The organism is Apibacter mensalis, assembly GCF_001418685.1.
GTDB lineage: Bacteria > Bacteroidota > Bacteroidia > Flavobacteriales > Weeksellaceae > Apibacter > Apibacter mensalis.
In genome coordinates this window covers 57,672-115,342 of sequence record NZ_LIVM01000003.1, presented here as the reverse complement: position 1 = coordinate 115,342, position 57,671 = coordinate 57,672, and the positions used below count along the sequence as shown (strand labels likewise).

The 57,671-nt window shown below is 30.8% G+C and carries 42 protein-coding genes (2 of these 42 cut by a window edge); 17 read left to right on the top strand and 25 right to left on the bottom strand.

Annotated elements, in window-relative coordinates:
- Positions 1–490: the 5' portion of a LexA family transcriptional regulator gene (locus ASC36_RS03005; RefSeq protein WP_082435385.1), read on the bottom strand. It extends 197 nt beyond the left edge of the window; only the first 490 of its 687 coding nucleotides appear in the window; the start codon lies at positions 488–490; its stop codon lies beyond the left edge, outside the window.
- A gap of 109 nt (positions 491–599) precedes the next feature.
- Between ASC36_RS03005 and ASC36_RS03000 the strand changes: the two genes are divergently transcribed.
- The 4 genes from ASC36_RS03000 (at position 600) to ASC36_RS02985 (ending at position 4,329) form a co-directional block, all read left to right on the top strand.
- A complete protein-coding gene (locus ASC36_RS03000) occupies positions 600–794 on the top strand; it encodes a hypothetical protein (RefSeq protein WP_055425012.1) in 195 nt (64 codons plus the stop codon).
- Between the two features lie 752 nt (positions 795–1,546).
- A complete protein-coding gene (locus ASC36_RS02995) occupies positions 1,547–2,401 on the top strand; it encodes a hypothetical protein (RefSeq protein WP_141656183.1) in 855 nt (284 codons plus the stop codon).
- Positions 2,402–2,443: 42 nt separating this feature from the next.
- On the top strand, positions 2,444–3,298 hold the full coding sequence (locus ASC36_RS02990; RefSeq protein WP_055425010.1) for a hypothetical protein: 855 nt from the start codon (positions 2,444–2,446) through the stop codon (positions 3,296–3,298).
- 29 nt (positions 3,299–3,327) lie between these two features.
- Complete coding sequence (locus ASC36_RS02985; protein ID WP_055425009.1) at positions 3,328–4,329, top strand: hypothetical protein; 1,002 nt, start codon at positions 3,328–3,330, stop codon at positions 4,327–4,329.
- 62 nt (positions 4,330–4,391) lie between these two features.
- Here the strand turns inward: ASC36_RS02985 and ASC36_RS02980 are convergent, their stop codons facing one another.
- From ASC36_RS02980 to ASC36_RS02965, 4 genes are all read right to left on the bottom strand, one after another.
- Positions 4,392–6,194: a MutS-related protein gene (locus tag ASC36_RS02980; RefSeq protein ID WP_055425008.1), complete on the bottom strand. Its 1,803-nt coding sequence runs from the start codon at positions 6,192–6,194 to the stop codon at positions 4,392–4,394.
- A 231-nt stretch (positions 6,195–6,425) separates the two neighbouring features.
- On the bottom strand, positions 6,426–8,831 hold the full coding sequence (gene lon / locus ASC36_RS02975) for an endopeptidase La (protein WP_055425007.1): 2,406 nt from the start codon (positions 8,829–8,831) through the stop codon (positions 6,426–6,428).
- A 192-nt stretch (positions 8,832–9,023) separates the two neighbouring features.
- Positions 9,024–9,296: a T9SS type A sorting domain-containing protein gene (locus ASC36_RS02970; protein WP_167336866.1), complete on the bottom strand. Its 273-nt coding sequence runs from the start codon at positions 9,294–9,296 to the stop codon at positions 9,024–9,026.
- 297 nt (positions 9,297–9,593) lie between these two features.
- The gene (locus ASC36_RS02965; RefSeq protein WP_055425005.1) at positions 9,594–10,265 is read right to left on the bottom strand and encodes a ComF family protein; all 672 of its coding nucleotides are present in this window, start codon (positions 10,263–10,265) and stop codon (positions 9,594–9,596) included.
- Positions 10,266–10,313: 48 nt separating this feature from the next.
- Here ASC36_RS02965 and ASC36_RS02960 point away from each other — a divergent pair, with 48 nt between their 5' ends.
- Positions 10,314–10,757, top strand: a complete 444-nt coding sequence (locus ASC36_RS02960; RefSeq protein WP_055425004.1) for a 6-pyruvoyl trahydropterin synthase family protein — start codon at positions 10,314–10,316, stop codon at positions 10,755–10,757.
- Complete coding sequence (locus tag ASC36_RS02955; RefSeq protein ID WP_055425003.1) at positions 10,736–11,521, top strand: UDP-2,3-diacylglucosamine diphosphatase; 786 nt, start codon at positions 10,736–10,738, stop codon at positions 11,519–11,521. Before ASC36_RS02960 ends, ASC36_RS02955 begins: the two co-directional genes overlap by 22 nt.
- Positions 11,522–11,539: 18 nt before the next feature.
- Here ASC36_RS02955 and ASC36_RS10610 read toward each other — a convergent pair whose 3' ends face one another.
- The 4 genes from ASC36_RS10610 to lepA all read right to left on the bottom strand — a co-directional run bounded on the left by ASC36_RS10610 (position 11,540) and on the right by lepA (position 15,668).
- Positions 11,540–11,677: a hypothetical protein gene (locus ASC36_RS10610; protein WP_156332303.1), complete on the bottom strand. Its 138-nt coding sequence runs from the start codon at positions 11,675–11,677 to the stop codon at positions 11,540–11,542.
- 390 nt (positions 11,678–12,067) lie between these two features.
- Positions 12,068–12,466, bottom strand: coding sequence for an HU domain-containing protein (locus tag ASC36_RS02950; protein ID WP_055425002.1), 399 nt, complete (start codon positions 12,464–12,466; stop codon positions 12,068–12,070).
- A 103-nt stretch (positions 12,467–12,569) separates the two neighbouring features.
- Positions 12,570–13,172: a Crp/Fnr family transcriptional regulator gene (locus ASC36_RS02945; RefSeq protein ID WP_055425001.1), complete on the bottom strand. Its 603-nt coding sequence runs from the start codon at positions 13,170–13,172 to the stop codon at positions 12,570–12,572.
- A gap of 702 nt (positions 13,173–13,874) precedes the next feature.
- Entirely contained in the window at positions 13,875–15,668 is a 1,794-nt protein-coding gene (gene lepA / locus ASC36_RS02940) for a translation elongation factor 4 (protein WP_055425000.1), read from the bottom strand.
- Positions 15,669–15,850: 182 nt separating this feature from the next.
- On the opposite strand from lepA, the gene ASC36_RS02935 reads away from it, so the two are divergent.
- Positions 15,851–17,125, top strand: coding sequence for a YeiH family protein (locus ASC36_RS02935; RefSeq protein WP_055424999.1), 1,275 nt, complete (start codon positions 15,851–15,853; stop codon positions 17,123–17,125).
- Positions 17,126–17,279: 154 nt separating this feature from the next.
- On the opposite strand, the gene ASC36_RS02930 is transcribed toward ASC36_RS02935, so the two are convergent.
- The 5 genes from ASC36_RS02930 to ASC36_RS02910 all read right to left on the bottom strand — a co-directional run bounded on the left by ASC36_RS02930 (position 17,280) and on the right by ASC36_RS02910 (position 24,101).
- The gene (locus tag ASC36_RS02930; protein WP_055424998.1) at positions 17,280–17,924 is read right to left on the bottom strand and encodes a carbonic anhydrase; all 645 of its coding nucleotides are present in this window, start codon (positions 17,922–17,924) and stop codon (positions 17,280–17,282) included.
- A 53-nt stretch (positions 17,925–17,977) separates the two neighbouring features.
- On the bottom strand, positions 17,978–18,391 hold the full coding sequence (locus tag ASC36_RS02925; RefSeq protein ID WP_055424997.1) for a DoxX family protein: 414 nt from the start codon (positions 18,389–18,391) through the stop codon (positions 17,978–17,980).
- Between the two features lie 420 nt (positions 18,392–18,811).
- Positions 18,812–21,988 carry a carbamoyl-phosphate synthase large subunit gene (gene carB, locus ASC36_RS02920; protein ID WP_055424996.1) on the bottom strand — a complete coding sequence of 1,059 codons (3,177 nt, stop codon included), beginning with the start codon at positions 21,986–21,988 and terminating at the stop codon, positions 18,812–18,814.
- A 129-nt stretch (positions 21,989–22,117) separates the two neighbouring features.
- On the bottom strand, positions 22,118–23,191 hold the full coding sequence (locus tag ASC36_RS02915; protein ID WP_055424995.1) for a carbamoyl phosphate synthase small subunit: 1,074 nt from the start codon (positions 23,189–23,191) through the stop codon (positions 22,118–22,120).
- A gap of 34 nt (positions 23,192–23,225) precedes the next feature.
- Entirely contained in the window at positions 23,226–24,101 is an 876-nt protein-coding gene (locus tag ASC36_RS02910) for an aspartate carbamoyltransferase catalytic subunit (protein WP_055424994.1), read from the bottom strand.
- Between the two features lie 1,483 nt (positions 24,102–25,584).
- Here ASC36_RS02910 and ASC36_RS02900 point away from each other — a divergent pair.
- Complete coding sequence (locus ASC36_RS02900; protein ID WP_055424992.1) at positions 25,585–27,648, top strand: LTA synthase family protein; 2,064 nt, start codon at positions 25,585–25,587, stop codon at positions 27,646–27,648.
- A gap of 2 nt (positions 27,649–27,650) precedes the next feature.
- Here ASC36_RS02900 and ASC36_RS02895 read toward each other — a convergent pair whose 3' ends face one another.
- Positions 27,651–28,346, bottom strand: a complete 696-nt coding sequence (locus ASC36_RS02895; RefSeq protein WP_055424991.1) for a ribonuclease H-like domain-containing protein — start codon at positions 28,344–28,346, stop codon at positions 27,651–27,653.
- Between the two features lie 81 nt (positions 28,347–28,427).
- Here ASC36_RS02895 and ASC36_RS02890 point away from each other — a divergent pair, with 81 nt between their 5' ends.
- The 6 genes from ASC36_RS02890 to pyk all read left to right on the top strand — a co-directional run bounded on the left by ASC36_RS02890 (position 28,428) and on the right by pyk (position 33,628).
- Positions 28,428–29,204: an HAD-IIB family hydrolase gene (locus ASC36_RS02890; RefSeq protein ID WP_055424990.1), complete on the top strand. Its 777-nt coding sequence runs from the start codon at positions 28,428–28,430 to the stop codon at positions 29,202–29,204.
- 235 nt (positions 29,205–29,439) lie between these two features.
- Positions 29,440–29,679, top strand: a complete 240-nt coding sequence (locus ASC36_RS02885) for an acyl carrier protein (protein ID WP_055424989.1) — start codon at positions 29,440–29,442, stop codon at positions 29,677–29,679.
- Positions 29,680–29,702: 23 nt separating this feature from the next.
- The gene (fabF, locus tag ASC36_RS02880) at positions 29,703–30,953 is read left to right on the top strand and encodes a beta-ketoacyl-ACP synthase II (RefSeq protein WP_055424988.1); all 1,251 of its coding nucleotides are present in this window, start codon (positions 29,703–29,705) and stop codon (positions 30,951–30,953) included.
- A 19-nt stretch (positions 30,954–30,972) separates the two neighbouring features.
- A complete protein-coding gene (rnc, locus tag ASC36_RS02875; protein WP_055424987.1) occupies positions 30,973–31,722 on the top strand; it encodes a ribonuclease III in 750 nt (249 codons plus the stop codon).
- A complete protein-coding gene (locus ASC36_RS02870) occupies positions 31,719–32,201 on the top strand; it encodes an IPExxxVDY family protein (RefSeq protein ID WP_055424986.1) in 483 nt (160 codons plus the stop codon). Before rnc ends, ASC36_RS02870 begins: the two co-directional genes overlap by 4 nt.
- Positions 32,201–33,628: a pyruvate kinase gene (gene pyk, locus ASC36_RS02865; protein ID WP_055424985.1), complete on the top strand. Its 1,428-nt coding sequence runs from the start codon at positions 32,201–32,203 to the stop codon at positions 33,626–33,628. Before ASC36_RS02870 ends, pyk begins: the two co-directional genes overlap by 1 nt.
- Before the next feature lie 76 nt (positions 33,629–33,704).
- Here pyk and ASC36_RS02860 read toward each other — a convergent pair whose 3' ends face one another.
- The 10 genes from ASC36_RS02860 to ASC36_RS02815 all read right to left on the bottom strand — a co-directional run bounded on the left by ASC36_RS02860 (position 33,705) and on the right by ASC36_RS02815 (position 54,111).
- Positions 33,705–35,192: a hypothetical protein gene (locus tag ASC36_RS02860; RefSeq protein WP_055424984.1), complete on the bottom strand. Its 1,488-nt coding sequence runs from the start codon at positions 35,190–35,192 to the stop codon at positions 33,705–33,707.
- A gap of 106 nt (positions 35,193–35,298) precedes the next feature.
- Positions 35,299–36,486, bottom strand: coding sequence for a glycosyltransferase (locus ASC36_RS02855; RefSeq protein WP_055424983.1), 1,188 nt, complete (start codon positions 36,484–36,486; stop codon positions 35,299–35,301).
- 5 nt (positions 36,487–36,491) lie between these two features.
- A complete protein-coding gene (locus tag ASC36_RS02850; protein WP_055424982.1) occupies positions 36,492–37,679 on the bottom strand; it encodes a glycosyltransferase in 1,188 nt (395 codons plus the stop codon).
- Positions 37,680–37,694: 15 nt separating this feature from the next.
- On the bottom strand, positions 37,695–38,456 hold the full coding sequence (locus ASC36_RS02845; protein WP_055424981.1) for an alpha/beta fold hydrolase: 762 nt from the start codon (positions 38,454–38,456) through the stop codon (positions 37,695–37,697).
- Positions 38,434–38,733 (bottom strand): acyl carrier protein, encoded by a 300-nt coding sequence (locus tag ASC36_RS02840; protein ID WP_055424980.1) that lies wholly within the window; start codon positions 38,731–38,733, stop codon positions 38,434–38,436. The genes ASC36_RS02845 and ASC36_RS02840 overlap by 23 nt, the downstream gene beginning before the upstream one ends.
- Positions 38,721–43,049 carry a type I polyketide synthase gene (locus tag ASC36_RS02835; protein ID WP_055424979.1) on the bottom strand — a complete coding sequence of 1,443 codons (4,329 nt, stop codon included), beginning with the start codon at positions 43,047–43,049 and terminating at the stop codon, positions 38,721–38,723. The genes ASC36_RS02840 and ASC36_RS02835 overlap by 13 nt, the downstream gene beginning before the upstream one ends.
- 8 nt (positions 43,050–43,057) lie before the next feature.
- Positions 43,058–50,197 carry a type I polyketide synthase gene (locus ASC36_RS02830; RefSeq protein WP_055424978.1) on the bottom strand — a complete coding sequence of 2,380 codons (7,140 nt, stop codon included), beginning with the start codon at positions 50,195–50,197 and terminating at the stop codon, positions 43,058–43,060.
- Positions 50,198–50,369: 172 nt separating this feature from the next.
- Positions 50,370–51,734 carry an MATE family efflux transporter gene (locus ASC36_RS02825; protein WP_073961196.1) on the bottom strand — a complete coding sequence of 455 codons (1,365 nt, stop codon included), beginning with the start codon at positions 51,732–51,734 and terminating at the stop codon, positions 50,370–50,372.
- A 108-nt stretch (positions 51,735–51,842) separates the two neighbouring features.
- On the bottom strand, positions 51,843–52,547 hold the full coding sequence (locus ASC36_RS02820; RefSeq protein ID WP_055424977.1) for a response regulator transcription factor: 705 nt from the start codon (positions 52,545–52,547) through the stop codon (positions 51,843–51,845).
- Positions 52,548–52,554: 7 nt separating this feature from the next.
- Entirely contained in the window at positions 52,555–54,111 is a 1,557-nt protein-coding gene (locus tag ASC36_RS02815; protein ID WP_055424976.1) for a sensor histidine kinase, read from the bottom strand.
- Between the two features lie 187 nt (positions 54,112–54,298).
- Between ASC36_RS02815 and ASC36_RS02810 the strand changes: the two genes are divergently transcribed.
- The 3 genes from ASC36_RS02810 to ASC36_RS02800 form a co-directional block, all read left to right on the top strand.
- Entirely contained in the window at positions 54,299–55,981 is a 1,683-nt protein-coding gene (locus ASC36_RS02810; RefSeq protein WP_055424975.1) for a glutamine--tRNA ligase/YqeY domain fusion protein, read from the top strand.
- 11 nt (positions 55,982–55,992) lie between these two features.
- On the top strand, positions 55,993–56,862 hold the full coding sequence (locus ASC36_RS02805) for a DUF2911 domain-containing protein (protein ID WP_055424974.1): 870 nt from the start codon (positions 55,993–55,995) through the stop codon (positions 56,860–56,862).
- Between the two features lie 125 nt (positions 56,863–56,987).
- On the top strand, positions 56,988–57,671 hold the 5' portion of the coding sequence (locus ASC36_RS02800; RefSeq protein WP_055424973.1) for a rhomboid family intramembrane serine protease. Its footprint extends 117 nt past the window's final position; the window shows 684 of its 801 coding nt (coding positions 1–684); its start codon is at positions 56,988–56,990; its stop codon lies off the right edge, out of view.

Genomic DNA, 57,671 nt, shown 5'->3' with positions numbered 1-57,671 from the left:
AAAATATGTCTTTAGGTGAAATAGTCTTGAAAATAACGATGTCGCCATTTTGAATTGTTGGGAGCATGGAGTTTCCTTTAACGTAAGCAGCGCCGTCACAATCAGCTAAATCGGGTAGTTTTATAAAATCTATAATATCTTTTTGATCGAATTTCTTATCAGAAATATTTCTCAAACCCCCGTTGCGATCTAAGTTATATAAAGGAATATGATTTTTTTTACTTTTATGGAAATTGTATTCTGATTCTTCAGCTAAATAAAGATTATTATATTTAATATTATCTTTTTTCAACATAGGCTCCTTACCGGTTAATAGCCATTCATAATTAAAAATTTCACATTTTGTGTATATAAGTTTAATATTGTACGAATTCCTTCTTTTCCAATTGTACAATATTTGAGAAGTTATGCCCAAATGTTTTACTAATTGAGAGTCTTTAGTAAACCCATAGTATTTTTTAATTTTGTTAAGAATAATAGTTTTATCCATGTTTGATATAAAAAAACATACATTTTGTGTAAAATAATTTTAAAATAAACAAAATGTATATATATTTGTGTTGAGATAAAACAAAGATATCAAAAAATATATTATTGTTATGACAATAAAACAAATAAAAAGAAAAATAGAAGTGGGAGATTTTATTTTAGCCTCTAAATTATTAAATATAACTCCTGAAAATGTAAGAGCTCGTTTTTCACGCGAAAAAATGGATGTAATGGAAGCTTTAGAAGCAATAATCAGCAATAGGGAAAGACTAATAAAAGAGTATCATAAGAAAATTTCAGGATAATAAATATACGGCAATAAAAACACGATTTACGATAAAATACAAGAGGTCTTAACCCCAAGTTAATTTAAAACCAATATCTATACATAATTTTATACATGCAGTTGTCAACTAATATACGGATTAAAAATGACCTTGTATATATTTATCACACTATCATAGAGTATGAAATGGTGTAATACCGGTTTATAATAAAAATCATGTTTTTATGAGCTAAAAATTTTATGAATAAGTTAAAAAGAAGTTATTAAAATAAGAAATAGGGTCATGAAAAAATTTTATCTACAATATTTAAAACAGTGAGAAATTTCTAAAAAAAATTAATGAAAATAGCTGTGATGTGATTTAATGTACGTATATAAATCAGGTATTATATTACAAGACCTCATTTAACTCAAGTAAAAGATTAAAATATATAAATTGCTTTATTATTTATCTTAAAAAAATATAATAATAAAATATTGTATATTATAAAAATTTTTTTATAGCTTTATGATGGTGTAAGAGGATAAAGATAATTAATGTTATATAAACTTTATGATTGTAAATTTTTTTGTTTATATTTACGGCCATAAAGTTAGTGTTTAAAAGTTTTAAAATTTAAAAAATTAAGTGTTCATCTATTTTTAATGCTATGGTAGCTGCTAAATTTTTGTAATGAAACCAAAGAGGAGATCATTAAAAATAGAATAGATTTTTTAAAATTAAAAAGTAGAAAATCAATTAAGTGTTAATATGTTAATTAATAATTCATTATGAAAAAGAGAGTTTTATTATGTTCATTACTCGGAGTGATTTCCGTTTGTTCTTTCTCTCAAAAAATGCAAAGAGTGGGAATAAATACAGAAAATCCTCAAGGAGTTTTCCATATTAATGGAACCCAAGAAAATTTAAGTCAAGACGACTTTATAATAGATGCAGATGGAAAGGTGGGTATAGGAACTCTTGCTCCTCAATCAAAGCTGGACATTATCGGTACTAAAGGAAAAGGATTGCGGGTAACTCCTCCCGGTAAAATTACTGAAGGAGAAATTATTACTTCGGATGCAGAAGGTAATTTTGTAATTTCACCCCGACCCAAGCCTGACTTGAAGGTAGGAAGTGTTATACAAATTGAAACAAAGCTTACTGCTACTTCAACACAGGCACCTAATTTAAAAAACACAGAACCTTTTCCTCCGGGAGATCCTGGTGCAACTCCGGGAAAAGAGGCTGTTCAAATTTCAGACACCCCTTTAAAACTTGATGCAGGTACTTGGCTGATTCAGCTTAAATATACCACTCGTACATCAAGTTCTCCCAATGGTTTTCGTGAGGGATGTGGAAGACCGGCAGGATTTGATCAATATATTTGGACCTTATTATATGATCTAAAGGGGAAAAAACTGCTAACTACCGTTGGTTTTGCACCTGAACGTGTCGGAGCCTGTGCTACTACCCCTCAGTTAACCCATGTGGTTAGGATAGACCCGGGTCAAGAAATGGAGGTACACGCTTATGCCAGCACCAGTATACCAAATAACACAGTGGTATACGTGGATAATGATTATCCCGGTTTTGCTACCGGTAAGCCGTATTTTAGAGCTATACGATTAGATCAATTTAAATAAGTGAAAAAATAGGATCTTTATTATAATTTTATATTTAAAATCATGAAAAAAATAATTTTAACCATGTGCCTTTTGGTTGTAGCAACAGGATTTGGTATTTCACAAGGTATTGGTATTTTACAAGATAAAAAAGGAGTGGGTATTAATACCGATCACCCTCAAGGGATTTTTCACATTGATGCAAAAAAAGATAACGGGAATATTTCTATCCCTTTAAATACATCCGATGATGTGGTTTTCAAGCCGGGAAAAAATGAATTACTTAATCCATTTTCAAAGTTCTATGGTCATTTAGGTGTAGGAAAAGTTAATCCGAATGTAGGTTTAGATGTTAATGGAAACATTCGGCTACAAGATGGAACCGAAGCTGCGACCAATATATTGGTTAGCACTGATTCTCTAGGAAATGCAAAATGGATAGCTCCGGAAAAACCGGTAATTAGAACAGGAACAATAGGCGATAAATTGCCTTTAAGGCTGGACGGTGGTTCTACAAATTTGACTGAAAAAACTTTAAAGCTAGAACCGGGAAGGTGGTTGGTTCTTTCCAAGTTTGTTGTTAGAAATGGTGCTGATCCGGGTGGAGCTAACAGACCTCGAAATAATATATGGATTTACTTAAAAAATGTAACTGAGCATCCAACTTTGGATGATAAAGTCTATAATACTATTTTAGGGGTACCTGTAGAACAAGCCGGATTTTATATTGGGACACCCCAGTTGGCTGCTGTAGTGGTGGTACCTAAAGTAGATAAAAATGGTCAAAAAGTTGGTCATCAAGAATTTGAAATACATGGAAGCACCAGTAATGTGCAGTATAAATATATTACAACTAATGACTACTTTCAGGGATCTTACTTTTATGCCGTTCGGTTAGATTCAGGACTAATAGATTAATTAATACATATGAATTTTAAATTTAGTATATGAAAAAGTTATTTTTATTATATATAATTGTGGCAGGAGGTATGGGATTCAATTTCTCTTTTGCCCAAGCACCTGCAGTAGGGATAAACACAACTCAACCTCAAGGTCCTTTTCATGTAGATGCCAAGGGAGATACTCAAGGAGGGGCTAATACTTCAGATGATGTGATTGTTGATAAAAGTGGTAATTTAGGAATAGGAACTATTACGCCTACGGCTAAGGTACATATTAAAACAGATGGTAATATAAACGGAATTCGTATCAGTGATCAATCTGAGGATAAAGGAAGCATGTTGATGTTTCAGGATAACACGGGAGTAGTTAACTGGGTACCTAAACCGTTTACTATAAAACAGGCTGAAATTAATGGAGATTTTAATATGAACGTGCCCTTTCCGAGAGGAGCAAATGATCATAGAGAAATTTCAATAACGGGAAAAGGATTGAAATTACCACCAGGGGTGTGGATGATTATGGCTAAGTATATGATATATAACCATGGTAATGATGAAGGAAAATTATATTGGACGTATCTGCATGATCTAGATGATCTTAGTACTGTTTCCTACGACCCCAACGATAATAAATTGAAAAATAAACGAGCTCCTTGTTTTAATGATAGTCTTCAAATAGATCCTAGTAAATGTAGTTCATGGAATAAGAATTGGTATTTGGCAAGTGCAGGGATAGGTGGAAATCCATCCCAACACGCCATGTCAGTTGTCGGAGTATATCCGGAAGCCAAAAGTCAAGGATACACAACCCCGTACATCAATTATATCGCAGTGATTCAATCTCCCGGTAAAAAACCTGGAGACCCGGGATATGAACATGAAATAGCCTTGACTTTTAGTACAAGTTTGAATGCTACCAACGAATTGGAAAGTAAATCAGCCATACCGGGAGCAGGTAACGGCGGTGGTGACCTGCCGGTTGGGGTTTATTTCTTTGCCGTTCGTTTAGATATAGATGAAGATTCTTTATATCCATCAGCACCATAGTGAAAATATCTATATACTAGTATTTTTTATATATAAATACCTGCCATACCGGCAGGTATTTTTTATTCAATACCGGTAATACCCATTTTTTTCATTAAAAAAGTGGCATTCATATTTTGAGCTATTCCTTCTTTTAATTTATAATCAAACCATAGCTCATCTTGTAAAATTTCTGCTTCAAAACGATAGTTCTTTATATTATCCGGATAGGCCGTCTCTAAGGTTCCTACTACTAAATCATGAGTAGCAATAATTCCATTACCCTTTAAGGAAATAAGCTGCTTCATAAGAGCCAAAGACCCCTTTTGCTTATCTTCCGAATTAGTTCCTTTTAAAATTTCATCTAAGATTATAAATAAATGTTCTCCGGATCTTAACCTATCTATAATCATCTTCAATCGTTTCAACTCAGAGAAGAAATAAGATTCATGATCAACTAATGAATCTGTAGTTCTTAAATTGGTAACCAAATTTCCCGGGAAAATTTCTAAAGACTTTGCATAGACCGGTGCTCCGATACAAGCCAGTATATAATTAACTCCTATAGTTCTTAGATAAGTACTTTTACCTGCCATGTTAGCTCCGGTAATTACTAAGAAAAACTTTTCTTTTGAAATTTTAACATCATTAGTTACACAAGCAGAACGGTTAAGTAAAGGATGTCCCAATTCCTTACCTTCAAATATAAAATGTTCGGTATTTATTTTAGGATAGCAATAGTCGGGATGCGTATATGCATAAGTAGAAAGAGAACACCAGGCGTCGAAACGAGAAAGAGAATCAAACCAATCAGGCAAATGGTTATTATATGTATTTATCCATTTTTCTATTTGAATGGAATAACGTACACTCCAACATAAAACAGGATTAAAAAATAAAGTCATGGGATAAGCCAAACCCATATTTAAATGAGAATAATATCGCTCTAGCTTATGAATGGCTACGGAAGCAGGTGTTCCCTTCTTAAGGATATTTTGATGTTTTTTCAATAATTTGCTTTTAAAATTTTGATCTTCTATGGTTTTAAAAAGTGAGGTATAGGTAGATAAAATATCCGTTTTATTATTTAATTGGTGAACTATTCGATTTACGTGCCTACCCGCATAAGTGTTGATTGAAAAGGTTATGATCCATAAAGGAATCAAATATAAAGCAGATACTATGTGGAAGGCTGTAAGCAATAGTAAACTGAAATACAAGCATGGTATAAGGTATATTATAATTTCCCAGAATTTATTTTTATATAATAAAAATGTATTGGAAAAAATTTGAGAAAAACGGTCTTCCTTTTTATCGGAATTTTTATTTAAGGTACCTAAAACTCTAAAATGATTTACCCATTCTTGTTTGAAGGCTAATTCTTGGATGCTTTCCTGATTTTCTAATATAGTTTTTTTTTCTAAAACAGGAGAAATAAATTGAAGGGCAAGAAATTGTTCACCTTGAGGGGTGCAGGTTCGATTGATGGCCTGGAAAAGGGATCGATCGCCAAACAAATCTAAATCATAGCTGAAGCTGTGTTCTGCTGATATATATTCCGGTGCTCCTTTAAAAGAAGAAAAATCGTAATTAAGTGCTTTACATTCATTTTCTGCCAATGTTAGTAAGGTTTCCGAATAATTTTTTTTATAAAATAGTTTTTGATGTAATTTTAACAATAAAATAAAAAGGAAAAAAAATATAAAAATAATTCCACCGGTAAGATAACTGTTTTTCCATGTAAATATACAAAGTATGGCAGCCAACAGTACTACCGCTAATCTTACTGCAGCAACAATAAATATCTTTTTTTTTAATGATTGTACAGTTTTATTCTCTTTATTTATAAGAAAATGGTACGAATTTTTAATATCTTTTATTTTCATACTTTCAAAGTTAAACAAAATAAAATAGTTGGGGTTAAGGCTTATATATTTCCTACAATCTTATTTTTTTAGGTAATAACATAAGGAAATAAAATTTATAAATTATCTTTTTATTGATGGCGGGATCTTTTTAAATTAGATAATTATAGTATATAAAATGAATTAATATAAAGATAGATAAACAAAAAGCCTGATTAAAAATCAGGCTTATGTTTCTTTGTTTACATTTTATTATAGGGCTAAGTCAATCACTTCAGACATTTGAGTTACATAATGTATTCGTAAGCCTTTAATATAATCGGGATTTATTTTTTCAATATCTTTTTTATTTTCTTCACAGAGTATCACATCTGTAATACCGGCACGTTTAGCTGCTAAAATTTTTTCTTTTATACCACCTACAGGGAGAACTTTACCTCGTAAAGTAATTTCTCCGGTCATTGCCCACTTAGACTTAACTTTTTTACCGGTAAATGAAGAAACGAGTGAAGTTAGCATCGCTATGCCGGCGGAAGGACCGTCTTTTGGAGTTGCTCCTTCAGGTACATGGATATGGATATTGCTTTCTTCAATCTTGAGAGGATCGATATGAAACTGTTTATAGTTAGATTTAATATATTCCAAAGCAATAGTAGCAGATTCTTTCATAACATTGCCTAAGTTTCCGGTCATCGATAAATTTCCTTTACCTTTAGATAGAATGCTTTCAATAAAAAGAATATCTCCACCAACCTGAGTCCAGGCTAACCCGGTAACGACTCCGGGAACTTTATTAGTTTCTGAAGTTTCCGGCATCATAGGCGGTCCAAGGATTTCAATAATTTTATTTTGATTTAACTTTTTGGTGTATTCAATATTACGGGCAATTTGTAAGGCAATATTCCTGACAATTTTCGAAATTTTCCTTTCCAGTCCTCTAACTCCGGATTCTCGTGTATACGCTTGAATGATAAATTCCAATTCTTTTTTGCTTATAGAAATATCCTTTTTATTGAGTCCATGTTCAAGAATTTGCTTAGGTAAAAGATATTTATAGGAAATTTCTACTTTTTCTTCAACGGTATATCCGGATATATCAATAATTTCCATTCTGTCCAATAAAGCAGGTTGTATGGTGGCTAAATTATTAGCAGTAGCAATAAATAATACTTTGGATAAGTCGTAATCTACATCAAGGAAATTATCGTGAAAGGTACTGTTTTGCTCAGGATCTAATACTTCAAGTAATGCTGAAGAAGGGTCACCGTGTCCGCTGGAGCTAATTTTATCTATTTCATCCAAAACAACAACGGGATTTGAAAATCCTGCCTTTTTAATGGATTGAATGATTCTACCCGGCATGGCACCAATATAAGTTTTACGGTGTCCTCTTATTTCCGATTCATCATGCAGACCTCCCAAGGATATACGAATGTATTTTCTTCCTAAAGCAGATGCTATGGATTTACCTAAAGAGGTTTTACCTACACCGGGAGGACCATATAAGCAAATTATAGGAGATTTCATATCTCCTTTGAGTTTTAAAACCGCAAGATATTCTAAGATTCGTTCCTTAACATCTTCTAATCCGAAATGATCTTTATTTAGAACTTTTTCAGCATGATTTATATCAAAATTATCCTTAGAATATTTTTCCCAAGGTAAATCCAACATCAATTCCAAATAATTCCTCTGAACACCGTAGTCAGGTGTTTGTGGATTCATACGAACCAATCGATTAAGCTCTTTTTCAAAATGTTCATTTATTGTTTTGTTCCATTTTTTTTTCGAAGCCTTTTCTTTCATTTCTTGTATCTCAGCTTCGTAAGAAACACCTCCCAGTTCTTCCTGAATGGTTTTCATTTGCTGGTGAAGAAAATATTCACGTTGTTGTTTGCTGAGATCAGTATTGACTTTGTCTTGAATAGAATTTTTTAAAGTTATTTTTTGAAGCTCAAAGTTCAGGTGCTTTAAAGTTTCGGAAGCACGATCTAATAAATTGTTAACCTCTAATAATTCCTGCTTTTTGATTATAGGTAAATCAAGATTTGAAGCTACAAAATTAACCAATAACGAGCTGCCTTCAATATTCTTAATTGCAAAAGAAGCATCTGAGGGAATTGCCGGATTTTCATTGATAATTTTAATTGCAGTCTCACGCAGGCTTTCCAGCAATACATTAAAATGTTCTTTGTTTTTATTGGAAACTTTCCTTTTATCTTCCAGTAAAGTAACTTCTGCTTTTAAATAAGGCTCTTCTTCAAGTATATTATTGATTGAAAATTTTCGTATTCCTTGAATAATTACCATAATACTTCCATCGGGCATTTTAAGTAATTTTAATATTTTACCTATAGTGCCCACAGTGTACATATCATTAATAGACGGATTATCCGCATTAACATCCTTTTGTGTAATAACTGCTATTATTTTATCACTTTGCTGCGCTTCTTGTAATAAATTTATGGATTTGTTTCTTCCGGCAGTAATGGGTATAACCACCCCGGGGAATAACACTACATTTTTTACCGGTAGTAAGGGTAAAACCGTAGGAAAAGTTTCATTCATCATTTTATCTTCCTCATCCTGGCTTAATAAGGGAATAAATTCTCCATCATTTTGCATAACTTGATCTAATGACAATATGTCGAACTTCATAATATTTCGTATTAAAAATTTAATGACAAACTTTCAGATATCTAGAAAAAGTAAATTACATTTTGTAAATATTAATTGGGTATAGTATTGATTATTAATAAGAAATGTTGTAACCTCTAAAGTTTGTACATGTATTAAGGTCAATTAATATGCCAAATAGAAATTAAGGTTGAAAGCAAATAAAACCTTAGTTTATAGCTTGATAAGAGTAAGTATTTCTCTGCTTCCGTCGGAATAAGTGACCTTTACAAAATATCGCCCTGTTGGAAGTTTGGAAATATTAATTTCATGATTAAGATTGGAACCTGTTATATCCTTATTAATTAAATTGGTGCCAACCATCGACAGGACAGAAATGTTATTAATTGTATATGAACTTGAATTCTTTACCAATATAAAATTTACAGCCGGGTTAGGATACAATTTTGATTTTGTATAAGGTTGCTCTTGCAAATAAAACTTCATTAAAAAATTTGCTGGTAAGTTTTTTGCCGTAACCAGGTTAATTGTAAAAAGTAATGTAATAAAAAATAAAAATTTCTTCATAAGCAATTATAATAATAAATATACGAAATTTTTCTTGACAAAAGAATAGTTTTAAACATTAAAAATTAATGTATAAAATTAATACAAACTTTTATTATTTACAACTTTTTATTTAATTATTTTAATTTTTATTTGTGAATAAGGATAATTTTAAGTTATCTTATCTTTAAAAAGTTTGATAAAAACGGATTTATTCATTTATTCAGAATTTTTATTTTATATAGTTGCAGCTAAAGTAAAAATACTTACTTGGGAATTTTTTGTTTTTATAAGTTCTTGAGTACAAGCAATTAAAGTAGCTCCTGTTGTTAAGACATCGTCAACTAATAAATAGTGATCGGAACTTTTAGAATTTCTTTTAAAAGCATTTTTCATTTTTTTTAAACGCTTTTCTTTACTCGATTGTGTTTGAGATTCCGTATGAGAAACTCGTTGGAGTAAATGTTCATCAAGATTACAATGTAACAAAGTTGCCAGTTTTTGACAGCAGAGCATGATTTGATTATAGCTTCTTTTTTTATATCTTTTCGGATGAATAGGAACCGGAATAATGGTTTTTATGTCTTTCAAATAAGGATTGCCTTCATTTTGCATAAACCATATTTCAGCTAACCAGGAACCAATTTCAGGTTTATTTTTATATTTTAAATGATGAATCAATTGTCGAGTTACATTCTCTTTTGAAAAAAATAATAAAGAAGAAGCAAATTTTATTTTTACGGAATTATTTATTTGATTGTGAATAATATTTGTATCGTTAAAGGGGATATATGTAAATGGTAAATTAGCTTTACATATCTCACATAAATATTGTTGTGATGAAGGAATAATTGTTTCACAACCAATACATCTATTAGGAAACAGTGTGGAGAGTATTTCTTGCCACATGAGTAATTTTAAATTATCTTTGCCAAAGATAAACAAATTTATATAATTGTGATAAGGCTGACTAAAATATTTACATTTGAAACAGCACATGCTCTGTGGGGATATGATGGTAAATGTAAGAACATTCATGGCCATTCTTATAAATTATATGTTACCGTTAAAGGAGAACCTTGCAACGATATACATCATGTTAAAAATGGAATGGTTATGGATTTTGGAGATTTAAAGTCTATTGTAAAAAAATTAATTATAAATCCCTTAGATCATGCCATTATTTTGAATGCTCAAACAGAACATAAAAAATTAGGAGAGCAATTGCAAAATCAAGGTCATAAAGTTATATTTATGAATTATCAGCCTACATGTGAGAATATGTTGATGGATTTTGCCGATAAGATACAATTGGAACTTCCTGAGAATATTATTTTAGCGAAGCTTAAATTATACGAAACCGAAACCTCATATGGTGAATGGATAAGGGAAGACCAATAGAAATTAAATTGATACCAGGGAAAAAAGCTTATTTTACCTCAGATCAGCATTTAGGGGCTCCTAATGTTATATCATCTAGAGAAAGAGAAAAAATTTTTGTAAATTTTTTAGAGCAGATTAAACATGACGCTCAAATACTGTTTCTGTTAGGAGATTTATTCGATTTTTGGCATGAATATAAAACAGTTGTACCTAAAGGATTTGTTCGAGTATTAGGGAAGTTGGCAGAGCTATCAGATTCTGGCGTTAAAATATATTTTTTTACCGGTAATCATGATTTATGGATGAGAGATTATCTTCAAAAAGAATTAGCTGTAACAATTTTTATTGAGGAACAAACATTTATCATTAATAACAAAAGTTTTTTTGTTGCACATGGAGATGGATTAGGACCTGGAGATCAAGGGTATAAAAGAATGAAAAAACTTTTCACGAACCCTGTTGCTAGATGGTTTTTCAGATGGTTGCATCCGGATATAGGAGTTGCTTTAGGTAATTACTTATCAAGAAAGAATAAATTAATAAGCGGAGAGGAAGATATAAAATTCTTAGGAGAAGATCATGAATGGCTGATTGTATTTTCTAAAGAAAAGCTAATTGAAAAACATTACGATTATTTTGTTTATGGACATCGTCATTTACCCATGGATCTACTAATTGGCAAAGATAAAAACAGCCATTATGTAAATTTAGGAGATTGGGTTACTTATTATACTTATGCAGTTTTCGACAGGGGGAATTTACATTTACAAACTTTTAAGTAAACTCTATTAATATCCCTTTTAAACTTCAAACATCTTCTTGAATTCAGTGGTATCTGTCGTAATAATTCTTTTGGAAAATAGTAAAGATAATTCCATCGTATAAAGGCCTCCGGTATGTTTTACTATTTTTTTATCGGTTTCTGAAACTAAATTCAAAATTTTTCAGGCTTTATGAATTCATTTAATGTTAAAAAAGTATAAATTTCATTATTATTTTTTGTTTTAGTAAAATTTATTACATTATTTTCCCATGTATTAATAAAATATTTCCATAATTAAACTCAAGTAAGTTTTTGAAAATTTTATAATTGTTTCTGGGATTTTGTGTAAAGGAATACATCATGAAAATAAGAGATAATTAATGGACTCGGTTACTACTTTGGCACATTCCTATCTTTGAGCAGTAATGTGGTATATGTACGATTCATTAAAAAAAGCAAATTTCCACTCAAACAATTATAGGCATCTGTTTCATTAGTGAGCACTATGGTCGTCATTACGTTTTTTAAACCGTATGGAGTTTAGTTTTCATGAGTTTTAATTCAATTATAGAGGAGGTAAACCAAAATTTTTATAGGTGGTAAAACTATTTTCGCTTAAATTGAAAATAATCTTTTCTTTTTCAGCAGTAAATATACCCAAATTTTCAATGTTTAAATATTGATGAGTTTTTAAAATAGTTTTCCATCCACTGATTGTTTGATAAACCAATTCTTTTGCTTTTTCAATATCTGTAGGTTTCAACTCAGCAATTACATCAGCTAAGCAAGTATCATTTAAATTGTGTTGCTGAGTAAAATAAAGTGAATAGGAGGGAGGGAGGATTTGATAGGTATCCTTATCCTTTTTAACGGAATTAAATTTCAGTTCAAATTTGCCAAAGGAAGGTAAAGTAACTTGATTGGCTTCTTCCAATAACAAAATGCAATATTTCACTATGTCCATAGGGTAAATTTAAAATAAATAGATTATTTTATCAAATAACTTTGACTGCCTTTTTTTAAATTGATATATTTATTATCTAATATTAAAAGTTTAATTGTATTAATTAACATTCTTCAAAGCAAATCTGCCTATTTTTTAATTTCTTTTTCATGGCACTGAAAAATTCCGGAGTAATGCCAATGTATGAGGCGATATGTTTTTGCGAAATTGAATTTTTTAATTCGGGGAACATTATACAAAAATTTCTATATCTTTCCTCCGCAGATAAACTCAAAATTTCGTATAAGCGGTTGCGTAAAAAAATTACCGAACGAATTAAGCTCTCATTATAATAAAGTTCTAATTTTGGAAATTTTTTAACGGATTCTTCTTTTGCTTTTTTTGATAAAATTAGTATTTCAGTATCTAAGTCTGCAACAATATTGAATTTTGAGGGTTGATTATATAAAATACTTTCATTGTCTGCTATCCACCAACCTTTGGAAGTAAATTGGAGAACATGCTCTAATCCTTTCTTATCATTTATATAGCTTCGTAAACAACCGGAAAGGACATAATAATAGTTATCTTCAACCTGTTTTTGATGCAAAAGAAAATCTTTTTTATTTAGCTTTTTAAATTTCAAAATAGATTTTAGATATTCCTTTTCCTCTTTAAAAATAGGCACTACATCATTTATTTCTTCCAAAATTTTTTCAAAAATCATAGTATATAAAGTTTTTAAATCGCTATGTAAAAAATTTTTAAATATGTAATAGTATACTCATTATATTAAGAGTGCTTTTATAATATTTATACTACTTAGTAAGAATTCTTTAAATATTTTTTTCTTTAGATATAGAAAATAAATATAACCGCTATATAAAATTTATAAATACTTTATCTTAAATATGTTTAAATGTCTAAGAACTCTAAATTTCTTATTATTATTTGTAGGATATAATTGAGATTGGTTACGAAAATTTATTTATAAAAATATTTTATTGAAAAATAACTAACAAATTGTAAGTTTTTTTTAGTTTATTATGTTTTTAATTTGATATAAAATTTAGGTAAATTTAGATTCATAATCTTTAATTATATAAATAAAATTAATTGAATACTACTTTTTGTAGGTTTTATTTAAAGATAAAAAGAAATATTCAACTTATTTTTGTATCTAAAATATTAGATAATAATTTTAAAATAATACTAATTAATAATTTAAATTAAATTTAAACTATAATTGACTGTAAATAAAATATTTCCAGTTAGCAAAAAAATAATTTATATGTTAATGACGAGTCATATAGCTATAATTTATATAGTTAATTTAATTTATAATTCATAAATTCTTAACTCTATTTAATAAACATTAATTATAGATTTAAAGATAGAATTAAGCCTACTGATTTATATATTTAAAATTTTAATCCAATTTCAATACAGCTAAAAAAGCGGATTGGGGAACTTCAACCCGTCCAATTTGTCGCATACGTTTCTTACCTTCTTTCTGTTTTTCTAATAATTTCCTTTTACGAGAAATATCTCCTCCATAACATTTAGCGGTAACATCTTTTCGTAAAGCTTTTATGGTTTCTCGAGCAATAATTTTTGATCCAAGTGCTGCCTGAATAGGTATATCAAATTGTTGTCTCGGGATTAATTCTTTTAACTTTTCGCACATTTTTTTACCTATAGTATAGGCATTATCTTGATGAATTAATGCAGATAAAGCATCAACCGGTTCACCATTGATAAGAATATCCACTTTTACCAGCTTAGAAGTTCTCATTCCGCAAGGAGAATAATCAAAAGAGGCATACCCTTTTGAAATGGTTTTTAGTCTATCGTAAAAGTCAAAAACTACTTCAGCTAAAGGCATTTCAAAATGCAGCTCTACTCGGTCGGTAGTTAAATAAGATTGGTTAATCAGTTCGCCTCTTTTTTCAATACAAAGGTTCATTACAGCACCAATAAAATCTGATTTAGTGATAATTGAAGCTTTAATATAAGGTTCTTCCACATGATTTAAAGTAGTGGGTTCGGGAAGTTCTGATGGGTTATGTACTATAATTGCTTTTTCAGGATCCTTATTTAAATATGCATTGTAGGAAACATTGGGAACGGTAGTAACCACCGTCATTTTAAATTCTCGTTCTAAACGCTCTTGAATAATTTCCATGTGAAGCATACCTAAAAATCCGCAACGGAAACCAAATCCTAAAGCAGCCGAAGATTCCGGTTCAAAAACAAGAGAAGCATCATTAAGCTGAAGTTTTTCAAGAGCAGAACGCAATAATTCATATTCTTCGGTATCTACAGGGTATATACCGGCAAAAACCATGGGTTTAACTTCTTCAAATCCGGCAATGGCCTCTAATGCAGGATATTCTACAGAAGTGATGGTATCCCCTACCTTTACTTCACGAGCTTCTTTTATACCACTTATAATATACCCTACATCACCGCAATGAATAACATCTTTAGGAACTTGATTGAGTTTTAACGTACCTATTTCATCAGCATCATAACTCTTTTCGGTAGCCATAAATTTTACCTTTTGGCCTTTTGTTAATTTGCCATTTACTATTTTAAAGAAAGCTTCTATGCCTCTAAAAGGATTGAAAACAGAATCGAAAATCAAAGCTTGTAATGGTGCATCAGGGTTTCCGGATGGAGCCGGAATTCTTTCAATAATTTGTTCTAATAATTCTTCAACCCCGACTCCTGTTTTACCACTGACACGTAAAACATCTTCGGGTTTGCAACCCAGAAGATTTACAATTTCATCGGTAACTTCATCAGGATTTGCAGAAGGTAAGTCAATTTTATTTAATACCGGGATGATTTCCAGATCATGTTCTAAAGCTAAATATAGATTAGATATAGTTTGTGCTTGAATACTTTGTGCTGCATCTACGATCAACAAAGCTCCCTCACAAGCAGCAATAGATCTCGAAACTTCATAAGAAAAATCTACATGTCCGGGAGTATCTATTAAATTTAATACATATTTTTCTCCTTTATACTCATACTCCATCTGAATAGCATGACTCTTGATAGTAATGCCTCGTTCTCGTTCTAAATCCATATCATCTAAGGTTTGCTCCTGTAGCTCGCGATCGGAAATAGTTTTTGTTTGTTGTAAAAGCCTGTCTGCTAATGTACTTTTGCCATGATCTATATGGGCTATGATGCAGAAATTTCTTATGTTTTTCATATTTGCTACAATAATGCAAAAATACATTTTTTATCAACAATATAAGTGCGTATTTTGTACAAACTCTTATTCAAGGTAAAAATATTTAACTCAATCCCCATTATTTCGATAGGAATTATTACATTTGCGGTGTTTTAATTTTAAATTAAAAAACTTTAGTAAAAGAACATTAAAAATAAAAAATGAAAAAACTTAGTTTAACAGAAGATTGGACAACCACAGTTATCGGTGGATTGGTCATCGTATTAGGTATTATTTTATATTCTTTGTTAGGTTATACATTAAGTTGGCCAACATTTAAATGGAATACTGGTGACGATTTATTGTCCAATGTTTTAACAGGAAAAAATTTTATAAACATTTTTGTAATTTTTATTCTTTCTTATGTTTTATTATTGTTAGCGGATATTTTACAAGGTAAACCTATAAGCTCTGCCAAGGGTTTTCCCTTACTATTTATTCTTACTATAGTCGCAATGATTATTGGAGGGAATTCAGTAATGAATTATTGGGGATTTGAAACTGTTATATTTTGTTTACTTATAGGGTTAGTTATTAACAATTTTATAGGTACACCTCAGTGGATAAAAGGATGTTTGTCTTCTGAAATGTATGTAAAAATTGGCCTGATCTTTTTAGGTTCAACTATAATTTTTCAAGATATTATGCAGGCTGGAGCATTGGGACTGATACAATCTGTTGTAGTAGTTTTCTCTGTTTGGTATTTTTCTTTCTGGTTATGCAAGAAATTTAATATAGATAAGGAAATGTCTATGATGTTGTCCAGCGCAGTATCCATTTGCGGAGTTTCTGCTGCAATAGCAACTGCCGGAGCTATAAAAGGAGATTCAAAGAAATTATCCTATGTGGTATCGTTAGTTTTAGTGGTTGCTGTGCCTATGATTGTCATTATGCCGGTTTTAGCAAAATTATTGGGATTAGGAGAAGTAATGGCCGGAGCATGGATTGGAGGTACTATAGATACAACCGGTGCAGTAGCAGCAACCGGTGCTGTTTATGGAGAAGAGGCTCTAAAAATTAGTACAATAGTTAAATTTTCACAAAATGTATTGTTGGGAATTGCTGCTTTTTTAATTGCTGTTTATTGGAGCTATACTAAAAAAGAAGGGAATGAGTTTGCTGATAAACCTAATTTAAAAGTTATTTGGGATCGATTTCCTAAATTTGTTATAGGTTTTATAATGGCATCTTTATTATTCTCTTTTGTTATACCAACCGAACACTATAAACCTGTACTTAATGTATTAAAGAAATTTCAAGGTTTATGGTTTGCTTTAGGATTTACATCAATAGGGTTAGAAACTAATTTCAAAACGTTGATTAATAAAGAAAATAGGAAAGCTACTTTAGTGTTTTTAGGAGCACAAACTTTTAATGTTATATTTACATTACTTGTCGCTTATTTAGTTTTTGGTATAGAATGGACTAAAATATAAAAAAATAATTACTTTCTTTATTATTTTTATTTTTGGGAGAGATTAGCTAAAAGTTAACTCTCCCATTATTTTATTTTTATGAATAATTTTAAAATAAATGTTTTATCTCGTAAATTAAATGAGCAAAAATAAAGATTCATTTCTTTTTATTTATTTAAAATAAACTTTTACCTTCATATAGATTATATATTTCCATAATCTCTTTCAGAATCTTTTTAAAATTAATTTTCATATCAATTAATTTACCGGATCGAATGTCAAAAATCCAACCATGAACCTTTAGATTACTTTCAATTATAGCTTTTTGTACAGCAGCAGTTTTAATTAGATTGATGCATTGTTCTTCAACATTCAATTCAATGAGACGATTATATTTTTCTTCTGAATTTTTAATTAAATTTAATTCATCTTTATGGATTCTATAAACGTCCCTGATATTACGCAACCAGGGATTTAACAGCCCAAGATCTTTAGCTTCCATAGCTTCTTTTACTCCGCCACAATAATAGTGTCCGCAAACAATAATTTGCTTAACTTTTAGGTGCTCGATGGCATAAGTTATAACTGATTGTACATTGAAGTCAGTGCTAATAACCATATTGGCTAAATTTCTGTGGACAAAAACTTCTCCGGGTTTAGCTCCTAGTAATTCTTCCGTTGCTACCCGGCTATCAGAACAGCCTATGTAAAGAACTTCAGGATTCTGTCCTTCGGATAACTTATTAAAATATTCTTTATCTACGGATAGCTTTTCTGCTATCCAAATATCATTGTGGGCAAATATTTTTTCAAAATTCATATGGAGTAATATAGTAGTAAAAAATAATGAACGAAAATTAAAAAGGAATTATTTTACATCATAAATCCGTTGTTTCCTTTATATACGCTATATTTTCCTGTACCTAAAAAGAAAAGCGCTAAGGAAGTTATTAAATAGAACAAATTGAGCTCAACTTTAATACCTCCCGTTTGCGATAGAGTAAAGCCTTCTATCCCATGTACCAAATAAAAAGTCATAAGCATAGTAAATGCAATTAAAAGAGAAGAAATTCTTGTAAAAACTCCCATCAATATACAAATGGGCGCAATTACTTCCCCTAAAGGTACTCCAAGCCAGAGATACTCAGGAAAGTTTTTAGAAGTTAACATTTTTTTAATAAAGTCGTGACCATGGTATAATTTAGATAGTCCATGGAAGACCATTAATCCGCCTATTGAAATACGTAATAGGAGTTTTCCAAGATCGGAATTCAATTCTTTTGCCATAATTATAATGTAAATTTAATCAAAAATAAATTTTTTATTTCATACTTTGCTTATCTTTTATAAATAAAATTGTATTCTTTATAGTTAAAGTTCTATTACCATAATTTTTGATTAAGTCATAAGTAAGTAATATAAAATATGTTTTCCATATATATAAATAAAACATGATTAATCAATAATATTATCATATTGTAGATTCTGATATTTATTATCCATATAACTGCTAAATAAATTACTTAAGTCTTCAATACGAATTGATAGGTTTAGATGAATGATCAAAAATTACTTTTCTTAACCATTTCATGTGATGATTATATATAATGATTTTTCTAAATAATAAATTAATTATAAAAATTTATAAAACAAAAAAGTCTTGTAATATCAAGACTTTTTTTGAATTTATATTTTTAAAATAAAAAATTAGAATGGTTTGATATCAAATACTATAGATTCTAATACTTGAATCACTGCAGCGGCGGTATCTAAAGAGGTGAAACAGGCTACACTATTTTCAACAGCATTTCGTCGTATTAAAAATCCGTCTTCTTGAGCTGTACCGTCATTAGAAAGGGTGTTGATTACAAATTGAGCTTTTCCTTGTTGCATAATTTTAACAATATTGATGTCTTCACTTTCAATTTTATTGATTTCAACAACAGGAATATTATAATCGCGGAAATACTTGGCAGTTCCTTTAGTGGCCATAATTGTATAGCCTATATCATAAAATCTTTTGGCTAAAGGAAGAGCTTCTGCTTTATCCTTATCGGCAACTGTGAATATGGCATTTCCGAGAATTGGTATATTGATTTGCCCTGCTCTAAGAGCTTTATAAAGTGCTCTTTCATACGTCGTGTCTTTTCCTATAACTTCACCGGTAGATTTCATTTCAGGCCCTAAAGTTATATCTACAGAGCGTAATTTAGCAAATGAAAAAACAGGAGCTTTGATATATATATTGCGAGGTTCCAAATAACAATCTACAGCATATCCTTGTTCTTTTAAAGATTGTCCTAACACAGCTTTTGTAGCTATTTTTGCTAAAGGAATACCGGTAACTTTGCTCATGAATGGAATGGTTCGGCTGGAACGTGGATTAACTTCCAGAACATATATTTTTCCACTCATTAGAACAAATTGTATATTCATTAACCCCATGATGTTAAACCCTTTGGCTAACGCTTGGGTTTGTCTTATAATTTCATCTTTTTCCTCTTTTGTTAAAGTTTGTGAAGGATATACAGCAATAGAATCTCCGGAATGAACTCCGGCTTTTTCAATATGTTCCATAATTCCGGGAATAAAAACGTTTTCTCCATCGGAAATTGCATCCACTTCTATTTCTTTTCCAATTAAGTATTTATCAATTAAAATGGGTTGTTTCTCATGAACATTGATAGCTTCTTTCATATACCTTTCCAGTTCAGAATCTTGATACACAATTTGCATGGCTCTTCCACCTAGAACATAGGAAGGACGAATAACAACTGGATATCCAATAGAATTAGCTACACGTATGGCGTCTTTTAAAGTAAATACTGTATCTCCTTTAGGGCGAGCAATATTTAATTCGTTTAATTGTTCTTCAAATTTTTTACGATCTTCTGCTCGATCAATGTCTTCTAGAGAAGTACCTAGTATTTTTGCTCCTGCATCCATGGCAGCCTGAGCTAAGTTAATGGCTGTCTGACCACCAAATTGAACTAAGACTCCGTCCGGTTTTTCTAAATCTATGATTGAAGTTATTGATTCTCTAGTAAGTGGCTCGAAATAGAGCTTGTCAGAAATGCTGAAATCAGTAGATACGGTTTCCGGATTACTGTTAACGATTATGGCTTCATATCCTGACTCTTTAAGGGCTAAAACGCTATGGACGGTAGCATAATCAAATTCTACTCCTTGTCCTATTCGTATAGGTCCGGAACCTAGTACAATCACTTTTTTCTTATCGGTCCTTACAGATTCATTTTCTATGCCGTAGGTACTATAAAAATAAGGAGTTGTCGAAATAAATTCAGCAGCACACGTGTCCACCATTTTATATACCGGAATAATATTATTTTTCTTTCTAAATGAAGTGACTTGGTTTTCTTCCATTCCCCATAGTTGACCAATTTCCCAATCAGAAAACCCATATTTTTTGGCTTTTGCTAAAACATCGCTATTTACTGGTTTTTCTTTTACTTCTTTTTCAATGTTGATTATATGTGAAACTTTAGCCAGGAAGAATATGTCAATTTTTGTAATTTCATGTATTTTTTGAATACTTATACCATTACGTAATGCCTCAGCAATTAAAAATAAACGTTCATCATCTGCATTTTTAAGCCTTTTATCGAAAGTAGAAGGATCAAATGGCTTCATATCTTTTTTAGATAAATGTAAGCAGCCTATTTCCAACGATTGCACAGCCTTTAATAGAGCTTCTTCAATAGAAGTTCCAATAGCCATAACTTCACCGGTAGCTTTCATCTGAGTGCCTAAATGTCTGTTAGCACTTTGAAATTTATCAAAAGGCCATCTCGGGATTTTAGCGACAACATAATCCAGTGAGGGTTCAAAACAAGCATAGGTAGTATTGGTTACCGGATTTTTCATTTCATCAAGAGTTAATCCCACCGCAATTTTAGCCGCTAATTTTGCAATCGGATATCCGGTGGCTTTAGATGCCAAGGCAGAAGAACGGCTAACTCTCGGGTTGACTTCAATGACTATATAATCTCTGCTTAGAGGGTCCAAAGCGAATTGAACATTACAACCTCCTTCAATTTTCAGTGCACGAATTATTTTTAAAGCAGAATTTCTAAGTAATTGGTATTCTTGGTCTGCCAATGTTTGACTGGGTGCGAAAACAATAGAATCTCCCGTATGTATTCCAACCGGATCGAAATTTTCCATATTACAAACAACAATAGCATTGTCATTTGCATCTCTCATTACTTCATACTCAATTTCCTTATATCCTGCAATGCTTTTCTCAATAAGGCATTGATGAACAGGACTATATTTTAAGCCTGAATCAGTAATTTCTCTTAACTCTGCCTCATTTTCTGCTATCCCACCTCCAGTACCTCCAAGTGTAAAAGCAGGTCTTACAATAATCGGATAGCCAATTTGATTGGCGAATTCCACAGAAGTTTCTACATCATTGACAATGATACTTTCCGCAATAGGCTCATGAATATTTTCCATCAATTGTTTAAATAAATCCCTGTCCTCTGCTTGTTCTATGGAAGAAAGCTTAGTTCCTATAATTTCAACATTGTACTGGGCTAGGGTTCCTGCTTTAGCTAATTCAACGGCAAGATTGAGTCCGGTCTGCCCCCCCAAAGACGGTAATAATGCATCGGGACGCTCCAGTGCAATAATTTGTTGAAGAAAGTCTAATGTTAATGGTTCCATATATACCTTATCTGCAATTTCTTTATCGGTCATAATAGTTGCAGGATTCGAATTAACAAGAACAACTTGGTATCCTTCCTCCTTAAGAGCCAGGCAGGCCTGGGTTCCGGCATAATCGAATTCGGCAGCCTGTCCGATAATAATAGGTCCTGAGCCTATTACAAGAATTTTATTTATGTCTGTGCGTTTTGGCATTTTGTTTTTTAATTTTTAGTTTGATGAAGTGACTTCAGTTTGTAAGAATTTTTACTAGTTCTTTTACATAAATCCTTTTTAACTGGTAATAATTCAATATTGCTTATTTTTTAAATAGTAAGAATTTTACTATTTATTTTTGAAATCTTCAATCATAGTCATAAAGTTGTTAAATAAATATTCATTATCATGAGGTCCTGGACAGGATTCCGGATGATATTGAACAGTAAATGCCCAATTCTTTTTATCCTGTAATCCTTCTACAGTTCCGTCATTTAATGCTCGATGAGTTACTTCTAAAGTAGTGTTTTTCAAAGATTTTTCATCTACTACATATCCATGATTTTGTGAGGTTATATAAACTCTATTGGTAGCCAGTTCTTTTACAGGATGGTTTGCTCCTCTGTGTCCGAATAACATTTTAAATGTTTTGGCTCCATGAGCTAGAGCATATAATTGATGACCTAAACAGATTCCGAATATAGGAGCTTTTCCACTCAATTTTTTAATAGTATTTATTGATTCAGTCAATTCTTCCGGATTACCGGGGCCATTAGAGAGCATAATTCCATCGGGATTTAATTCTAATATTGAATTAGCATCTGTATTATAAGGAACTACCACCACATCGCAATTTCTTAAGCATAGTTCTTTTAATATGCTTTTTTTCATTCCATAATCTATCAATACAATTCTGTGTCCTCCTGCAGGAGCGCTATACGCTCTAGGAGTAGATACTTCGGAAACGTGGTGTCTTAGCGTGGTATGCTGTAGCGATTTAACTACTTCATCCAAATTCTCATTTTCATCACAGAATTTACCTTTCATGCTACCCTTCATTCGTATTGTTTTTACTAATGCGCGGGTATCAATACCGCTTAAGCCGGGAATATTTTGTTTTTTTAAAAAAGAATCTATGTTCATTTGACTTTTCCAGTGAGATTCCGTTTTAGCGTATTCATGGACAATAACTCCGCCTACAAAAGAATTGAGGGATTCAAAATCGCTGGGATTAATTCCATAATTTCCTATTAAGGGGTAAGTGAAAACAATAATTTGTTTGTGGAATGAAGGATCTGATAAGGTTTCTTGATAACCAGTCATTCCTGTGGTAAATACTACTTCACCGATCGTGAATTGATCGCCACCAAAGCCTTCACCATTAAATACTAATCCGTTTTCTAAAACTAATTTTCTTTTCAAGGGTTGTTAATTTATTGTAATGGTTTAAATAAAATTATGAATTAAAAACATAGTTAAGCACAGTGATCCTGGCAAATACTCCGTTTGTCATCTGTGTAAATATTCTTGATTGGGGAGATTCAATTAGATCCCCATCTATTTCAACATTTCGGTTTATCGGTGCCGGATGCATAATTATAGCTGAAGATTTCATTTGATTAGCTCTTTGCTTGGTCAATCCATATAAGTCTAAAAAATTTTTTTCATCGTATTGTTTCGAATGTCTTTCATTCTGGTTTCTTAATAACATCACGACGTCTGCATTTTGTATTGCTGAATCAAGAGAGGTATATGTTCCCATAGTCATGCTTGAATCTCTCCAAAAATCAGGAGTGGCAAATGTTATAGAAGAACCTAATCTTTTTAAAATTTTAGCATCTGAATGTGCTACTCTGCTATGTATTACATCCCCGACAATTACTATATTCAAATCTTTAAAAGTACCGAATTCCTCATATATGGTTACCAAATCCAATAGAGATTGGGTCGGGTGGTCTCCGCATCCATCACCTGCATTGATTATTGGTACGTCTATTTTAGTAATTAAATCGTCATAAAATCTATCCTGCATATGTCTTATAACAAAACATTCAACCCCTATGGAATTTAGAGTTTTAACTGTATCGTAAAGAGTTTCACCTTTCTTAACACTTGAGCTTTCTGCATCGAAATATATAATTTCCATTCCTGTTTTTTTCTCGGCCATTTCAAAACTGAGTTTGGTTCGAGTGCTGTTCTCGAAAAATAAATTGGATACATAACGATTAGATAGATTGGGAAAAGCTTTTTTCTTTTTAAAGCTTATCGCATCATCTATTAGTTCCTCAATCAAACTCAGATCAAGATTTTCTAAAGTGATAAAGTGATTCATTATTTATATATATATTAGTTTAATTGACGTTATTTATACAGTAATTTCTACTAATACTTTTTAAAAATAAAAAAAAACATCTTATTAAATAATAAGATGTTTTAAATGAATATTTAAAAAAAATATTTCCGGTATCTTCTAAAAATGATTTCTTGCCCTGAATCTGAAATAGTAAGTGAATAAATTTCCTGTAAGGAGTAAAAGTTCCTTTTTTTGCTATTATTTCAGGTATTGATTCAGAATTATTCAAAAGATTTAATTAGTGTAATTATACAAAATTTTTATTAAATCGATTTTTTAAAATCCTACAAAGATAAGTTGTTTTTTTTGATTATGCAATTTAAATTTTCATTTATAAGATGCATATTAAGTTATCTATGTTATGATTTAATTGAGATATCATATGCACTGAAGGTACATAATCATTATTTTTCTTGGTAACATCTTGTTATAGTTATGCGTTATAAAACTTACATTTTATATAGACACTATTACTAATAGTGTTTTTATACCAGGCGGATATTAAGTGAGTATTGTTTATTGTAATAGAGATGTGATATCTAGATGATTTTTCAAAGAAATACTATATTTATATGATTGAAAATTCTATTAAAATAATTAATATTAGCTAAAAAGGATAAAACCAGATTACATGAAAAAAAAGTTTTTATGGATTACCTGCTTATTATTTATTACTATTGTATGTACATATAGATATTTCTGATCTTGTTAAAGTATACAATATAAGTATCCAAAGTAAAAGTGAAAGTTAACGGTAGATTGGATAGGGCTAGATTATACAAGTAGTATTTCTAACTAATATTTAATGATTCTGCTGAAAAGGGTAATGGAGTTGTAGTTAGGGATTGTGCTGGTTCAACTTTTGCTTGATGAAGTTGAGGTTTTAAAATCTATTGATAAGGCATTGATTTGTCCGAAAGTAGTAGATACGAATATGTATAAAATATTAAAAGTCCATATCTGGAAGTAATTTACTATGATATTGCATGTAAAATTTTATCGTTATTTGATGTTATACAATGGAATTATAAAAGTTAAAATTAAAATTTATTAAATTAATGTAAAAACAAGTTTATAAATATGGTTAAGTATTACTTTAAATTATAGCTATCTAATTTTTAAAATTTTTATAAAAAATAGATAATAAATTATGTTTGTAAGATAAAAAAGATAAATTTTTAGTATAAAAAAAATAAATCCTCATGTCATTATTTGTACAAGTTATAGTTAATCTTGTAAACCATTTATTATCTGATTAAACTAAACATATTTAAACAACTTGTGAATTATAATAATTTTATATATTTGATTGTTTGCAATAACCGAGAAATAAATATTAATTCATATCTTATTATAAGATTAATAAATTATTTTCATTAATTTAAATAATATAAGAAAAAAAAATAATAGTTTTAATTTTAATAAATAATAAAAATTAAAATAAAATACGATAAATAATTAAATGATAAAATTAGTAGCCCCTTTTATAAAAATTTCAAGTTTTTACATAATAGTTGGTTTAATCTTAAGAATAGTACTTCTCTTTTCCCCTGTTACTGATTCAAATTTTTCGGTTCTTGATTATTTTAAAATATTTTCAATTGGTTTAATTAATGATTATGGTGTATCTGTTTTAATTTTCATTTTTCTATGGATACATCTAACTTTTATTACAGATTCAAAATTTAAATCACCTTTACAATATATTATTTTAGGGCTTTTTATAATTTTATTAGGTTATTTGTTTCTATTTAAAACTATTTTTGAAGATTATGGCAGTATTGTACCAACCATAATTAAAACTTTTGTGCTTATAAAAGCATTTTCTTTTACCATATTATTATTGATACCTAAAATAAGGCAAACATGGCGTTATTGTGTATATTTTTTTATTTTCTTTTTATACATTTTTATAATTAATTTCAATGTTATCAGCGAATTTTTATTTTGGAATGAGTTTGGGGTCAGATATAATTTTATAGCAGTAGACTATTTAATTTATACTAATGAGGTAATAGGGAATATATTAGAATCATACCCTATTATTCCTATGTTTTCTGTATTAATTTTAATTTCAGTATTGATTACAATATTTTACCTTAAAGGGTCTAAGAAATATTTTGCGGATCTACCCAATTTTAAAATAAAATTAATTAACGGTATAGTTTATGTTTTACTATTCATAAGTGCAATATTCCTTTTAAAAATATGTGAAAAATATGAAAATTCAGATAATACCTTTGTAAATGAGTTGCAAGCAAATGGATTAATACACTTTTCTAGCGCATATAGTGACAGTTCCTTAAATTACGATAAATTTTATGCAAAATTACCTTTACAAAAAGCTTTTTCAATAATTGCTAAAGTTTATAATAATCAGTGGTCAGAAAATAATAATTCTAAAATTATTAAAGATACTCTTCCCGAACTTCGTAAAAATGTAATCCTTGTAACCATAGAAAGTATGAGCGCCAACTTTTTAAAGGATTTTGGTAATACTCATAATTTAACAACTAATTTAGATAAATTGGCAAGCGAAGGACTTTTTTTTACCAACATGTATGCAACGGGAAATAGAACGGTTAGAGGCTTAGAATCTGTTACTCTTTGTATTCCCCCTTCACCCGGTGAAAGTCTAATTAAAAGAAGTAATAATGATCATATGTATTCTACAGGATATTTATTTAAACGTAGAGGATATAAGGTTCAATATTTTTATGGTGGATATGGATATTTTGATAATATGAATACTTTTTTTGGAGGAAATGGCTATAACATTATTGACAGGAACTCATTTAAAAAAGAAGAAATAAGTTTCGCAAATATATGGGGAGTATGTGATGAAGATATGTTTATGAAAGCAATACGTATTTTTGATGAAAATAGTAAACATAAAACACCTTTTTTTGGACATATTATGACTGTAAGTAATCACAGGCCATTTACCTTTCCATCGGGAAAAATAGATATATCTAATACAAGTAAGTCAAGAGAAGGAGGGGTAAAATATACGGATTATGCCATAGGTAAGTTCATTGAAGAAGCTAAAAAACGTTCCTGGTTTTCCAAAACAGTATTTGTATTTGTAGCAGATCACTGCGCTTCAAGTGCAGGAAAAGAAGATATTCCCTTAGATAAATATAAAATACCTGCTATTATATACTCACCGGGATTTATAAAACCTGAAAAGTTTTCTAAAATAGTTTCTCAAATTGATCTCATGCCAACACTTTTTGGAAAATTACATTTCTCTTATTCCTCTCGTTTTTATGGACAAGATGTATTTAATAGTTCCTATCAACCAAGAGCATTAATCGCAACCTATCAAAAATTAGGATATTTAAAAGATAATAAATTAATTGTTTTATCTCCTAATCAAAAAATTGAACAATATAATGTAACTAAAGATACTCAGATGAATAAATCAACATCTATTGATTCATCCCTAGCTGAAGAAGCAATAGCTAATTATCAAACCTGCTTTTATTTTATTGAAAACAACATGTTACGAATTAAAAATAAATAATATTATTCTCTTTCTAAAATTGATTCGTTTCTCATCTTACGGAACACATTAATAAGTGTAATCACATCATTTTCACAATATGATTTTATACGTTCGAAATTTTTATCTTTATAAAATACGTTAGAAACCTCACTTCCATTCAAGTCATCTTTTGGAGAGGGCAACCCAAAAATATGAGATAATAAATCCAAAGAAGTATAATGTTTATAATCTCCAAATTTCCATAATTCCATAGTATCAAGATGTGGAATTTCCCATGGTTTTTTTCCATGCAATCTTAAAATTTTAGGTAATTCCATTTGATGGATAATCATTCGTCTGGCTATATAAGGGAAATCAAATTCTTTTCCGTTATGAGCACATAAAATTAAATTTGATTTAAAATAATTTGATTTCAACAATTCGTTAAACCCGGTTAATATTTTTTTTTCATGATTTCCATAAAAACTTTTGATACGAATTTTTTTATCGTCAATGATTAATCCACAAGATAAACATACAATTTTTCCAAACTCAGAAAGCATTCCGGCTCTTTCATAATAATACTCTTCAGGAGTAACATTTTCTTTTCTTTGAAATTGAGTTTTTTTCTCCCATAAAACTTTAGTTCTTTCAGATAATTCATTCCATTTTTCTTGTTGAGGAACGGTTTCTAAATCAAGAAATAAAATTTGTCTTAAAGGAATAGAAGATAACATAATTTACATTTAATAATTCAAAGGTAATCAAAACTTATAATTCAGATAATATTGATTAATTTTAAAAAATATAAAAAGATTATGAAAAATATTTTTGTTTCAGATATTGACGGTACATTAACTGCTTCATGCAACCCGTTTTTAGACACATACGGTATAAAAGCATTGCAAAGAGCTTCAAAATTAGGAGAGGTTGTTTTAGCATCCGGGCGACCCTTTCAAGGAATAATAAATATGTATTCACATAAAGACTTAATCATTGATTATATTGTAGCTTTAAATGGAGCTCATATTCTCTATAAAAATAAGACACTTAAAACCTATCCCATACCACAAGATATCGTAAATTATTTTTTAAATGTTAAGCATCAATATTCAAATATATGGTTCTATACAAAAGATACTTGGTATGCTTCGTCTTTAGAAACGGAAGTATACCGCAAAGAAGTAAAAGGAGTTAGACATCGTGCATTGACATTATCGGATTATAAATCTCAAGAGGTTTTAAAAATATTGGTTGTTGGGGAAAAACAAATTCAAGATATAACATGTGATTTTAATAACAATCTTAAAGGAGTGCATATAACTGCATCTTCAGGTTCCTATATAGAAATATTTTCTTCAAAAATAAATAAATACTTAGCACTACAAGAGATTTTAAAAAATACAAATGGAAGAATTTTTTCATTTGGCGATTCTTATAATGATTTAGAAATGATTGGAAATTCATTCTATGGATGTGCAGTAAATAATGCAGAGTTACCTTTAAAAAAAATAGCGAATTACATTTCGTCATATAAGTATGGAAGGGGAGTTTATGATTCGCTAAACCACATCGAAAAAAAATTTTTTAATTAATATTTCATTATGAACAATAAGTACAATCGAGCAAAATATGATAGAAAAATAGAAAAATAATTAATATTTTAAAGGTATATTTAAATTTGATTTAATATATTGATTTTAAAGTTAATAAAATTACAATAAAATCATTAATGAATATATATAACTATCAAAAAGTATTAAAAAATATTATTATAGTAAAAAAATTTTTATATTTGCCGACTAAACTATAATAAAAAAATAAAAGGTTATGTCTGACATTACATCAAGAGTAAAAGCTATCATCGTTGATAAACTAGGAGTAGATGAAAGCGAAGTAACACCAGAAGCAAGTTTTACAAATGACTTAGGGGCAGATTCATTAGACACAGTGGAATTAATCATGGAGTTTGAAAAAGAATTTGATATTCAAATCCCTGATGATCAAGCAGAAAAGATTTCAACGGTTGGTCAAGCTATTTCTTATATTGAAGAAGTAAACAAACAATAATTTACACAAAGACACATTAAAGTATGGCTTTAAAACGAGTAGTAGTAACTGGACTTGGTGCAATAACTCCAATCGGGAATAATTTTAAAGAATACTGTAACGCTTTATTAAGCGGAGTTAGTGGAGCTAGTCCAATTACTCTATTTGACGCAACAAATTTTAAAACAAAATTTGCTTGCGAAGTAAAAAATTATAATCCGGAGGATTATTTTGAAAAAAAAGATATTCGTAAATATGATCGATGTGCTCAATTTGGATTAATTTCTACTAAAGAGGCAGTAATCGATAGTAAAATGTTAGAATATCCTGACTTAAATAAAGATAGAGTAGGAGTTGTGTGGGGTTCCGGAATAGGTGGACTGAACACGTTTGAGCAAGAAGTTTCTACATATGCTATAGGGAATGGGACGCCAAGGTTTAATCCTTTTTTTATCCCCAAAATGATTGCAGATATGACCGCCGGTCTTATTTCAATCGAATATGGATTTAAAGGGCCTAATTATGCAACCGTTTCAGCTTGTGCTTCATCCTCTAATTCAATAATTGACGCTTTAATGCTTTTAAGATTAGGTAAAGCAGACATTATTATAACAGGGGGCTCTGAGGCAGCGATAGTAGCAAGTGGTGTAGGTGGTTTTAATGCTTTACATGCGATGTCGACACGTAATGATGATCCTAAAACTGCATCTAGACCTTTCGATAAAGACAGAGATGGATTTGTTTTGGGTGAAGGGGCAGGAACACTTATTTTAGAAGAGTATGAGCATGCTGTAAAAAGAGGTGCTACTATTTATGCTGAAGTTGTTGGAGGTGGATTAAGTTCCGATGGTTATCATATGACCGCTCCACATCCTGAAGGATTTGGGGCATATAATGTTATGAAAAATGCTATTGAGGACGCTGGAATCAAATTAACAGATATCAATCATATTAACGTCCATGGAACTTCGACACCATTAGGAGACTTAGCTGAATCTAAAGCTATCTTAAAATTATTTGGTGAACATTCCTACAACATTCAGATCAATTCTACTAAATCCATGACTGGTCATCTATTGGGTGCTGCAGGTGCTATTGAAGCATTGGCGTGTATAGTAGCTATTAAAGAAAATAAAGTTCCACCTACAATTAATCATTTTACAGATGATGACGAGTTTGATAATAAATTAGATTTTACTTTTAACGTAGCTAAAGAGAAGCAAGTTAATTATGCAATGAGTAATACTTTTGGTTTTGGTGGTCATAATGCATGTGTTATTTTAAAGAAATTTTAAAATAAGAGATTATTAACAAATGAGTATTTGGAAAAGAATACTTTTATGTTCATATTTATTTAAACAAAATTCTAAAAAAAAAGAGGAAACAACTTTTAAAAAGAAAATTGAAAATCTTATTGGTTATAAACCATCCAATATTTTGATCTTTTATGAGTGTTTTACACATTCCTCGATAAATAATGATAATAAAAATTTCGAAAGATTAGAATTTTTAGGTGATTCAATATTATCAAGTATTGTATCTGACTATTTATATCATCAGGCACCTGACAAAAAAGAAGGTTATCTTACTCAGATGCGATCCAAGTTGGTTAACAGAAAATTCTTAAATGAGTTAGGAGCAGATTTAAAATTAACCTCATTTCTTCAAAAGAGGCAAAACACCAATTTGGGTGAAAATATAAATGGAAATTTGTATGAAGCACTGGTTGGAGCAATTTATATAGATAGTGGCTTTGAATTTTGTCGAAATTTTATTAAAGAAACACTCATCAAGCAGGAAAATTTTGAACAGCTTGAAAAAAGAATCGCAAGTTACAAAAGCTTAATAATAGAATGGGCTCAAAAAAATAAATTTGAAATCATCTTTAATACATTTCAAGAAGAAAATGCAGAAGAATCTTTAATCTTTAATTCCATAATTCAATTAGATAATAAGATTATTGCTAAAGGAAGGGCTACATCTAAGAAAAAAGCTGAAGAGAGTGCTTCTAGAAGAGCCTATCATAGTTTAAACAAGTACTTTAATTCTTTGCAAGGCAAATGAGTGTATTAAAAACATATTCTTTAGATTGGGAGATTGATGACCCGGTATTTGATTTTAATTTATTAGGATTTAAATCATATATTAATAAAGATTATGATTTTGTATTCTATTTAAATAAGAATTGTAACTTAAATTTTAAGCGTGTTAATGATCAACAAATAATAGAAGATGGAATTACTTATATTTTTTCAATTTACAGGTTTTTTCATGAAAAGACTAAACAAAAAATAGAATTAATTAGTAACATTTCCTACCCTCAACCTATATATGAAAATGATAGTTTTTTTGATGAGATCGAAAAAATTAAAATCTTAATTCCTGAATATAAATATTTCAATTATTTCTTAAAATCAGACTTCTTATTAGATGAAGAATTCTATATAGATTTGGGAAATCTTAAAAATATTTATAAATTTAGTGAAATAAATATAGATAAAATTAAAATAAGAAATTTAGAAAATTTGATATTACCTACATAATGAGTGGATTTAGAAAAAAAACGAAAATAGTAGCTACTATTGGGCCAGCATCTGAAGATAAGGATATACTATTAAAAATGTTTAAAGCGGGTGTAAATGTAATTAGAGTGAATTTCTCTCATGCAGAAGAAGAAGTTGTAAAAAAATGGGTGCGTACTGTAAGAGACCTTAATGAAGAACATGGTTTTAGTGTAGCATTATTAGCCGATTTACAAGGGCCTAAATTAAGAGTAGGTGTTGTTAAAGAAGGAACTATTGTTAATGCCGGAGATATAATCACGTTTACAAGTGAAAATATAGAAGGAGATGCAAAACAAGTTTATATGAGCTACCCACAATTTGCTAAAGATGTAAAAGTTGGGGAAAGAATACTATTAGATGACGGAAAATTAATTTTTGAAGTAGTTGAAACTAATTTAACAGATAAAGTAGTAGCAAAAGTTATTCAAGGAGGTCCATTAAAATCTAAAAAAGGAGTTAATTTACCTAATACTCAAATTTCCTTACCGGCTTTAACGGAAAAGGACATTAAAGATGCAATGACTGCGATTAAATACGAATTTGATTGGATTGCACTGTCTTTTGTTAGACATAAAGAAGATGTAATCGATTTACAAAATTTAATACAAAAGCATTGTAACCATAAAATTCCAATTATAGCAAAGATTGAAAAGCCGGAAGCTATAACTAATATTGAAGAAATAGTTCATGTTGTTGATGGTATTATGGTAGCCAGAGGAGATTTAGGAATTGAAATTCCAATGGAAAAAGTTCCTTTAATTCAAAAAAATCTGGTTAGCATATGTAAAACTCAATGTAAACCTGTTATTATAGCGACTCAAATGATGGAAAGCATGATCGACGGATTAACACCTACTAGGGCAGAAGTCAATGACGTTGCCAATTCAGTATTAGATGGAGCAGACGCTGTTATGTTGAGTGGAGAAACATCCGTAGGTAAACATCCGGTTGAAGTAATAGAGAATATGTCGAAGATTATTGTAAGCGTAGAGGATGATCATCATATTCAAATACCATTACATTATCCTAAAAAAGGTAGTGAACGTTATATAACAGATATGATTTGTTATAATGCTGCGGGTATGGTTGGTCAAGTAGGTGCGAAAGCTATTATTACTTTAACTCAATCAGGATATACGGCATTTCAAATTTCATCTCATCGTCCGCTAGCTAATATAATTGTGTTTACATCCAATAAAAGAATCATCAATATGCTAAGCTTGTTATGGGGTGTAAAAGCATATTTATATGAGGGTCTAAAAAGTACTGATGAAACGGTAGTCGAAGTTAATAAAAATATTAAAGAAAAAGGTTATATAAAATCAGGAGATTTTGTAATCAATCTTAATGCTATGCCGTCTTTCGCAAATAGTTTGACTAATACTTTACGTCTTACCCAAATATAAAATATTTTAACATATAACCAAAAAAAAGAGTTCAGGTTTAACCTGAACTCTTTTTATATATAACTATAAATAGTTACTATTTTTTCTTATATAAAAAATAAACATCTACCGCCCTCTCATCAATCGTATTAATAATAGTATCAGTAAGAATTAACTTATAATTTTCTAATAATAATGGATTTTTTTTCAAGCTATAAGGGGTGTCAATTGGATCCATTTTTTCATAATAACCATTACTAGGTATATATTGCTGTATGATGACGAAATCTGTTTTTTTATCTTTTAAATATTGAAATTGTTCATCTCTTAACTGAGGATAAAATCTATGAGAGAGATTGGGAGTCACAAAATATTTAATGTTAGGAACAATATTACAGGTTGTAAAAAGATTATTTGCCAAACCGAATCCTAAATTTAATAATGTAGGATTATTTACTTTCATGATTTCATTTTTAAACTTCATTGTCATTAAAGCTTTTCGATCATGATTTTCACCACTTAATACCCAAGCTTCAACGCGTGTATTATCAAGTCCAGCCACACTGGCACATGTGGATATGAAAATCAACATGGAAAAGATTAATGATTTATTCGAATTTAAATAAAATGATCCAAAAGATTTTTGAAAAATCATTCCAACATATATAAAACCTAAAAATCCGAAAATTAAATAAGGGATTGGATAATAATATTGAAATTTACCCATAAATATAACTGTGTATAAAATAATTCCGGATAATACTATACCTACTTTTGCAAATATATTTTTAATATATTTTAGTGGGAATAAAAATATTCCTATAAAAGCAAGTAAAAATAAACAAGTTGGTTCTAAGAATAAATAAAGAATTCTTGACAGTAACCGGAGTAGAATATTTTTAGGGGTACCTAATTTTGCATAAGCACTATTCAATTCAATATAAATTTTATAGGCTTCTTCTAAGCAATTATGGGAATAAAGATATCCAACAACCGGTATGCTAATGATTAAAGCTCCCGAAATAAATGTTAAAATATTATATATAAAATTTTTATATTCTTTATGATATAATATATTTATAAATATAGTGGAAAGAGGAAAAATCCAAAATGCTATCAGGTTTATTTTTGTAAATAATACAGCAGTGACTAACAAACCATGAATAAACATATATTTTGGTTTATGGATGGGATTGTCAGCTTTAAAATACTTTAAAAACAAATATAACGTAACCCCTTCCATACATAAAATAAATTCTTCTGCAGACCCACCAGCTTTCATGCTTTTAATTAAAAAAATAAAGAAAGCTGTAGCAATGATATAAGAAATGAATTTATTTAAAAATAATCTCGAACTTGAGTATAATGATAATGCTAGAACATACCAGGATACTAGTTCAATTAAAAACATTCCGTAAAAATTTTCATTCGAAATTAAATATCCTGCAGCATAAATAAAAAATATAAAAGGACCTTTATGATCAAAAATTTCAGTATATAAAGCCCTTCCGTTTACCATTCCCTTAGCAACATTAAAATATATGTTAGGATCTGCCCATTCATTGGTAACATAAAGAGGGGACATCTTTGAGCATATGAATAATATACTTAAAACATATATAAATAGTAAAAAGTAAATATTCTTTTCAGAAGTTTTTTCCATCTTATAAAATTTAAATATTTGTTTACACTTAATTTTTATTAGCTAGATTTTCAATAAGCTCAGCAGCTTTTTTATTTCCCCCGGCTTCCAAAAATGATTTTTGAATTTCTTTGGCAGCTTTTTTATATTTTTCATTATATAGTAATTCATCCACAGCATATTCTATGTCCTTAATTCTCATACGTTTGTATTTTAATCTTATGCCGCATCCATATTGCTCAATTAAAGTTGCTGTATGAGATTGATCAAAAGCTATAGGTATAATGAGCATTGGAATACCGTTCATATAAGTATCGCAAACGGTATTTAGTCCTCCATGACCAATAACTACATCAATATGTTTAAGTAGATCGAGCTGCGGTACATAGCTTTGTACAATAAAGTTATCAGGCCATTGTTCAATGATAGCAGGGTCTGTTGCTGCTACTACAGTTACATTCTTATCTTTAAGAGCTTCTATCATTTTAGTGAAAAATTCTTTACGAATATTTACTAAAACTGTACCTAAAGATATATAAATTTTAGGATTATTATTTTTGTTTAATCTTTCCCAATCAAAAGGGGTATTATCTGGTCGACCAGTTAAAGCTCCAATAAATTTCATATAAGAAGGATATTCACCATCTTTATATCCTGCAAATTTTTGAGAAGTGTAAAACATATTAACTTCTTTAGAGGAAATTAATTCTTCATCACCCGATATACCGACAGATTTTTGTAAATTTATTATGGAATCATGAACCCATTGAGTCACTTTGGGTGCAGTTCCCGGATCATGAAGTGTATTAGGGGTAACAGGAGTAATAGTAGCTAAAGGAATTTTTTTAACATGAGCTACCAATGCTCCCGCAAATGTGATACAGTCATTTATTACAACATCTGGTTTATAGGTATCTACTAATTTTGAAAGCTCAGCATACATTATTTTTGCAAATGGAATGTATGTATCTTGGAGACCTAATTTTAATGCTTCCAAAGCAGGTAAGTTGGCACCTCTATCTTGTAATTTAATGATATCTTGTATTTCTTCTTTATTTTCTTGATAAGATTCTTTTAATATAAAAAAAGTACCCCCTGCCGGTATAGTTTCAGGCTTTATTTCGGTTAATCCGGCCCATGCAACTTCATGGCCGTTTTCTAATAATGTTCTACCTATACTAAGACTAGGATTAATATGTCCAAAAAAAGGAGGGACAACAAATAAGAATTTTGACATAATTTTTAATTTTTTACTAATGTTTGTAAATAGTCTGCTCCTTTGCTAACTCCTCCGGCTATTTCAAATGAGCTTTGAATCATTTTCGCATTTTTACTGTATAAGTCATTATTTAAGATAGAATAAACAGCTTCTTTTAGATGAGAAGTTTTAAAGCGATTAAAATTCAAACGAATTCCTGCTCCGCTATCTGTTACGCAACTGGATACAAAAGATTGATCGTAAGCAATTGGAATAACTATTAAAGGAATTCCATAAGATAGAGTTTCACAGACTGTATTATTTCCTCCATGACATACCACTGCCTGCATATGTTGAATTATTTCAAGTTGAGGTATATGTTTTTGGATAATAAAATTATCGGGAATATTTTCAAATAAATCGGGATCAGACACTACAATTACAGTAATATTTTCACCTGCAAAAGCCTCAACTACTTTATTGAAAAATTGTTTTTTTTGAGTATGATCGAAAGTTGTTCCTATACTTACTAATATTTTTGAACGATTTTGACTAATCTTTTCGAATTTTATCCAATCAAAATCAATTTTTTGAGAACGTGGTGATAATACTGGTCCAATAAATTTATAATTTGAAGGTAAATCAGTTTCTCCGAAAAATTCTTTTGAGGTATATACCAATGTCAATAATTTTGAACAATCAAGACGATCATTTCCTGAAACACCGAATTTATTCTGAAAAGCAATTACCTGCTCACCTTCCCACTCATGAATTTTAGGAAAAGAAGGATTAACTTTAATTGATGCCGGAGCTGTAACAGAAGTGGCATATGGTATATTTTTTTTAAATGAAGCAGTTGCGCCAGCAAAAATTTGATGGTCGGAAATAACAACATCAGGTTTAAATTCATCTAATGCATTTTCTATTCCATTCATCATTAATGAATTCATGGGGGTGAGAACTTCTTCGTATAAAAATTTAAGACTATCTATGCCGTATACTTTCTTTTTTTGAAGTTCTTGTGCATGTTCAAAAAGCTTTTTTTTTGCCATTTCATCCATATCAATAGGAAGAACAATTAACTGGCCTTTTTCTGGTAGTTGATCTTTTAAATTAGCGTCTAAACTAAACCAGGAAACAGTATGATTTCTTTTTAAAAGTTCATTGCCAAGACTTAATGTTGGATTAATGTGACCCGTGAGAGGGGGAACAATAAAAGTAAATTTTGCCATGTAGTAATTAGTTTTTTAAGTAAAAAATTCACTCAGTTTTTCGTTAATCCATTCAGGATTCTGAATAGGAATGTTATGATCACCTGTTCCTGTAAATAAGGTTGAATTAGGAATATAGGAATTTAAAAGCTTTCCATCTGGTAAACAATCCGATTCATTTCCATAAAGTAATAAAGTTTTATTCTTTATGAGACTCATATTTTTTTTAGATGAAAATTCCTTATCCTTAATTAAATCCTGAGGCATGGAAGTTTCATGAAGTAAAAAATCAAATAGTTTTTTACTTTTTTCAAGTTGCTTATTATTTGGCGTAATATTGGTTGAAATACTATAATTTTTCATATAATGCTCAATGAACTCATTACCGTATTTTTCAAGAATTAACTCTGTATCTCCATTTTTATCAGTAATGGGGGAATCAATAATAGCTATTTTTTTGATTTTATCTTGGTTATGAATGGCAGTATATAAAGATATTAGACCACCAAAGCTATATCCTACCAAATCCACTTTCGATAAATTTAAGTGATTTAATAATTCTAACAAATCATTTGAAAGAGTTTCCAAATCATAACCTTTATCGATTTTGCCACTAAGGCCGTGGCTACGTAGATCATACATAACCACGTGATATTTTTTAGCAAGTTCAGGAGCTATATTAAAATAAAATATGGATAAGTTGGTAAACATTCCATGAACCATTACAATAGTATCGGAAGCTCCTTGATTGAGTTCTAATATGTGAGTTCTTCTATTATTTATTTGAATTATTGGCATCTACAATATAATTAACAACATCGTTGATTGATAAATTGATTAATTGATCCATTTCCATACCTGATAACCATCCATTAAAATCAATATTGTCACCATAGGTAGCTTTTACTTTCTCTGCGAATGAAACAATTTCTATACTATCCATTTCTAAATCTCTGGTAAAAACACTTTCAGGTTCAATAGTTAATTCTTCAGCTACATCTTCGCCAATTACTTCTGTTATAAATTTTTTAAGTGTTTCAAAAATATTTTCTTTTTGTTTTTCTATTGAGTCCATCCGATTATGAATTTATTATTATGTTTACTTGTTTTTATTACGGTATCATTAATGGTTAGATTTTCACCATCAATTGATGTTACTTCATATTGCTTAGGGTTTCCGTTTAATCCAATGCCAAGCATTTTCCCATAGGCCTCTTTAGCCACCCAAAAACGAGTGCTCCATTCTGCAATATCATCTTTTGATTTTATAAGGTTTATTTCTTTTTCTGTGAATGCAATATCTAAGAAACCTTTATCACGTTCTTCAATGATTTCTAAATCAATTCCTACCGGCCTATTGGATACTATGCTTACGGTATTGCTCCCTTTATGAGCAATTGAAATTTCTAACGGATCTGTTTCCGGTACTCCATGTATGGAAGGCTTATTCCTTTCATCATGCTGAATACTAAATTCAATTGGGAAATATTTTATTCCGTATTGATTATTAATATAATTTCTAACACTATCTTTAACACATACACGGCTTATTAAGAAATCTTTTTTCTTATTTAACATTAGAGAATCGTAATGACGTTTTTCATCTGTATTTAAATAAATATGCATTAAGAAATCTTGATTTACGGCTTTTTTATATCTATCATCAAAGAAATAAACATTTGGAGCTATTTCATTTGCTAAAATATGTTCCGATGGACTCATATTGGTGTTCCATAGTTTTGCATCAAAACCTTCAAATATTTGGTTTTTCCAACCTTTAATTATACACCAGATTTTTCCATCGCGTTTCATGATAATGTCGGCAGTTGCCAATTTATCTACAAATGAAGTAGGAAGACAAATACATTCAAAAGTTCCTTCCTGATCTTCAACATTTTGATAAAAATTAATTTCTTCTATTTTTACAGGAAAGCTTACTTTGGATTCTCCCTCTACCATTAATTGAAGATATAATCCATAAAGTTGTCCAATAGTATCCATTAAAGAACCTTTACCAAAAGACTTTTTAACAATAGCCCGTAAACCTTTTTTGGAAATATTTGTAACTTCTAAAATACCTTGATAGCCGGGACCATGGAACATATGATCTTTATAAATAATTTCTGGAGTAGGTAAAGTTACTTCATTCTCTCCAAAATCAATGTTTTCAAGATAAGCTGGATCTACATCTGGGAAAGATTCTCCTAATGTTACGTCTCCATTAGCAAAATTTTTGATTTTTAGAGAAACCACATTTTCAGTTTTCCAAGTTCCTTCAATAGTGTGTTGGAATGGTTTATAAACTTTCATCCATTGAAATACACTTACAGGCCCCAGACGAAGAACTTTTTTATTTAAATTTTGCTTATGAGCTGCTTCAATTAACAGCTCAAAAGTCATTGTCATGGGTATAACCGGGCATAAATCTTCAACAACTTTCCAATTCTTGGGTTGTTTGAATAAAGAATGATCTATTATATAAGGGTAATTCTTTAGATCGATATTTAACTTCTCTTCAAAAGAGCTTCCTACTTTTATCTCTTGAGTGCCTGTGTTAGGAACAACCGGCTGAGGAGCATATTCTTTTAAAGATACAAAGTTAGTAGCAATAATGTCAGAATTCGAAGCAAATGTTTTCCTTTTTTCAACCATCTCAGTTAATTCTTTTTGCATAAGAATAAGTTCTTTGGTGTAATCATTCATCGCTTGAACAACCGGATGATTGGATTTTATGAAAAGAGAATTTATTGAGTCTGATTCTGAAGTTTTAATTTTATTTTTGTGGGATAATTCTTGTAATAAAGGAAAGTTTTTTATCAAGGATTGGTTTTCAAAAACAAGAATTTCATCATTCAATGAAGACGCTTCCTCATTTTTAAGACCAATAAATGAAATATTAATATCTTTACCTTCTATAAATAGTAAAGAAAGTACCCGTCTTAATTGTTCCAGAGTAGAGAGTTTAGGTCCTGTTGAGGAAATAGCAGCATATTCTTTATTTTTAAGAATATCATCTACAAATCCAATCAAACTTCCACTTCCGATTTGAATAAAAAATCTAACATTTTCTTTTTCATATAATTTTTCAATTAATTCACGAAAAAGAACAGCTTGCGTAAGATGTTGCATGGTAAGTTCTTTAAAAGATTCAAAATCATGCGGATAAACATCTAACGTAGTTGCTGACCAAACCGGAATATCATTTTTCTCAATCTTAATGTAATTAAGATCGTCTAATAAATAAAGCTTCTTTTTAAGGAATGGAGAATGAAAACCGGATTTAAAATCTAAAACTTGATAAAAGATATTTTTAGATTTTAAGATTTGTATTAGTTGATCTTTTGCTGTTTCAGTTCCACATAATAGAACCTGGTTAGGACAATTATCATTGGATAGATAAAGATCCTGAATTTTATCTAATATGGGTTTTACTGTTTCTGTACCGGCACCTACTGCAATGAAATATACATCGTCCATGTTGTATTTTTCAGGATCCATTGAATTCAATAAATTTTCAACAGACTCATCTGAAACGAGACCTCCGGATTTAGCAGCAAACCATTCTCCTAAACTATGCCCTGCAGTTAAATCGGGTCTTATACCCATTTTTTTTAACGCACCGTCTATAATTTCACCTCCATGGAATTGCTTAAAAGATTGATCAAGGAGTAAATTACCCGTAATTCTTTCTTTCGGTACTTCATAACCAAAGTGTTTTGCAATACTCTCTACTTCAGGGTTGGATGAGGGATCAAATCCGGGAAATAAGAAAGCTATTTTTTCATTATTTCTTAAAAGAGGTTTATTGGAGAACCAAATATCTTGTCTACCTTTCCATGGTTTATCTTTTGAGATTAACTTTTTGGCTTTTTCAATGCGTTCTGATGTCGGATTAAAAAGTACTAATCGATAATTACCGGTTTGATCCGATATTGAAAAATCTCTTTTATCCAAAGCTTCTATTAAAGCCTCTTTAGTTGCTGCGGAAATGGCAATAACATCTTCTTGAAAAACCGGAACTGATTTATGAGTTTCCTCTGCATGTCCATGTGCTTGTAAGACAATATGTGCACTCATTCCGTCAATTCCAAATGTACTCACGCCTGCATTTAATGGAATTTCTTTTTCATTCCAATCAGTTAATTCTGAAACAGGCATAATTTTTGTGTTTTTCAGTATATCATTGGGCTTTTCACAATGTATTGTTGCCGGAATTTTCTTATTATATAAGGATAGTGCAGTTTTAATTATACTTGCCATACCGGACGCGGAAAGAGTATGCCCGATGTTGGACTTTACAGATCCAATTAATACTTTATCATCTTTAAATAGTTCAGAAAGCACTTCAACCTCAATTTTATCATTGTTTTTAATTGCAGTGCCGTTTGCCTCTATATATCCAATATTATCTGCTTTTACTTTTGCATTCTTCCAAGCCTCTTGAATAGCTGTTTTTTGTCCGTTTGAAAAATTATTTCCATTGGAAGCTATTCCGACTCCTTTAATTACTGCATAGATACGATCATTATCTGAAAGTGCTTTACTTAATTTCTTTAAAACAATAAAACCGGCCCCTTCACTTAATAGGATACCGTCAGCCTCTTCATCAAATGGTTTAATTTCTTGTTTGTGAGATAATAAACCGGAATTGGAAAAAACACTCCAATAGGGAGAATTTTGACTAAACTGCATACCTCCGGCTATTGCAATTTCAACCTTGTTATTTAGTAATTCCTGTATTGATTGCTCAACTGCAAGTAATGAACTTACTTCTGAAGCATCAATAGTATATGCGGCTCCTTCAGTTTTAAAATGAGAGGAAACTAATCCCGCAATAGATTTAGTCGTATATTTGAGTTTTATATCTCTTTCTTGAGCTCTTCTATCTTTTTGAAAAGCTTCTTTAACCTTTTCAATTTCTTGATCAGAAATTGATGGGAGTATATTTTTAATTGCTAATGCAAGTTGTTCGCTGGTACGGACAATATCTATACATTTTAAGTCATTAGAACCAATGTAATTTTCTTTTCCGATTATTATCGAGGATTTTTTTAAAGAAATTCTTTTCTCAAATACAGAAGCATCTTCTAATGCTTGATATACTAATTTTATAATTAATAGCTGTATAGGATCTAAATTTTGTGCTTGCTCAGTTGAGATTCCTATTTTATTCATATCAATTGTAATAGGAGGAATAAATCCTCCTTTATTACAATAGATATGATCTAATTTATTTAAATTATTTTTAAAGTAGATTGAATCAATTTTTTCTTCAGGAACTTCGGTAATGGAAGAGGTTCCTTTTATTAAATTGTTCCAAAAATCATTGATATTATTTGCTCCTGGAAGGAAACAAGACATTCCTACAATTGCAATATCTGTATCTTTCATAATTATACTCAGATTCCGAAAAATTGTTTTACACCTTGCTCACTTCCCCCCATAATTAAAACTTGGTTGTCATTACCATATTTTAATTCATTAACAAACTCTTGTGCACCTTGTTTTAACGGTATTAAGGCAACTCCTCTTTTATTAAATTCATTTTCTAGTGCACATGAAACCATTCCTGCACCTTTCCAAGGTCCCCAGTTAATTGTTATTACTCGGGCATTTGTTTTCCCTTTAATTGCCCATGAAGTCAAGTCAAAAACACTGTTTGCCGCAGCATAATCAGTTTGTCCTCTATTTCCATATACGGAAGCAATACTGCTAAAGAAAATAATGAATTTAATATCTGAATGAAGTTCATCCAGCATAACATGTAATGGGTTTATTTTCGTAGTATATACTTGTTCAAAAGCTTCTGTAGTTTTATGAACAAATAATTTATCTACTAGAAGCCCTGCGGCATGAATAAAACCATCAATTTTTCCATACTGCTTATAAGTATCTTTTATAAAGTTTCTTAATCCTTTTTCATCAGTGACGTCTAACGAAACATAAGTAACTTTTGATCCAGATTTTTCAATATTGGTAATGGTATGAATAATGTGATTAGTCTTATCAATTTTTTGAGCTTTTTTCTCTATTTCAGTAGGTATTTTCATTTGTTCTTCACTAATAAGATACTTACGAATTTCGTTTTTATCTTTTAATGAAATGTATTTTTTATCTTCTTCTGTAGGTTTGGCAGAACGTCCTACCAATATATAATGGCAAGGATATTCAGAAGAAAGTTGATTAGTTATTTCAGCAGTAATTCCTTGGGCTCCGCCTAAAACAACAACAACAGATTCTTTATCTAATTCTAATTTGGAGTTTCCATTTACAGCCAGAGATTCCGGAACTAAATTTAAACGAAAACGTTCTGTATCTTTATAAATAACTTCAGCTGAGATATCTGTTGCTTGTATTTCATCTAAAACTATCTGTGTTAAGTTTTTAGAAGTAAAGATAGTGTTAGATATAATCGCTCTACAATTTATTTTAGAATATTCACGAGCTAAGCTTTTAATCAATCCTGGAAAACCTTGAATTTTCTTTAATTCTTTAATATCTTTTTTACCTTCTAATTCTCCCATAAGATCACTAAAGCTATAGATCCATTTCATGCGATCCATATCAGCACCTTTTATTAGAGTAAATGCATCTTTAATGGTATAATGCTTAGATGATTCCGAAACATCTAAAATAAGAAGTCCATCGTAAGAAGCAAGATTTGTATTACTGTCTGTAATGATATCTACGACGGCCCCTTTAGCTTCTAAAGCTTTCTTTAGATCTTTAGCCATAGATTTTCCGTCATCAGTAATAGCAAATTTTTTGCCTTCTATTTCTATTTTATCCGATTTGTTAACAGGATATTTTTCAAGTTCAAAACGAGTTCTTAAAAGAGGCTCTTCTTTATCTGAATCAAGATTTTTTTCTAATTCTGAAATTGATTCAGCATCAAAAGATATCTCATTTACAGCTGGTGCTGCTGCAATTTTATTATCTTCTTTTTTAGAAGAATCTCCATTTGCTAAATCTTCGATCCAGCCGATAACGCCGTTTAGCGTTTTTATAGAGGCCATTTTTTCGATAGCATCTTCAGATTCTTCAAAATCAGAAGTAATATTTAATTTTTCACGTAAAGCTCCTATAATTTCCATTCTTTTAATGGAATCTATACTTAGATCTGCTTCTAAATCTAAATCCAAACCTAACATATCAATAGGATACCCGGTTTTCTCACTAACGGTATTTAGTAGAGCATCTTTGATTACTTCCAGGGAAAGAGCTTCCTTTTTAGCAGTGGGAGCTGCTGCAGGTAATGAATGGGTAGCTACAGTAACTTCATGAGATACCGGTTGTTCCGATTTTACTAATTCTTCAACCCAACCGATAACGCCGCTAAGAGTTTTTATAGAAGCCATTTTTTCAATAGCATCTTCTGATTCCTCAAAATCAGCACTGATTTTCAATTTTTCTTTTAAAGCTCCAATGATTTCCATCCTTTTAATGGAATCTATACTCAAATCGGCCTCTAAATCCATATCTAAACCAAGCATATCAATTGGATATCCGGTTTTTTCACTTACTGTATCTAGTAAGGTATCTTTGATAACTTGTATAGATAAAGCGGGTGCTGAGCTTTGGGCGACAGTTTGTACAGGTACAGCGACTTGGGCCGGTACAACAACTGTTTGTTGAGGGGTTGCGATATGAGTGCTCTGTGAAGGAACTTGTATTGTTGTTGCTTGAGGAGCAGCAATAGTTGAAGGATTTTGACCAAAGTATCCTAACATGACGTCTCTTTGGTTTTGTATCATAGATCGCATGTTACCTAGGTATTCAAGTATAACATGGTCAGCTTGAGTAAGATTATTATTCATAGTATAAGTATCGGAAATCGCTCCAAAATTTAAATTAATCGGTTTAGTGATTGGAAGTGCTCCGTTGGGAGGAAGACTTCCTACTGATGGAACAGCATAGTGGCCATTGATAAGCCAGTTGGTAGCTTTCTTTTTATATTTTTCAGGTTCGTCAAAATTTATAGAAGTTACTTTTCTGCCTTCAAATAATTTTTCCAGATTTATGTTCCTGCCGGTAGCTATATACTTAGCCAATGCATTAAGCATAAAGCTAATTCCTTCTTTTTCTTTTTCTTCTGTTTGTATTACAGTAATTTCTTGATTACCTAAAATAGATTGAACAAGATTTATTAAAACCTTACCGGGCCCTGTTTCAATGAATACTCGAGCGCCCTCTGCATACATATTAGTAACTTCTTTAGTAAAGTATACAGGGTTAATTAAATGTTCAGCTAAACGATTTTTAATTTCTTCAGGTTTTGAAGGATATAACTCTGCGGTAGTATTAGACCATATGGATAATGTCGGAGAAGTAAAGTCAACAGTGGCTAGCTCTTTTAAATATAACTCTTTAGATTTATTTAATAATGGGCTATGGAATGCACAATCAACCGCTAATTCTCTAAATGTAATTTTCTTATCTGTTAGCTTCTTCATAAACTCAGCCATTGCAGCAGTAGAACCTGCAAGAATGGTTTGTTTATTAGAATTGAAATTTACAGCCCATACTTCTTTTTCTCCCTCTAGTAATGATTTTATTTCACCTTCCGGTAGATTTAATGCAATCATCTTGCCTTTATCTTGTCCTACGGCATCTAAAATTGCATTTGCTCTTTTTTTACTTAAAGAAACTAATTCTTCAGGTTTGAATACTCCGGCAAAACAAAGTGCTGGAAGTTCTCCATAACTGTGTCCGGCAATCATGTCCGGTTCAATTCCCAGAGATCGTAAGAAACTGGCTATGGCGTAATCTACTATACCTAAAGAAGGCTGAGCATTTTGTGTTTTAGTGATTGTAGTTTGTTGTAATTTCTTACTTTCATCATCGAAGACTGCGTGAGGAAATAATATTTTTTCAAGCTCCTTATTTTGAAGTAATAAGGATCTCATGGATGGAAATGCAACAAAAAGATCACGAGCCATATTAATTCTTTGGCTTCCTTGCCCGGAAAATAAAAAGGCTACTTTACCCTCTTTAGGAGCTCTTAGATAAACTCCGGATTCTTCTTTGCTTGAAAGAAGGGAATCAATTTTATCTTTTAATTCGGTAGTATTGGATGCTACTATCGAAGCTTGAATTTCTTTATTGTTATCAGTAGCTAAACTATAGGCTATATCTTTTAAGTTCAGAGAACTATTTGCTTCTATTAAATTTTTAACTTTTTGAGCAATCTGTTTAGCTTCTTGTAAGTTGCTTCCTTTGAAAACAAATAATTCTGAAGGCCATGAAGTCATGCTGCTTGTAGATGGAATTTCTGATTTATAATTTTCCATTACAACATGGAAATTGGTTCCACCAAAACCAAAAGCGCTTATTCCGGATATTCTTTTTTCACTACTCCAGATTCCTGCCTTAGTATTGAATTTAAACGGACTGCTTTCCTTGTTATAAAAAGCATTTGGATTAGTTAAGTTGATAGTTGGCGGTTGAATACCATAGTAAGTTGCAAGAGCTGTCTTAATCAATCCTGCCATACCGGCGGCACATTTTGTATGTCCGATTTGAGTTTTTACAGATCCTAAATGAGTCTGTCCCACTAAGGCTCCGGACTCTAAAAACATTTCAGTCAATGCGCTTAATTCTGTTTTATCTCCTACAACAGTACCTGTACCGTGTGCTTCGATTAATTCGACTTCTGAAGGTAAAACACCAGCATGTTTGTATGCTCTTTGCAGCGCTTTCATCTGACCTCTTTTATTTGGAGCAGTCATACCTAAGCTCTTACCGTCACTGCTGGCACCTGTTCCTCTTATTACAGCATATATTCTGTCCCCATCGCGTTCTGCATCTTCCAATCTTTTTACTACAATCATTCCAATACCTTCACCTAAAGCGATTCCATCAGAATTAGCGTCAAATGAAGCGCATTTTCCTTTTTTTGACAATGCATGTGTAGCTGAGAACATTAAGAAGTCATTTAACCCATTATGTAAATCTGCTCCTCCTATAATGGCAATATCTGTTCTGTAATTTTGTAATTCTTGGCAACCTATATCTACTGCAGCTAGAGATGCTCCACACGCTGCATCTACCGTATAATTGGTACCTCCTAAGTTTAGCCTGTTAGTGATTCTTCCGGCTACAACATTGGATAAAACCCCCGGAAAGGAGTCTTCATTTAATTTGGGAAGCATATTTTTAAGTTCTTCCGGAAGATTTCCGAATACTTGCTTAGCATAACCCCTAAATCCATAACTTGATGCTAATTCTGTAGCTCCTTCAGCACCTATAATAACAGATGTATTTTCTCCATCGAAAGTTTTCATATCATAACCGGCATCTTCTAATGCTCTTTTAGCTACCAGAAGACTTAATAACTGTACCGGCTCTATAGATGCTAAAGATTGTGGTGGAATACCAAATTCTAATGGATCAAAATCTATAGTAGGTATAAATCCGCCCCACTTAGAAGAAACAAAATCAGTGTCTCGAGTGTCGGGATTATAAAATAGTTCTTTATTCCATCGATCATCCGGAACTTCCGTAACACAATCTTTTCCTGATAAAATATTTTTCCAGTATTCCTCTAATGTTTTGGCTTGTGGGAAAATACCGGCCATACCTACAATTGCTAACTTAGTACCACTAGGATCTTTTGTTGGTTCTGTAAGATTATCTAATTGTGAAAGGACTTTTTTACTTTCTATGGCTACGTCTTTATGAAGCTGTTTTATGGTAGTAGAATTGTCTCTTAAGACGCCTACTTGACCTATCATAAATACCCCTTTATTTAATTGTTCTTCATTGGTTAGTTTAATAAGCTCTTTACCTTGCCTTTCAATACCTTTTGCCGCTATTCTTTGGCGGCCCAAGTTCATTTCTTCCAGCTTTAACCAAACTTCTTTGGAATCTAAACCTTCAGCAAATAAACGTTGTTTTTCTTGGTCAAATAATTTTGTAAAAGGAGTAGGTAAAGCTCTGGTTTCTTGGCCAGGAGCAGCTTCTAATAAAATAGTTTTATCATGAGCTACTGATTGTTTTTGATATTCGTCCGAAATAGCACCTGTTTCAACAGCCTCTTTTGTAAATAGGTAAGAGGTACCCATCAATATACCAATTTTTGCTCCTTTAGCTGCTAATGATGCAGACATAATAGAGATAAATGCTGATGAGAACGCGTCATGAATTCCTCCTGCAAAGAAAATATTTAACGTACCGGGATGATCGTCTTTCAATAATCGATAGATTTGTTTTTCCCAAAGCACCATACTTGGTAAGGGTCCAACATGCCCACCGCTTTCTCTTCCTTCAAAAATGAAATTTCTGGCACCTTCTTTTAAAAACATGTCCAATAGTGATACGGACGGTACATGTAAAAACGCTTTAATACCTTCTTTTTCATAAGGTTTAGCTAACGAAGGGCGTCCTCCTGCAATGATAATAAACGGTGGTTTACTTTCAAGGATATATTTCATTTGTTCTTCACGCAGTTGTGCGGGAGCAAATCCTAATATACCCACTCCCCAAGCCTTATCTTTTAACAGATCGTGTGTTTTTTGAACAGCATCCTTAGCTGCCTGACCTATCATAAGGCTCATAGCTATAAATGGAACACCACCTTCGCTGGCAATTTTTTCTGCAAATTCAGGAACATCACTAACTCTGGCCATTGGACCTTGAGCAATTGGAAACCTGGTTCCTAATTCTTTGGCAAGAGGACTATTCTCTCCGATTATATTTAAATTTTTAGCTTGTAATAAGTGTCCGTAGGCAGCTTCTTGTAAAGCAACGATTAAATTTTCAAGCTTTTTATATCGTTCTACAAAATCCACAGATAAGCAAATGTCTTGCCCCATGGGAATTATATTTTGAGAAAGATCAAGTCCTCCTAAAAAAGGTAAAATATCTTCAAATTTTGCTTGTATTGGTAATTCTGGTGAATTTTTTCTAAGTAAGATTCTGAAATTGTCAATAATAACAGTTTCGCTTCCACTTAGTTTATTAAAAATATTTTTTAAATCTTTAGAAATGCTACATTCTGGGAAAAGAGCAATTTGACTATCAAGTATGATACCTTTTGCACCCATTGCTAATGCGGCAGCAGAGGTATGAATACCCATTCCTCCTTGTATATAAATTTTAGTTTTTAATTTCTTGTGCTTGTTTTTAATTCCTTGAAAAAGAACATATGAAGATTCATAAGCCACTTTTCCTGCACCTTCATTTCCTTTTAATATAATAGATTCTACTCCTTTTTTGATGGCTTCTTCAGCCTCGTCTAGGGAGTGAACTTGATGGAAAATTTCTACATTTTTTTTAACAGAAATTTTAAAATTAAAAGGAATAAATACTTTGGTTACATTTTCAGGAAGTGGAAGGTCAGCCATTGATTCTGACACAAAACATACTCCAAATGATTCTCTTGTTTTTTCAGAAAGTTCATTTAAACTTTGAATAGCTTTGTTTTTATCTCTTCCTAAATGTAGGATTGGAAAAGCCCCGGTTTTAATAGTTTTTAAGGCTAGATCAACGTCAGGTAATTCAAAAGGAGAAAGAACAAATAACTCTTTTTTTTCTTGCATGGCTTAAAAAAATTGTATTTAGTAAATATTTAACTTATCAATGTTTTTTACTACTTAGGATAATCTAGGATCATACAGTATTAACTAAACATATTCCACTTATCTTTAAAGATGGAATCGAAACGCAAATATAAACAAAAAAAACTAATTTTAACGTTTTATTAGTAATAGTTTATATTAAGTTTTTGAACTTACGAATCTGCCAAATAAAGATGATCAAAGCTAAAATAGTTGAGATGGTGTCGGATAGGGGTATTGAGTACCACACTCCATTTAATTTTAAATAGTTAGGTAAAATAAATAGAGAAGGTACAAGTACTAAGAATTGCCTGCTCATGCTTAAAATAAAAGCAATAACTGCTTTTCCAATACATTGAAAGAAATTGGAAATAACCATTTGAATACCGCTTAATGGTAAAGTAATGGTCATAATTTGTAAAGCTAGAGAAGCTTCTTTTGCTAATTTTGGTGATGGGTTAAAGGGAGTAACCACTAGTTCCGGTAATAAAAAACCGAATAAAAATCCTAAACACCCAATGAACAAACCGGCTTTAAGACTATAAGACAAAGTTTCTTTAACTCTGCTCATATTTTTAGCCCCATAATTATATCCTATTATGGGTTGCATTCCTTGTGTTAATCCTACTAATACCATTATAAATACCATTATAAGACGATTGGCTATGGTATAAGCTTCTATAGCTGTGCTGCCTCCATATACATTTAGCCTGTTATTAATGAACAAAACGACAATAGATGCAGCAATTAACATAAAAAAAGGAGCAAATCCCACATTAATAATTGACCATATGATTTTAAAATTGGGTTTTAAGCTGTCCCATTGAAATGAAACAATGGCGTTAGATTTAAAAAAATGCTTTAAAACTACACACAAGCCTATAGCCATTGATAGGTTAGTAGCTATGGCAGCTCCTTTCATTCCCCATTGTAAGATGAATATAAAAACAGGTGCTAAAATAATATTAGCAACAACCCCTATAAGCATCATATACATAGCTTTTTTAGGGTATCCTGAAGCACGCATGATGCTGTTGAGAGCATAATTTACTGTTAAAAATACATTTCCCGGGAGATAATAAAGTAAGAATTCTTTTGCAAATGGAAATGTTTGAGGAGTGGATCCGATAGCTGTAAGTATTGAGTCCATATAGGTATAAATACCTATAATTAATAATAGGGTTAATACTATAGCTAATACAATGGAATTACCCAATACGCAATTTGCTGATTTAATGTCTTTTTGACCTAAGAAAATAGAGGTACGTGTGGAAGCACCTGATCCTACTAGCATACCTATTCCTGAGATAAGGTTCATAATTGGGAGAAGAACTCCCAGTCCGCCTATAGCATGATCTCCCAAATTTTCTCCATGACCTATGTAAATGCTGTCTATAATATTGTATAAAGCAATTACTATGGTTCCTATAATTGCCGGAATTGCATATTTCCAAATAAGTTTTCGAGGTTTTTCATTCTCTAACTCTGATATGTTTTGAGATTTATCTATAGCTTCCATTCGTAAAATAAGATCGTCTGTTGTTTAATATAAATAGTTAGTTAATTAAAATTTAAAGAATAGGCTATTAATTCTTTGATAAGTGACAATTAATAATCTATTTCATAGCTAGTCTTTCACCAACAAGCGAAATCCTTCTCCATGAATATTTACAATTTCTACATCGTCATCATCTTTTAATAATTTCCTAATTTTAGCAATATACACATCCATACTGCGAGAAGTAAAATAATTATCATTATGCCAAATTTTTGTAAGTGCTTCTTCTCTAGGCATGAGATCGTTTTTATATTTGCATAGGAGTTTTAATAGTTCGTTCTCTTTAGGCGATAGTTTGTGCATTTTACCATTAACTTCTAATTGTCTTAACCTGGTATTAAATTTAAAATTAGAAATTTCGTAGATTTCTTTGTCTTCATATTCAGAACTAGTGGAAGAATTAGAATTCCTTTGCAGAACTGCGTTAATTTTATACAATAAAACTTCAGAATCAAACGGTTTAGTTATATAATCATTAGCACCAAGTTTATATCCGGTGAGAATGTCCTCGCGCATATTTTTAGCTGTTAAAAAGATAATCGGAACATCTGGATTAATGTCAATGATTTCTTTAGCTAATGTAAAGCCGTCTTTTTTTGGCATCATCACATCGGATAGACAAATGTCAAAATTGTCTGCTTTAAATTTTTCTAAACCATCCTCACCATCAACGGATAGAGTTACATCGTAATCGTGAATAGAGAGGTAATCTTTTAAAACAGCACCAAAGCTTGGATCATCTTCTACTAATAATAGCTTTACTTTTTTATCCATAATATTTTTATTTTAGAGGAATTCGTACAATAAAGGTGGTTCCTTTATGTAATTTACTAACAACTTTAATACCACCATTATGTAAGTTAATAATATTTTTTACGTAGGCTAATCCTAGACCGTGACCTTTTACATTATGTATATTTCCTGTTTCTTCGCGATAAAATTTTTCAAATATTTTTTTTATAACGTTTTCAGACATTCCTTTGCCTTTATCTGCTATTTCAACTACATAATCATTTTTTTCATTATAAGTTTTAACAGATATTTCAGGTTTTTCAAGTGAATATTTATTTGCATTGTCTAATATATTTACAAAAGTATTCGTAAGGTGGAACCCATCTACATTTCCAACATATTTTTCAGCTAAGTATTGCTCTTTAATAGTCCCCCCTCTTTGTTCTACTTGTACGCGAACAGTTTTAATGCTGTTTTTTAAAATTTGTCTAATATCGGTTTCTTTTTTAATAAGTTGAAGTGCATTGCGTTCAAGTTTTGACATTTGCAAAACCATTTCTACCTGTTTTTTCATTCTTTCATTTTCTTGCTTTATTAAAGAGGTATAAAATTTCATCTTTTCCGGTTCTGATTGAACTTTTTCAGAATTCAACGCATCTGTAGCAATATTAATGGTTGCTATAGGAGTTTTAAATTCATGGGACATATTATTAATGAAATCTGTTTTTATTTCAGAGATCTTTTTTTGCTGAGACATATAATATATAGAGGCGATGTATATGGCAATAATAACCAATGTGGATGCAACAGTTACTCCAATAGCTCCCAAAATTGGATTAAGGACGGAATATTGTTTAGAAGGAAAATACACGGATAGATAATATTGAGTAGTATCTTTGCCATCAGAAAATAAAACAACATTGTAATTTTGAGTAAACTTATTACTTAAGATGAAATCATCACTATGAATTTTAGTCAATTGAAGCTTATTATTAAGAACTCCGCATTTAAAATCAGTATCAATATTATGTTTTTTTAATTCTAAGTTTACCACAGAATCTATTAGCTGCATATTAATTCTAGATTCCAGACTCATTTGGTTTACACTTAATCTTGCAAATTCATCTAAGGTAAATTTAGGGCTTACAAAACTATTTTCTATGTTTTTTTCTATCGGTTTAATGTTAGGATGAAGGGAATCTTTTTTAATTTTTAAAACTCCTTCATCGGTTAATAAATTGGTTATTTTCAACGTATCCTTTTTGGAAAAAGGAATGATTAGTGGCTTTTTATTTACAATTGTTTTTTTATAAATGATATATTTAACAGACTGAGAATCAATAACACTCATGGCTGTTTGGATAGTGCTGGAATCTTTCTGATTATTTATATCCTGGTAAAAATTGGTAAAAGGTTTATAAAATTTGTTAATTTCAATTGTATTAATTTTTTTGGAAGAGTTATTTAACGCTTTATAAACCCGAGATGAAAAATCCTGTTCTCCGTCATCTATAGCTTGCTTTAACCAAAAAATCTGCAATCCCACAAAAACTATAAGGGAAATAGTCATTAATCCTGATAAAATGGGGATGAAACGTTCCTTCATTGTACAAAATTAAACATTTTTGACTGATTAACTGATGAAATTGTTACAATTAGCTAATTTTAAATATTTTTTAGATTTTATCTTACTTGAAAGTAAATCAATCGAAATATTTTATATGTTTGAAATATTATATGAAGATTAATTTTAAAAATGAATTAAATTTGTAGGTCTATAACTATATTATATTATGCACCAAGAAGAAAAAAAAACTTTAAATTTTATAGAACAGATAATTGAAGAGGATTTGGAAAACGGTTTTCCTAAAGAAAAGTTGAGGTTTAGATTTCCACCTGAACCCAATGGCTATCTTCATATAGGTCATATTAAAGCTATATGGATAAATTTCGGATTGGGGCAGAAATATAAAGTTCCTGTTAATTTGCGTTTTGATGATACCAACCCGGTAAAAGAAGATCAAGAATATGTAAATGCGATAAGGAAGGATGTAGAATGGTTGGGCTATACTTGGGATAAGGAATGCTATGCTTCTGATTATTTTCAACAATTATATGAATGGGCCGTAAAATTGATTAAAGAAGAAAAAGCTTATGTAGATAATCAGACCTCGGAACAAATCAATGAGCAGAAAAAAAATCCTTTTGAAGAAGGTATTGAAAGTCCCTATAGAAACAGAAGCATAGAAGAAAACCTTGATCTTTTTAAAAGAATGAAAGAGGGAGAATTTGAGGAAGGAAGTTGTGTGCTTCGTGCAAAAATAGATATGAAATCTCCCAATATGAATATGAGAGACCCGGTTATGTATCGTATATTAAAAAAACATCATCAAAGAACCGGTAACCGGTGGTGTATTTATCCCTTATATGATTGGACACATGGAGAATCGGATTATATAGAGCAGGTTTCCCATTCCTTATGTTCATTGGAATTTGAAAATCATAGACCCTTATATGAATGGTTTTTGGATCAAGTTTATGACCCTACAAAAGTTAAAAGTAAGCAACGCGAATTTGCCAGATTAAATTTAAGTTATACGATTACCAGCAAACGAAAATTATTGCGTTTAGTAGAAGGTAACTATGTATCGGGTTGGGATGATCCACGTATGCCTACAGTTTCAGGAATGAGAAGGAGAGGGTATACTCCTGAAGCTATTAAAGATTTTATGGAACGAGTAGGGGTAGCTAAAAGAGATAATATTATTGATTTTGCTTTATTAGAATTTACGGTCAGAGATCATTTAAATAAGATTGCACCCCGAGTGATGGCTGTAATTAATGCTGTTAAAGTTGTAATTACTAATTACCCTGAGGACAAGGAAGAGGTAGTTATTATTGAAAATAATCCGGAAAACCTAGAAGCAGGAGAAAGAGAAGTTCCCTTTTCAAGAGAAATTTATATTGAAAGAGAAGATTTTATGGAAGAAGCCCCAAAGAAATTTTTCCGATTGACCTTAGGGGGAGAGGTAAGATTAAAAGGTGCTTATATTATTAAAGCTGAATCAATAGAAAAAGATTCAAATGGTATAATACAAACTATTTATTGCACGTATGATGATAAAAGTAAGAGCGGTAGCGGTACAGAGGAAAGTATGAGAAAGGTGAAAGGAACTTTGCATTGGGTATCGGTAAAACATGCATTACCTATAGAGGTAAGAATTTATGATCGTCTATTTAAAGAAGAATCTCCGGATACACAAGAGGGAGATTTTTTAAATTTCTTAAATCAGGATTCTTTAAAAACTATTTACGGATATGCCGAGCCCAGCCTGTATGGTACAAAAATTGGTACTAAATATCAATTTCAAAGACTTGGTTATTTTGCAGTAGATGACGATTCTAAGGAAGATCATCTTATTTTTAACAGAACAGTAACATTAAAAGATACTTGGGCTAAAATCGCTAATAAATAAAGTTATAAAATATGAAAAAAATAATCTCACTAACCGCTCTAACCGTTCTTTTGTCTTTTTCACTTTTTAGTGAAGCTCAACAAGTAAAAACTCCGGCAGCAAGTTTAAAAGCGGAAGTTGAGCAGATGGTTGGTTTAACAGATGTAGAATATGTATATTCTCGACCTAATAAAAAAGGAAGAGTAATTTTTGGCGGACTGGTACCTTATGGACAAGTATGGAGAACAGGTGCCAATGAGAATACGACCATCAAGTTTGGAGATGATATTGAAATTGATGGTAAAACTATTCCAAAAGGTAAATATGCTATATATACGATACCCTATGAAGATAAATGGGAGATAATTTTTTATTCAGATTCGGAAAATTGGGGAACTCCTGAAAAATGGGACAATAATAAGGTAGTTTTAAAGACAACTGTACCGGTAAAAAAATTAGCCGAATCTGTTGAATCATTTACTATAGGCATTAATAATCTTTCAGATAACTCAGCACATTTACAATTTATGTGGGATCAAGTACTGGTAGATGTAACTTTCAATGTACCAACACAAAAAATAGCTAATGCAAGTATAGATGGTATTTTATCCAACCCTAGAGCAGATGCTAATGCCTATTATGCTTCAGCAAATTATTATTTGCAATCCAACGGAGATATGAAGAAAGCTTTGAATTGGATCAATAGAGCCATTGAATTGAAACAAGGAGAATCCCCCTATTGGTTTTTTAAAGTTAAATCACAAATTCAGGCTAAATTGGGAGACATAAAAGGAGCTATTGAATCTGCTGAAAAATCTTTAGAAGGAGCTCAAAAAGAAGGAAATAAGGATTATATCAAAATAAATACCGAAGCTATTAAAGAATGGAAAAAGATACTATAGTTTGTTATTAACATAAAAAAAACTGGACCGGTAAGATATTTCTTACCGTTTTTATTATTAAGTAATTTAAAATATTCTGATTTTACAGTATTGTAAAAAACATTTTAATTTGTAAATGTAGGTAAGTGCATAAATTTCCTATACGTAAAGAAGCGATTATTGTTCCAACTATACTTATAGGAGCAATTTGGTTTATATTTCTAATACAAAGTCTGATAGCTTTCAAAGAATGTTATGGTATAATTCCTCTTAACATTCGTGGGTTAAGGGGGATCATATTGGCACCATTATTTCATGGAAACCTCACACACATACTAAGTAATACAGTACCCTTATTTGTATTAACATTTTTTACTTTTCAATTTTATGAAAGATTAGCTTACTTTGTATTACTAAATGGATGGTTAATATCAGGCTTTGTGGTTTGGCTATTACCAAATTTCTCGATAATGGATTCCTCAATTTTGTCCTGTCATATAGGAGCCAGCGGAATTATTTATGTATTGGCTTCATTTCTTTTTTTTAGCGGAATTTTTAGATATGAAAAAACATTAATGGCTGTATCATTGATAGTCGTTTTTTTCTATGGCAGTATGGTTTGGGGAATATTTCCCAGGGAGTTTTTTGGTATTTACGATGAACGACATATCTCATGGGAAAGTCATCTTTCAGGGGCTGCAACAGGGTTTATATTAGCTTATATGTTAAGGAAATTTGGAAAAAAAAGACAGAAACCTCATTGGGAAAAGAAAGAATATGATCAATCTGAAGATGAAATACTTTGGGAAATATACCAAATGGAGTATCCT

What these genes read in the sequence shown, in the direction of transcription:
- ASC36_RS02955 (WP_055425003.1), top strand. Translation starts at nt 10,736, where the DNA reads ATGGATAAGGGAAGACCAATAGAAATTAAATTGATACCAGGGAAAAAA.
- ASC36_RS02840 (WP_055424980.1), bottom strand. Translation starts at nt 38,733, where the DNA reads ATGGACTCAATAGAAAAACAAAAAGAAAATATTTTTGAAACACTTAAA.
- ASC36_RS02930 (WP_055424998.1), bottom strand. Translation starts at nt 17,924, where the DNA reads ATGAATTTTGAAAAAATATTTGCCCACAATGATATTTGGATAGCAGAA.
- ASC36_RS02950 (WP_055425002.1), bottom strand. Translation starts at nt 12,466, where the DNA reads ATGGACATAGTGAAATATTGCATTTTGTTATTGGAAGAAGCCAATCAA.
- ASC36_RS02860 (WP_055424984.1), bottom strand. Translation starts at nt 35,192, where the DNA reads ATGTCCCCTCTTTATGTTACCAATGAATGGGCAGATCCTAACATATAT.
- ASC36_RS02805 (WP_055424974.1), top strand. Translation starts at nt 55,993, where the DNA reads ATGAAAAAAATAATCTCACTAACCGCTCTAACCGTTCTTTTGTCTTTT.
- ASC36_RS02980 (WP_055425008.1), bottom strand. Translation starts at nt 6,194, where the DNA reads ATGAAAATAAAAGATATTAAAAATTCGTACCATTTTCTTATAAATAAA.
- ASC36_RS02890 (WP_055424990.1), top strand. Translation starts at nt 28,428, where the DNA reads ATGAAAAATATTTTTGTTTCAGATATTGACGGTACATTAACTGCTTCA.
- ASC36_RS02910 (WP_055424994.1), bottom strand. Translation starts at nt 24,101, where the DNA reads ATGAATCACTTTATCACTTTAGAAAATCTTGATCTGAGTTTGATTGAG.
- ASC36_RS02845 (WP_055424981.1), bottom strand. Translation starts at nt 38,456, where the DNA reads ATGCCAATAATTCAAATAAATAATAGAAGAACTCACATATTAGAACTC.
- lepA (WP_055425000.1), bottom strand. Translation starts at nt 15,668, where the DNA reads ATGAAAAACATAAGAAATTTCTGCATCATAGCCCATATAGATCATGGC.
- ASC36_RS02835 (WP_055424979.1), bottom strand. Translation starts at nt 43,049, where the DNA reads ATGAAAGATACAGATATTGCAATTGTAGGAATGTCTTGTTTCCTTCCA.
- ASC36_RS02830 (WP_055424978.1), bottom strand. Translation starts at nt 50,197, where the DNA reads ATGCAAGAAAAAAAAGAGTTATTTGTTCTTTCTCCTTTTGAATTACCT.
- ASC36_RS02985 (WP_055425009.1), top strand. Translation starts at nt 3,328, where the DNA reads ATGAAAAAGTTATTTTTATTATATATAATTGTGGCAGGAGGTATGGGA.
- ASC36_RS02885 (WP_055424989.1), top strand. Translation starts at nt 29,440, where the DNA reads ATGTCTGACATTACATCAAGAGTAAAAGCTATCATCGTTGATAAACTA.
- ASC36_RS02820 (WP_055424977.1), bottom strand. Translation starts at nt 52,547, where the DNA reads ATGGATAAAAAAGTAAAGCTATTATTAGTAGAAGATGATCCAAGCTTT.
- ASC36_RS02945 (WP_055425001.1), bottom strand. Translation starts at nt 13,172, where the DNA reads ATGATTTTTGAAAAAATTTTGGAAGAAATAAATGATGTAGTGCCTATT.
- fabF (WP_055424988.1), top strand. Translation starts at nt 29,703, where the DNA reads ATGGCTTTAAAACGAGTAGTAGTAACTGGACTTGGTGCAATAACTCCA.
- ASC36_RS03000 (WP_055425012.1), top strand. Translation starts at nt 600, where the DNA reads ATGACAATAAAACAAATAAAAAGAAAAATAGAAGTGGGAGATTTTATT.
- ASC36_RS02900 (WP_055424992.1), top strand. Translation starts at nt 25,585, where the DNA reads ATGATAAAATTAGTAGCCCCTTTTATAAAAATTTCAAGTTTTTACATA.
- ASC36_RS02970 (WP_167336866.1), bottom strand. Translation starts at nt 9,296, where the DNA reads ATGAAGTTTTATTTGCAAGAGCAACCTTATACAAAATCAAAATTGTAT.
- ASC36_RS02965 (WP_055425005.1), bottom strand. Translation starts at nt 10,265, where the DNA reads ATGTGGCAAGAAATACTCTCCACACTGTTTCCTAATAGATGTATTGGT.
- ASC36_RS02870 (WP_055424986.1), top strand. Translation starts at nt 31,719, where the DNA reads ATGAGTGTATTAAAAACATATTCTTTAGATTGGGAGATTGATGACCCG.
- ASC36_RS02990 (WP_055425010.1), top strand. Translation starts at nt 2,444, where the DNA reads ATGAAAAAAATAATTTTAACCATGTGCCTTTTGGTTGTAGCAACAGGA.
- ASC36_RS02815 (WP_055424976.1), bottom strand. Translation starts at nt 54,111, where the DNA reads ATGAAGGAACGTTTCATCCCCATTTTATCAGGATTAATGACTATTTCC.
- ASC36_RS02895 (WP_055424991.1), bottom strand. Translation starts at nt 28,346, where the DNA reads ATGTTATCTTCTATTCCTTTAAGACAAATTTTATTTCTTGATTTAGAA.
- ASC36_RS02925 (WP_055424997.1), bottom strand. Translation starts at nt 18,391, where the DNA reads ATGGCAAAAGAATTGAATTCCGATCTTGGAAAACTCCTATTACGTATT.
- ASC36_RS02825 (WP_073961196.1), bottom strand. Translation starts at nt 51,734, where the DNA reads ATGGAAGCTATAGATAAATCTCAAAACATATCAGAGTTAGAGAATGAA.
- ASC36_RS02810 (WP_055424975.1), top strand. Translation starts at nt 54,299, where the DNA reads ATGCACCAAGAAGAAAAAAAAACTTTAAATTTTATAGAACAGATAATT.
- ASC36_RS02850 (WP_055424982.1), bottom strand. Translation starts at nt 37,679, where the DNA reads ATGGCAAAATTTACTTTTATTGTTCCCCCTCTCACGGGTCACATTAAT.
- ASC36_RS02995 (WP_141656183.1), top strand. Translation starts at nt 1,547, where the DNA reads ATGAAAAAGAGAGTTTTATTATGTTCATTACTCGGAGTGATTTCCGTT.
- rnc (WP_055424987.1), top strand. Translation starts at nt 30,973, where the DNA reads ATGAGTATTTGGAAAAGAATACTTTTATGTTCATATTTATTTAAACAA.
- ASC36_RS02855 (WP_055424983.1), bottom strand. Translation starts at nt 36,486, where the DNA reads ATGTCAAAATTCTTATTTGTTGTCCCTCCTTTTTTTGGACATATTAAT.
- ASC36_RS02935 (WP_055424999.1), top strand. Translation starts at nt 15,851, where the DNA reads ATGAAAAAACTTAGTTTAACAGAAGATTGGACAACCACAGTTATCGGT.
- pyk (WP_055424985.1), top strand. Translation starts at nt 32,201, where the DNA reads ATGAGTGGATTTAGAAAAAAAACGAAAATAGTAGCTACTATTGGGCCA.
- carB (WP_055424996.1), bottom strand. Translation starts at nt 21,988, where the DNA reads ATGCCAAAACGCACAGACATAAATAAAATTCTTGTAATAGGCTCAGGA.
- lon (WP_055425007.1), bottom strand. Translation starts at nt 8,831, where the DNA reads ATGAAGTTCGACATATTGTCATTAGATCAAGTTATGCAAAATGATGGA.